The organism is Paramesorhizobium endophyticum, assembly GCF_014640615.1.
Lineage (GTDB): Bacteria > Pseudomonadota > Alphaproteobacteria > Rhizobiales > Rhizobiaceae > Paramesorhizobium > Paramesorhizobium endophyticum.
Genome location: NZ_BMHH01000015.1, coordinates 1 through 56,288, shown reverse-complemented (window position 1 = coordinate 56,288; position 56,288 = coordinate 1). Strand labels below are relative to the sequence as shown.

Annotated in this window: 52 protein-coding genes, 1 tRNA gene and 1 riboswitch (1 of these 54 running past the window's edge); of the genes, 29 read left to right on the top strand and 24 right to left on the bottom strand. The window is 59.8% G+C overall.

Features of this window, described 5'->3' with window-relative positions:
- A protein-coding gene (locus IEX53_RS16735; protein WP_188825328.1) for an outer membrane protein crosses the window boundary here: on the bottom strand, positions 1-702 show its 5' portion. The gene continues 33 nt to the left of window position 1, outside the view; 702 of the gene's 735 nt are visible here — the first part of the coding sequence; its start codon is at positions 700-702; the stop codon falls past the left edge of the window.
- Positions 703-1,319: 617 nt separating this feature from the next.
- Between IEX53_RS16735 and IEX53_RS16730 the strand changes: the two genes are divergently transcribed.
- Positions 1,320-1,862, top strand: coding sequence for a DUF992 domain-containing protein (locus IEX53_RS16730; protein ID WP_188825327.1), 543 nt, complete (start codon positions 1,320-1,322; stop codon positions 1,860-1,862).
- A 297-nt stretch (positions 1,863-2,159) separates the two neighbouring features.
- On the opposite strand, the gene IEX53_RS16725 is transcribed toward IEX53_RS16730, so the two are convergent.
- Together IEX53_RS16725 and IEX53_RS16720 are read right to left on the bottom strand one after the other, a co-directional pair.
- Positions 2,160-2,600, bottom strand: coding sequence for a Ros/MucR family transcriptional regulator (locus IEX53_RS16725; protein WP_188825326.1), 441 nt, complete (start codon positions 2,598-2,600; stop codon positions 2,160-2,162).
- Positions 2,601-3,041: 441 nt separating this feature from the next.
- Positions 3,042-3,866, bottom strand: coding sequence for a hypothetical protein (locus IEX53_RS16720; RefSeq protein WP_188825325.1), 825 nt, complete (start codon positions 3,864-3,866; stop codon positions 3,042-3,044).
- A 285-nt stretch (positions 3,867-4,151) separates the two neighbouring features.
- Here IEX53_RS16720 and IEX53_RS16715 point away from each other — a divergent pair, with 285 nt between their 5' ends.
- Entirely contained in the window at positions 4,152-4,865 is a 714-nt protein-coding gene (locus IEX53_RS16715) for a hypothetical protein (RefSeq protein ID WP_188825324.1), read from the top strand.
- 783 nt (positions 4,866-5,648) lie between these two features.
- Here the strand turns inward: IEX53_RS16715 and IEX53_RS16710 are convergent.
- Both IEX53_RS16710 and IEX53_RS16705 read right to left on the bottom strand, forming a co-directional pair.
- Positions 5,649-5,909 (bottom strand): hypothetical protein, encoded by a 261-nt coding sequence (locus IEX53_RS16710; RefSeq protein WP_188825323.1) that lies wholly within the window; start codon positions 5,907-5,909, stop codon positions 5,649-5,651.
- Between the two features lie 234 nt (positions 5,910-6,143).
- Positions 6,144-6,653 carry a ferritin-like domain-containing protein gene (locus IEX53_RS16705; protein WP_188825322.1) on the bottom strand — a complete coding sequence of 170 codons (510 nt, stop codon included), beginning with the start codon at positions 6,651-6,653 and terminating at the stop codon, positions 6,144-6,146.
- 710 nt (positions 6,654-7,363) lie between these two features.
- A riboswitch (cobalamin riboswitch) is annotated at positions 7,364-7,610 on the top strand.
- A 35-nt stretch (positions 7,611-7,645) separates the two neighbouring features.
- Between IEX53_RS16705 and IEX53_RS16700 the strand changes: the two genes are divergently transcribed.
- The 7 genes from IEX53_RS16700 to arsH all read left to right on the top strand — a co-directional run bounded on the left by IEX53_RS16700 (position 7,646) and on the right by arsH (position 13,344).
- On the top strand, positions 7,646-8,707 hold the full coding sequence (locus tag IEX53_RS16700; protein WP_188825321.1) for an ABC transporter substrate-binding protein: 1,062 nt from the start codon (positions 7,646-7,648) through the stop codon (positions 8,705-8,707).
- 167 nt (positions 8,708-8,874) lie between these two features.
- Positions 8,875-9,933 (top strand): FecCD family ABC transporter permease, encoded by a 1,059-nt coding sequence (locus IEX53_RS16695; RefSeq protein ID WP_188825320.1) that lies wholly within the window; start codon positions 8,875-8,877, stop codon positions 9,931-9,933.
- Positions 9,930-10,700: an ABC transporter ATP-binding protein gene (locus IEX53_RS16690; RefSeq protein ID WP_188825319.1), complete on the top strand. Its 771-nt coding sequence runs from the start codon at positions 9,930-9,932 to the stop codon at positions 10,698-10,700. Before IEX53_RS16695 ends, IEX53_RS16690 begins: the two co-directional genes overlap by 4 nt.
- A gap of 78 nt (positions 10,701-10,778) precedes the next feature.
- Entirely contained in the window at positions 10,779-11,159 is a 381-nt protein-coding gene (locus IEX53_RS16685; RefSeq protein WP_188825318.1) for an ArsR/SmtB family transcription factor, read from the top strand.
- Between the two features lies 1 nt (position 11,160).
- Complete coding sequence (gene arsB / locus IEX53_RS16680) at positions 11,161-12,222, top strand: ACR3 family arsenite efflux transporter (RefSeq protein ID WP_188825317.1); 1,062 nt, start codon at positions 11,161-11,163, stop codon at positions 12,220-12,222.
- The gene (arsC, locus tag IEX53_RS16675) at positions 12,222-12,644 is read left to right on the top strand and encodes an arsenate reductase (glutaredoxin) (RefSeq protein ID WP_188825316.1); all 423 of its coding nucleotides are present in this window, start codon (positions 12,222-12,224) and stop codon (positions 12,642-12,644) included. The genes arsB and arsC overlap by 1 nt, the downstream gene beginning before the upstream one ends.
- Positions 12,637-13,344, top strand: coding sequence for an arsenical resistance protein ArsH (arsH, locus tag IEX53_RS16670; protein ID WP_373288678.1), 708 nt, complete (start codon positions 12,637-12,639; stop codon positions 13,342-13,344). Before arsC ends, arsH begins: the two co-directional genes overlap by 8 nt.
- A gap of 14 nt (positions 13,345-13,358) precedes the next feature.
- Here the strand turns inward: arsH and IEX53_RS16665 are convergent, their stop codons facing one another.
- The 4 genes from IEX53_RS16665 to IEX53_RS16650 form a co-directional block, all read right to left on the bottom strand.
- Positions 13,359-13,922 carry a GNAT family N-acetyltransferase gene (locus tag IEX53_RS16665; protein ID WP_188825381.1) on the bottom strand — a complete coding sequence of 188 codons (564 nt, stop codon included), beginning with the start codon at positions 13,920-13,922 and terminating at the stop codon, positions 13,359-13,361.
- 72 nt (positions 13,923-13,994) lie between these two features.
- A complete protein-coding gene (locus IEX53_RS16660) occupies positions 13,995-14,768 on the bottom strand; it encodes a metallophosphoesterase (protein WP_188825315.1) in 774 nt (257 codons plus the stop codon).
- Positions 14,769-14,850: 82 nt separating this feature from the next.
- A complete protein-coding gene (aptA, locus tag IEX53_RS16655; RefSeq protein ID WP_188825314.1) occupies positions 14,851-16,173 on the bottom strand; it encodes an omega-aminotransferase AptA in 1,323 nt (440 codons plus the stop codon).
- Between the two features lie 238 nt (positions 16,174-16,411).
- Complete coding sequence (locus IEX53_RS16650) at positions 16,412-17,548, bottom strand: alpha-hydroxy acid oxidase (protein WP_188825313.1); 1,137 nt, start codon at positions 17,546-17,548, stop codon at positions 16,412-16,414.
- A 162-nt stretch (positions 17,549-17,710) separates the two neighbouring features.
- On the opposite strand from IEX53_RS16650, the gene IEX53_RS16645 reads away from it, so the two are divergent.
- The 5 genes from IEX53_RS16645 to IEX53_RS16625 all read left to right on the top strand — a co-directional run bounded on the left by IEX53_RS16645 (position 17,711) and on the right by IEX53_RS16625 (position 26,233).
- Positions 17,711-18,808, top strand: a complete 1,098-nt coding sequence (locus tag IEX53_RS16645) for an efflux RND transporter periplasmic adaptor subunit (protein WP_236016238.1) — start codon at positions 17,711-17,713, stop codon at positions 18,806-18,808.
- A 170-nt stretch (positions 18,809-18,978) separates the two neighbouring features.
- Positions 18,979-20,115: an efflux RND transporter periplasmic adaptor subunit gene (locus IEX53_RS16640; RefSeq protein ID WP_188825311.1), complete on the top strand. Its 1,137-nt coding sequence runs from the start codon at positions 18,979-18,981 to the stop codon at positions 20,113-20,115.
- Positions 20,112-23,168 carry an efflux RND transporter permease subunit gene (locus tag IEX53_RS16635; RefSeq protein ID WP_188825310.1) on the top strand — a complete coding sequence of 1,019 codons (3,057 nt, stop codon included), beginning with the start codon at positions 20,112-20,114 and terminating at the stop codon, positions 23,166-23,168. Before IEX53_RS16640 ends, IEX53_RS16635 begins: the two co-directional genes overlap by 4 nt.
- A gap of 81 nt (positions 23,169-23,249) precedes the next feature.
- Positions 23,250-23,507 (top strand): hypothetical protein, encoded by a 258-nt coding sequence (locus IEX53_RS16630; protein ID WP_188825309.1) that lies wholly within the window; start codon positions 23,250-23,252, stop codon positions 23,505-23,507.
- A gap of 158 nt (positions 23,508-23,665) precedes the next feature.
- The gene (locus IEX53_RS16625; protein ID WP_188825308.1) at positions 23,666-26,233 is read left to right on the top strand and encodes a mechanosensitive ion channel family protein; all 2,568 of its coding nucleotides are present in this window, start codon (positions 23,666-23,668) and stop codon (positions 26,231-26,233) included.
- Positions 26,234-26,278: 45 nt separating this feature from the next.
- On the opposite strand, the gene IEX53_RS16620 is transcribed toward IEX53_RS16625, so the two are convergent.
- The 3 genes from IEX53_RS16620 to IEX53_RS16610 all read right to left on the bottom strand — a co-directional run bounded on the left by IEX53_RS16620 (position 26,279) and on the right by IEX53_RS16610 (position 29,223).
- The gene (locus IEX53_RS16620) at positions 26,279-27,211 is read right to left on the bottom strand and encodes a hypothetical protein (protein WP_188825307.1); all 933 of its coding nucleotides are present in this window, start codon (positions 27,209-27,211) and stop codon (positions 26,279-26,281) included.
- A gap of 27 nt (positions 27,212-27,238) precedes the next feature.
- Positions 27,239-28,147: a hypothetical protein gene (locus tag IEX53_RS16615; RefSeq protein WP_188825306.1), complete on the bottom strand. Its 909-nt coding sequence runs from the start codon at positions 28,145-28,147 to the stop codon at positions 27,239-27,241.
- Between the two features lie 170 nt (positions 28,148-28,317).
- Positions 28,318-29,223 carry a LysR family transcriptional regulator gene (locus IEX53_RS16610; protein ID WP_188825305.1) on the bottom strand — a complete coding sequence of 302 codons (906 nt, stop codon included), beginning with the start codon at positions 29,221-29,223 and terminating at the stop codon, positions 28,318-28,320.
- Between the two features lie 103 nt (positions 29,224-29,326).
- Between IEX53_RS16610 and IEX53_RS16605 the strand changes: the two genes are divergently transcribed.
- The gene (locus IEX53_RS16605) at positions 29,327-30,505 is read left to right on the top strand and encodes an MFS transporter (protein WP_188825304.1); all 1,179 of its coding nucleotides are present in this window, start codon (positions 29,327-29,329) and stop codon (positions 30,503-30,505) included.
- Positions 30,506-30,544: 39 nt separating this feature from the next.
- The gene (locus tag IEX53_RS16600) at positions 30,545-31,579 is read left to right on the top strand and encodes an aldo/keto reductase (protein WP_188825303.1); all 1,035 of its coding nucleotides are present in this window, start codon (positions 30,545-30,547) and stop codon (positions 31,577-31,579) included.
- A 113-nt stretch (positions 31,580-31,692) separates the two neighbouring features.
- Here IEX53_RS16600 and IEX53_RS16595 read toward each other — a convergent pair whose 3' ends face one another.
- From IEX53_RS16595 to IEX53_RS16575, 5 genes are all read right to left on the bottom strand, one after another.
- Positions 31,693-32,586, bottom strand: coding sequence for a sialidase family protein (locus IEX53_RS16595; protein ID WP_188825302.1), 894 nt, complete (start codon positions 32,584-32,586; stop codon positions 31,693-31,695).
- Between the two features lie 208 nt (positions 32,587-32,794).
- Positions 32,795-34,165, bottom strand: coding sequence for an aspartate aminotransferase family protein (locus tag IEX53_RS16590; RefSeq protein ID WP_188825301.1), 1,371 nt, complete (start codon positions 34,163-34,165; stop codon positions 32,795-32,797).
- Positions 34,166-34,267: 102 nt separating this feature from the next.
- Entirely contained in the window at positions 34,268-34,669 is a 402-nt protein-coding gene (locus tag IEX53_RS16585; protein WP_188825300.1) for a COG4315 family predicted lipoprotein, read from the bottom strand.
- Between the two features lie 141 nt (positions 34,670-34,810).
- A complete protein-coding gene (locus IEX53_RS16580) occupies positions 34,811-35,716 on the bottom strand; it encodes a hypothetical protein (protein WP_188825299.1) in 906 nt (301 codons plus the stop codon).
- 225 nt (positions 35,717-35,941) lie between these two features.
- Positions 35,942-38,227 carry a DNA translocase FtsK gene (locus tag IEX53_RS16575; protein ID WP_444542151.1) on the bottom strand — a complete coding sequence of 762 codons (2,286 nt, stop codon included), beginning with the start codon at positions 38,225-38,227 and terminating at the stop codon, positions 35,942-35,944.
- A gap of 513 nt (positions 38,228-38,740) precedes the next feature.
- On the opposite strand from IEX53_RS16575, the gene IEX53_RS16570 reads away from it, so the two are divergent.
- The 8 genes from IEX53_RS16570 to IEX53_RS16535 all read left to right on the top strand — a co-directional run bounded on the left by IEX53_RS16570 (position 38,741) and on the right by IEX53_RS16535 (position 46,525).
- On the top strand, positions 38,741-38,971 hold the full coding sequence (locus IEX53_RS16570) for an AbrB/MazE/SpoVT family DNA-binding domain-containing protein (RefSeq protein WP_188825297.1): 231 nt from the start codon (positions 38,741-38,743) through the stop codon (positions 38,969-38,971).
- Positions 38,968-39,381: a PIN domain-containing protein gene (locus tag IEX53_RS16565; RefSeq protein WP_188825296.1), complete on the top strand. Its 414-nt coding sequence runs from the start codon at positions 38,968-38,970 to the stop codon at positions 39,379-39,381. The genes IEX53_RS16570 and IEX53_RS16565 overlap by 4 nt, the downstream gene beginning before the upstream one ends.
- A 186-nt stretch (positions 39,382-39,567) precedes the next feature.
- Positions 39,568-40,407, top strand: coding sequence for a substrate-binding domain-containing protein (locus IEX53_RS16560; RefSeq protein WP_373288682.1), 840 nt, complete (start codon positions 39,568-39,570; stop codon positions 40,405-40,407).
- A gap of 285 nt (positions 40,408-40,692) precedes the next feature.
- A complete protein-coding gene (locus tag IEX53_RS16555; RefSeq protein ID WP_188825294.1) occupies positions 40,693-42,204 on the top strand; it encodes a sugar ABC transporter ATP-binding protein in 1,512 nt (503 codons plus the stop codon).
- Positions 42,201-43,157 carry an ABC transporter permease gene (locus IEX53_RS16550; protein ID WP_188825293.1) on the top strand — a complete coding sequence of 319 codons (957 nt, stop codon included), beginning with the start codon at positions 42,201-42,203 and terminating at the stop codon, positions 43,155-43,157. Before IEX53_RS16555 ends, IEX53_RS16550 begins: the two co-directional genes overlap by 4 nt.
- An 18-nt stretch (positions 43,158-43,175) precedes the next feature.
- Positions 43,176-44,129, top strand: coding sequence for a tagatose kinase (locus tag IEX53_RS16545; protein WP_188825292.1), 954 nt, complete (start codon positions 43,176-43,178; stop codon positions 44,127-44,129).
- Positions 44,126-45,403, top strand: coding sequence for a D-tagatose-bisphosphate aldolase, class II, non-catalytic subunit (locus tag IEX53_RS16540; RefSeq protein WP_188825291.1), 1,278 nt, complete (start codon positions 44,126-44,128; stop codon positions 45,401-45,403). The genes IEX53_RS16545 and IEX53_RS16540 overlap by 4 nt, the downstream gene beginning before the upstream one ends.
- Before the next feature lie 102 nt (positions 45,404-45,505).
- Positions 45,506-46,525: a LacI family DNA-binding transcriptional regulator gene (locus tag IEX53_RS16535; RefSeq protein ID WP_188825380.1), complete on the top strand. Its 1,020-nt coding sequence runs from the start codon at positions 45,506-45,508 to the stop codon at positions 46,523-46,525.
- Between the two features lie 14 nt (positions 46,526-46,539).
- Here the strand turns inward: IEX53_RS16535 and IEX53_RS16530 are convergent, their stop codons facing one another.
- The 3 genes from IEX53_RS16530 to IEX53_RS16520 form a co-directional block, all read right to left on the bottom strand.
- Entirely contained in the window at positions 46,540-47,403 is an 864-nt protein-coding gene (locus IEX53_RS16530; protein WP_188825290.1) for a DNA adenine methylase, read from the bottom strand.
- Positions 47,404-47,418: 15 nt separating this feature from the next.
- Positions 47,419-48,873 carry a hypothetical protein gene (locus IEX53_RS16525; RefSeq protein WP_188825289.1) on the bottom strand — a complete coding sequence of 485 codons (1,455 nt, stop codon included), beginning with the start codon at positions 48,871-48,873 and terminating at the stop codon, positions 47,419-47,421.
- Positions 48,874-49,068: 195 nt separating this feature from the next.
- Positions 49,069-49,145, bottom strand: a tRNA-Met gene (locus tag IEX53_RS16520).
- 186 nt (positions 49,146-49,331) lie between these two features.
- On the opposite strand from IEX53_RS16520, the gene IEX53_RS16515 reads away from it, so the two are divergent.
- The 3 genes from IEX53_RS16515 to IEX53_RS16505 all read left to right on the top strand — a co-directional run bounded on the left by IEX53_RS16515 (position 49,332) and on the right by IEX53_RS16505 (position 52,090).
- Positions 49,332-50,336: a Gfo/Idh/MocA family protein gene (locus tag IEX53_RS16515; protein ID WP_188825288.1), complete on the top strand. Its 1,005-nt coding sequence runs from the start codon at positions 49,332-49,334 to the stop codon at positions 50,334-50,336.
- A gap of 212 nt (positions 50,337-50,548) precedes the next feature.
- Positions 50,549-51,670 carry a DegT/DnrJ/EryC1/StrS family aminotransferase gene (locus tag IEX53_RS16510; protein ID WP_188825287.1) on the top strand — a complete coding sequence of 374 codons (1,122 nt, stop codon included), beginning with the start codon at positions 50,549-50,551 and terminating at the stop codon, positions 51,668-51,670.
- A 24-nt stretch (positions 51,671-51,694) separates the two neighbouring features.
- Positions 51,695-52,090 carry a DUF930 domain-containing protein gene (locus IEX53_RS16505; protein ID WP_188825286.1) on the top strand — a complete coding sequence of 132 codons (396 nt, stop codon included), beginning with the start codon at positions 51,695-51,697 and terminating at the stop codon, positions 52,088-52,090.
- 240 nt (positions 52,091-52,330) lie between these two features.
- On the opposite strand, the gene IEX53_RS16500 is transcribed toward IEX53_RS16505, so the two are convergent.
- Together IEX53_RS16500 and IEX53_RS16495 are read right to left on the bottom strand one after the other, a co-directional pair.
- Entirely contained in the window at positions 52,331-53,242 is a 912-nt protein-coding gene (locus tag IEX53_RS16500) for a coiled-coil domain-containing protein (RefSeq protein ID WP_188825285.1), read from the bottom strand.
- A 108-nt stretch (positions 53,243-53,350) separates the two neighbouring features.
- A complete protein-coding gene (locus IEX53_RS16495) occupies positions 53,351-53,935 on the bottom strand; it encodes a DUF1134 domain-containing protein (protein WP_188825284.1) in 585 nt (194 codons plus the stop codon).
- A 262-nt stretch (positions 53,936-54,197) separates the two neighbouring features.
- Here IEX53_RS16495 and chpT point away from each other — a divergent pair, with 262 nt between their 5' ends.
- A complete protein-coding gene (gene chpT / locus IEX53_RS16490) occupies positions 54,198-54,827 on the top strand; it encodes a histidine phosphotransferase ChpT (RefSeq protein ID WP_188825283.1) in 630 nt (209 codons plus the stop codon).
- A 45-nt stretch (positions 54,828-54,872) separates the two neighbouring features.
- On the opposite strand, the gene IEX53_RS16485 is transcribed toward chpT, so the two are convergent.
- Positions 54,873-55,175 carry a hypothetical protein gene (locus IEX53_RS16485; RefSeq protein WP_236016237.1) on the bottom strand — a complete coding sequence of 101 codons (303 nt, stop codon included), beginning with the start codon at positions 55,173-55,175 and terminating at the stop codon, positions 54,873-54,875.
- 108 nt (positions 55,176-55,283) lie between these two features.
- Positions 55,284-55,550: a type II toxin-antitoxin system prevent-host-death family antitoxin gene (locus IEX53_RS16480; protein ID WP_188825282.1), complete on the bottom strand. Its 267-nt coding sequence runs from the start codon at positions 55,548-55,550 to the stop codon at positions 55,284-55,286.
- Positions 55,551-55,726: 176 nt separating this feature from the next.
- Between IEX53_RS16480 and IEX53_RS16475 the strand changes: the two genes are divergently transcribed.
- Entirely contained in the window at positions 55,727-56,095 is a 369-nt protein-coding gene (locus IEX53_RS16475) for a response regulator (protein ID WP_188825281.1), read from the top strand.
- The last annotated feature ends 193 nt before the right edge of the window (positions 56,096-56,288 follow it).

The following is a 56,288-nucleotide window of genomic DNA, read 5'->3' as shown; positions in this document are numbered from 1 at the left end:
GTGGAACGTTACGTCGTTCTTGAGGTTCAGGTTGAGGTCGCCGGCGGTGTAGTCAACCAGCGTGCGCTTGCCGAGATCGGTGTAGAGATACTCGCCCTTGACTGTCCAATGATTGTTGAGCGCGTATTCCGCGCCGGCGCCAACGGTCCAGCCAGCCTTCGTCTTGGAGGCAGATTCGCCGATTTCGTCGACACCGTCGGTCAGGCTATAGGACGACTTGACCTTGCCATAGGCCAGACCGCCGGTGGCGTAAACGAGGAGGCGTTCGACCGGCGTGTAGCCCAGGCGTGCGCGCACGGTGCCGAACCACTCGACCTCGGTCTCGCCCTTGGCGGTGATGCCGCTGCCCAGATCCCAGGAATCGTCACCCTTGACGGTCGAGCCCTGGAAATCGGCTTCCGCGCCCAGAACGATGCCGTTGCCCAGCTGGTAGTTGTAGCCGGCCTGCAGGCCGCCGACAAAGCCATCGGCATCGAAATCGATCGAGTCGGAAGCCGATGCGCCGGTCAGTTCATCGGTAAGCGTGACCGGATGCTTGAACTTGCCGCCGGCATAGCCCGCATTCAAACCGATGTAGCCGCCGGTCCAGGAGAAGGTGTCGACAGCAGCGGCGGGCGGCGTCGGCTCCGAAACAATAGCGTCCGCAGCCATGGCGGAAGTCGCAAACAGCGCAGCTACGGAAGCCAGAAGTACAGCTTTCATTTCAAACCCCAAAGTTGAATTTAACGTCGCTCATCTAGTCTGCTTTGCTTCAAAAGTCTGTCACATTTCTGCAACAGGACGTTGTGATGTAACGGCCGTCCCTAAAGTATCGAAGGCTCAATTAGCGTATGGTTGCGAAATGGTTGACGAAGGTTGTGGATAAAGGGAAAGGAAGACCGCAGCGAGGACAGGCAGCGCGCCGCCGGGCGGGATTCGATTCGTGGCGCTTGCGCGGAAGAGGCTTTTCTTAACGCGTCTTAACGCGCGCTTTCAGGTGGTTCGATCCGCGCGGACGGGGAGGGCGACAAGTTGACCGCGATCAACTCGCCGGGTCGAAGCCGTTTTGATCCTCGCCCTCTGTTGAGGGTGCCTCCGCCTTTTCGGTTGCGCTTCAGGATGTGCAGAGTTCACGGCTGAATTTCATCGTTCCGCCATGCAGCTGTCGCTCACGCCGCCGTGAGGCGAGAATGAGGTTGCGGGCAACAAATGCAACAATTTGTGCGCTCACACGTTCAATCATTCTTCCGCCACATGTGTGGCCCATAGCCGTCCGGCTCGTTCGAACAGACTCGAAAAAATGGACGGGCCACAAAAGTACTTGAAGGAGTTACAGGGAAATGAAGAAGATTGTTGCCGCAGCGCTTGCCGCTCTTCCGGTTCTGGCATTCGGCGGGACCGCCCTTGCGGCCGATATGATTCGCCAGGCGCCGATCCAGGAGACTGTGCCTGACCAGCGCGATGGCGTTCGCATCGGTTATCTCGATTGTCACATCAGCGGTGGTGTCGGCTATGTCCTGGGATCGGCGAAGGAGATGGATTGCGTCTTCAAGTCGACCATGGGTGGCGCGCAGCCGCTCGACCATTACACCGGCGTTATCCGCAAAATGGGTGTCGATCTCGGCTTTACGACCGAAGGACGGCTGATCTGGGCCGTTTTCGCCCCCACCGCCGGTTATCACCATGGGTCGCTCGCGGGCCTCTATCAGGGCCTTACGGCGGAAGCCAGCGTGGGTCTGGGCGCCGGAGTGAATGTGCTTACCGGAGGCACCGCTGGTTCCATCCAGCTGCAGACGGTCAGCGTTACCGGCGTGAAGGGTCTCAACATCGCCGCCACGGGAACTTCCGTGACGCTCACGCCCGCCGTGGCGCCTGCGGGCTAAGTTCGGGCCACAAAAAGCCCCTCCCTCTGAAGAAGGGAGGGGCTTTGAATATGCCGTTCGTGTGCCTCGCAATCGGAAGAAGACATAAATTTCCGGATACGACGCGAACGCTGATCGGACCCGAGAGCGCCGGTTTTCCTCTTTCACGCATATTTTACCCCGTTTCGATCCACGCCGTCATGAGACGCGCGATCAGCATTTTCGGGGACGAGAGCAGGATCACGCCAGACGGATATCCTACCCCCTTTTTTCAGCAATATGTGTTTCGGAAATGCCCGGTCCCGGATTTCCAGCTTATCAAGCGGCCTTCTTGCGCGGCTTTTCCAGCTCCGCCTTCGCCTTGCGTCCCAAGCCCATCTGCTTGGCAAGGTTCGAGCGGGTCGCCGCATAGTTTGGGGCGACCATCGGGTAATCGGACGGGAGGTCCCACTTCGCGCGGTATTCCTCAGGCGTCATCCCGTAATGGGTCATCAAATGGCGCTTGAGCGACTTGAACTTCTTCCCGTCTTCCAGGCAGATGATGTAGTCGTCCGTGACGGACTTCTTGATCGATACTGCGGGGGTGGGCTTCTCCGCGGGCATGGCAACCGTCTCCGTCATCAGACCGGACAGGGAGGCATGGATCTCAGCGATGAGGGATGGCAGGTCATTCGCCGCTACCGAATTGTTGGCCACATAGGCCGTGACGATCTCGGCGGTGAACTCGATGATTTCGTTCTGGTTCTTTTCTTCCAACATTTTAGGCTCCTCTAGAATCATTATTGTTTTGTGGCATGCACGTAATAGTTTTCAGCAGTCCGCGCAACGGGGCAAGAGGAATGTTCCCAGTGTTCTTATCAGCCAGTAAACGCGAATCTGCTAGCCCTAGTGGTAATACGGAAATGTGGCCCTTTATATGGCTTTGCGAGCAATTCTATCGCAGTAAAAACGATAAACTCGGTATACACATGGTTTAAGCCGGGCAGTGGGCCGCATTTCCACTTGATCCGGCCATCTCTGCATTCTTCCCAGGTAAACAAAACAGCTGAAATGCAGTGGCCTCATGCAATGAAATAGGTAGAGGCTGATGAAGCTGCAATCGCTAAATTAAAAAAGATTCATGTGTCCTTGGCGGCAAAAAAGGGCGCCGAGATGGCAGGCCCTGGGCAGCTTTGCCCGAGGCCTGCCCAAGAGACGGGATCATTGCGTCGCGGCGGTGACCGGAGCGGAGAGGCAGGCCGTGAGGCGGGCAGGGGCGCGGCCGATGATATCGCCGAGGGCCGCTGAATTCTCGGTATTCGCGACATAGCTCAGGTAATCGCGGTCATTCGTTCCGAATTCCGCTATGCCGCAAGAGGAGGTCATCGCGGTTTCGGCCTGTTTCCAGAGCGTGCTGATGATCTTCGCGGTCTTCGGCTCGTTCAGCCCTTGCCATGTTTCGGGATGGCTCTTTCGCGCTTCGTCCGCATAGGCCGTCACGAACGCCATCATGGCGGCGAGGCCGTCGCGATGGTCGGGCCGGTTGCCGCCGGTATGGACGGAGGTAAGCCGGACAGCGGAGTTAAGGTCATGGCTGAACGCGTTGAGCTCATCCAGGAGCACCATGAAATTATCCGCCGAGGATGCTGCGCCCGGCTTCAGATAGGTGTCGATGAAGAGCGGGTCCTTGAATCTTCGCGCCATCTGGCCGGCAATTTCCCGCGGCGGGAAGAAGCTCTCGGTTTCATGCGGGCGCGGGAGGCTGCTGCCGCCGATGAGCGGATAGGCATCCTGCTCCTCCGTCAGCGTATGCACGGATTCATGAACCGCCGTCGCAAGATCGAGCTGCACATCCTCGCAGGTGATCCAGGTCATGAACTGCTCCTTGTCCTGCATTGCCCGGTATATCGCATAGCCGTCGGGAGACAGCTTCTGAAGACTGCGAAGGGCCGCCGGACGGCAGTCAGTATTCGGCGCTGCTGAAGCCGCCCCGGAAAGTCCAAGCAAGGCCAGAAGAACCGCGCCCACTCTTATTGTCGCTCTCATATTTTCGTTCCTTATAATATTTAGAATTTTAGGAAGATAAACAAAGAATGCATATGAATTTGTCTGGATAGTGGCCAAGTAAAATAACAGAAAATCCTAAGTTACTTACAAACTTAGTAAAAATTATCGGCAATATTTTAAAGTAGAATAGTAGTGTTTGGGTTTTCCTTTGTACATTCGTAAGTATTCTCGATTAGATTTCGCTGCGTTAGGTCTTTTCAGTAGGGGGAAACTGAGGGCTTAGTTCAATGATGTGTAGCTTGTGTAACTCTAGGAGACAGAGTCATGATGAAGTCCTTCAAAAATCTCTTTGCTATTGCCGCCCTGGCAAGCGCTTCGATGGTCGCCATCACGGTTGCCGCGGAAGCGCAGGAAGCAAGGAGAAATATCCCCACGACCAAGGTCGAGACGACCTATCGTGAGGGGAATGTCAAGCGCCAGGTGCGCAATGTCACGCGCTATCGTGATGTTGAGCGTCCTCGCGTCGTGACGCATACCAAGCGCATTGTGAACGTGACGCGCGTCCAGCCCGTCACGCGGGTCAATACGGTGACGCGCGTTCATAACAAGACCGCGGTGATCCGTGAGAACCGTTATGGCAACCGGACAGAGATGCTGCCGACCCGTCACGTCCGTACTTCCAAGACGATCGTGAATCGCGCCCATGTAGCTCCGACCGCGGAAACGGTTTATCGTTACAAGACCGTCCGCAACGTCAAGAACATGACGCGCTATCGTGACGTCAACAACACCCGCTATGTGCGTCACGTCAACCGGATCGTCCGGGTTGACCGCGTGCAACCGGTTGTTCGCGAGAACGTCGTGACGCGCATTCATGAGCGTCCGCGGGTCGTGACCCGTAACCAGTACGTCCATCGCACGGAGGTTCTGCCGGAGCGCCGCATCCATACTTCGAAGACGGTTCGCATCAATGGCGGAACCGAATATCGCGGCACCAAGCGCCTCTATAACGACACGGACTACGAGACCGACTACTAAGAGACGCGCTTACTGGCGCTCTTACAAGACGGCGGGCTGCCATCACGGGGCCCGCCGTTTTGCTTTGGTGTATCGACCGCCCGATATTGACTGTGCCGGCGCATAAAGCCGCAGGGGCTTATCTGCCGGAGAATTTGTGCTGCCTTGTCGAAGGGAAGGGAAGAGGCCCGACCTGGATGATGGTTGCGGGTGGGGGTCGGGCCTCAGTGCCGATGGAACATCCGGCATGCAATTTGTGCGCTAAAAAATGGGTGAGTCGCAACCCTAACAAATGGGGAGCAATTTGCACTAATTTAGCTAAAATTGACGATATCGGCTAAGCCATTCATTTCTAACAGGAAATCGAAGAATATCTCCGGCGGAAAGTTGGGGCGGTACGCCGAACAAGAGTTTATTTGGGAAAATTCTGATGCTCAGGTGTCCGCTGGAGTATCGGTGGCTCCAGAATTCCCAGCGAATCTGGGGCTGAATCGGAACATCCGTCCTGCACTGGATTTAGAGCGGTTCATGAGTTGATGGAATCGCTTGAATTCTGATTTGGGACCCTTGTCGTTATGGAGAGGTAGAGGAATGGATCCCAGTGCTTGTGTCACTGGGATCCATTCCTCTACGGTGACATGGCCATAATGGTAAAGAATGAGCGGCTGTTTCCATCAAAAGGTGAAACACGCTAACAGAAAATCCCGGCTGGGATGCCCAGCCGGGATGATTGCGGTCACCTCAACCTCTTTCGAAGTCTAGAGGCAGGCCCATGGAAGGCTATCCTCCCCGGAGCCAATCAGTTCACATGGCGACAGGAAACTTTCTTTCCTGGTCTATGCGGTTGCTCTCGCTGTCGGCGGCGGCAAAAGCAAGGGCTTCCACGTCGCGATAGCCGAGATTAAAGAGTCGCATGACTTCTCGTGCCAGGCGATTCGCCTTCCAGCTGTCATTGGGACCGTGCTCCAGGATGGCGGCTGCCCTGTGATAGGCGGTTTGCATGACGCGCCAGTCTTCACCGCTATAGGCAGAACCGGGACCTGGATATTCACCCCTAATAGGCATGTGATTCTCCGTTTAGCTTAACCAGGCTACGAAATAAGCCCAAATGACGGGAGTGCCTAGGTCTGGAAGTGTGGTCCGGTCGGGTAACGGAGTCAAACCCTTTAAAATATCGTAAATAATTCAGTAGGTTGCAATTGCCATATGATTCAACCGCGCTAATGTGCGGTGCGCTGGGCAAATAGGTGGCGCCGGGTGATCTCCACCCGGCTGCTCGATTGGATTTCCAGCGAGAAACTAACGCTTGGCCGTTTCGAGTTCGGCGGAATCGCGCCGCAGATATTCCTGGGTGATGCCATTGGCATGATCCGCGAGCCACTCGGCCATGGCCTCTTCCTCGCGGCAAATCTCTTCGCAGACCCGCGCTGTGGTCATGTCGCCTGCAGCCTTCGCGGCAGCGACCAAAATGCGGTAGGAGGCGATTTCCATGTGCTCGAACGTATAGCTCGCCAGCGTGCCCTTGACGACTTCGTCGCCAGCCATGACACCGCCCAGCCCTTGCATCATCGCGGTTAGCTTGCCAGCGGCGTCCTTGATGGTGGAGGTGGAGCCTCCGCGCTGCTCGATGCAGCGGGCGATCCGTTCGCGCTGGGATTTCGTCTCGGCCAGATGCTGCTCGATGCGGGCGCGCAACTGAGGGTAATTCTCCAGGCGGCTCGCCTGCGCGCTCAGCATCTGCTCCGCCTGCTCTTCCATGGCGTGCGCGTCACGTAGCCATTGGTTCACCCATTCGTCCATGTTCGACATGTCTCAAATCTCCTTTGCAATGCACCACCCGATTAACCGCCGAGGGCGCGTATTGTTCCGGAAGATTGTTTAGGGAAAGCGAGGCTAAGCATGCGGGCTTTGCGGTCAGGGATTATAGACCGAAGTATAATTGGATTTGGGGCTCGGTGAGTCGTGATTTTCCCGAGCATGTCGGCAAAAGGAAATATCAAGAAAGCTTTGCGATCTATGCTTCGCTTCGCTTTGACTGGTTATATACTGCGGAAGATTTCAAACGAGCACGCCGCGCAGTTCGTTCACCACGAGGCAGATCACGACGAACAGGAAGGCATAGCTCAGCCAGAGCAAAACATCCTTCAAGCCGCGATCGTTTGCATTGTGCATGGGGTCCCCCTAAAAGTTGCGAGAGATAAATAGTACTATAGTTAAAGAGTCAATAGGATTTCCGCTATCCAGCGTTGAACTACGATATTTGCGGTGGACACAGTGTCCGAACCCGTCGCCAAGCTTATTCCAGTTCTTTTGTATATGAGAGCAGGGCGTGAGACAGTCCAGGCAAGATAAGTTTCCTTAAGCCGTTGTTTTGGCGGCAGGATCTCCCCGTCAAAGCTTTGCAACTTGCGGCATCATGCGTCCGGTGCTGTGGCATTTTAGTGCTTGACGTTTGTAACGTTATTACATTACGAAAAGCGCGTTCGGCTTCGGTCACTTGACGGGAGCCTCCCGGCCACTTTAAGAATCACGGTGACGGTTCCCCGAAGGATGACTCCCAGGGGATTAATAGGGAACACGGTGCGGACGACCCAAATGGGACCAAGACCGTGGCTGCCCCCGCAACTGTAGGCGGATTGCCGAACGTCCTTGTGGCGTCTCCTCGTGAGGCGCCATGCCACTGCCGGTCCGGAGACGGATGGCGGGAAGGCAGATGTGAAGCAGATATCCGCGAGCCAGGAGACCTGCCGTCGAATCAGAGTCCATAATCGCGGGCGGGGTTGCCCGGAGAGGAAACAATCATGCTGGATATCACTCGGCGGCGCGCCCGTGGGGGCGTCTTCGTCATTGCGGGCGTATTTGGGGCGTTCGCTCTGGGGCTTCTCGCCGGCGCTACGGTTTCCCAGGCGGCCGAACATACCAAATACCCGCTGACGCTACGCAATTGCGGCGTTTCCGTCACCTTCGACAAGGCACCGCAGCGGGCGGTGGCCATCGGCCAGAACTCGACGGAAATTCTGCTGTCGCTCGGCCTTGCCGACAAGATCGCCGGCACCGCCGTCTGGGTCGGGCCGGTGCTGAAGCCTTTTGAGAGCGAAAACGCCAGGATCAAGCGGCTTGCCGACAACAGCCCGAGCTTCGAATCGGTCGTGGGGCAGGAGCCTGATCTCGTTGCCGCGCAGTTCGAGTGGGATGTCGGCCCGCAGGGAGCGGTGGGCACGCGCCGGCAATTCGGCGACTTGGGCATCCCCACCTATATCTCGCCCGCCGATTGCGTCGCCAAGGACAATTCCGGCGGCGGCGACGGGGTGCGCAAGGAGCCGTTCACGATGGATCTCGTCTATCAGGAGATCCGGGAACTGGCGGAAATCTTCGACGTGCAGGAGCGCGGGGAGAAGCTGGTGGCGGAATTGAAGAAGCGCGAGGCGGACGCCATCGCCTCGGTCGCGGGCGAGAAGGGTACCGGCCTGCCCGTCGTCTTCTGGTTCTCCAGCAAGGATGTGAAGGGCGATGCGTTTGTGGCGGGCAGGAACGGCGCTCCGGCCTATATGCTGCGGGTGCTCGGCGCTGACAACATCATCGACACCAATGAGGAATGGCCGCTGGTGAGCTGGGAAACCATCGCCGCGAAGAACCCTGCGGTGATCGTCATCGGCGAAATGACCCGCCGCCGCTATGCCGCTGACGATCCGGCGGTGAAGGTCAATTTTCTTGAAACCGATCCTGTGGTGAGCCAGCTCGATGTGGTGAAGCAGAAGCATTTTGTCATGATGGATGCGCAGGCGATGAACCCGACGATCCGTACGATAGACGGGATCGAGGCGCTGGCGGCGGGAATCAAGACGTTCGGGTTGGCGAAGTGATACATTTTAAATGGAAACGGCAGCGGGACAGTACCCCCCTCTGTCCTGCCGGACATCTCCCCCCCAAGGGGGGAGATCACGCTGTTATGGCCGCTCGGTATCAATCGCAAACGGTGCAAGGTGAATATAGCCAACCGTGTCAGCCAATCTCCCCCCTTGAGGGGGAGATGCCCGGTAGGGCAGAGGGGGGTAGGCCTCGCGCTTCCCTTAAAGCCGAAACCACTCTCATCCTCCTCGCCCTTCTATCCATTGCCGCCCTCCTCCTCTCCATCGCCATGGCGGTCTCCATAGGCGAAATGACGATCCCGCTCGCGACCACTTTCAAGGCCCTCGCCAACCGGCTGTTCGGCGCGGATTTCGCGGTGAGCGGTATTCAGGCGGGCATCATCTGGGATTACCGGATGAGCCGGGCGCTGGTGGCGGCTTCTTGCGGGGCGGCGCTGGCGCTTTCGGGCGTCATCCTGCAGGCGCTGCTGCGCAATCCGCTGGCGGAGCCCTATGTGCTCGGCATTTCGGCGGGTGCGTCCACAGGAGCCGTCGCGGTGATGATCCTGGGGCTCGGTTACGGCGTGCTGACCCTTTCGAGCGGGGCATTCATCGGCGCGATCATCGCCTTCCTGCTGGTTTCGGTGCTGGCGGCAGGCTCCGGCGGAAGCCATGAACGGATCATCCTTGCCGGGGTGGCCGGGTCGCAGCTCTTCAATGCGCTGACCTCCTACATTGTCACCACCTCCGCCAATGCGGAGCAGGCGCGGGGCGTCATGTTCTGGCTCCTCGGCAGCCTTGGCGGCGTGCGCTGGCCCGATGTGTATCTCGCCGCGCCGGTGGCGCTTGTCGGGTTTGTGGTCTGCCTCTTCTACGCCCGCGCGCTCGATGCCTTCACCTTCGGCGCCGATGCGGCGGCGACGCTGGGCGTGCCGGTCGCGCGGGTGCGTGTTGTCCTCATCGGCCTCACCTCGCTGCTGACGGCGACGATGGTCAGCATTGTCGGCTCCATCGGCTTTGTCGGGCTGGTCATTCCCCATGCGGCGCGGTTCATCGTCGGGCCGGGGCATTTGCGGCTCATCCCCGCCTCGGCCATGGCGGGGGCGATCTTCATGGTGTTGGCGGATATCGTCTCGCGGATCATCATTCCGCAGCAGATATTGCCCATCGGCGTGGTGACGGCGCTGTTTGGCGCGCCGGCATTTGCATTCATTCTCTATCGGGCGAGGAGGGCGGTATGAGCATATCCGTCAAGGCTGCATGCTGGGCGGCGTCAGGCAAGACCATCGTCGACGATGTCACGCTCCATATCGAGCCGGGACAGATGCTGGGATTGCTCGGGCCGAATGGCTCGGGCAAATCGAGCCTGCTGCGGCTGATCTGCGGACTCCGGCGCGTGGATAGCGGCGTCATCACGCTCGGTAATGACGAAATCGGCGGCATGTCCCGCGCGATGCTTTCGCGCCGGATCGCGCTGGTGGAACAGCAGGCAACGACGGACGCGCCCATCAGCGTCGAGGATGTGGTGCGGCTTGGGCGCACGCCGCATCGTGGGCCGCTCACGCCCTGGACGGCACGGGACGAGGAGGCGGTCGCCCATGCGCTCGCCAGCGTCGGCATGATGCACAAGCGGGCGCAATCCTGGCACACGCTCTCGGGCGGCGAGCGTCAGCGCGTCCATATCGCAAGGGCGCTGGCGCAGACGCCGACGGAGCTCATCCTCGACGAGCCGACAAACCATCTGGACATCCAGCACCAATTGGAGATCCTGTCGCTGGTTTCAAAACTGCCGGTGACGAGCGTGGTGGCGTTGCACGATCTCAACCTCGCCGCCATGTTCTGCGACCGGATCGCCGTTCTGCAGCATGGCCGCGTGGTGACCGCAGGCGCGCCGGAGGCGGTGCTGACGCAGGAGCTTGTCGCGGAGGTGTTCGGCGTGAAAGCCTTCATCGACCGCTCGCCGCATCACGGGCGGCTGCATATCCATTATCTCGGGGCACAGGGATAACGCTCAAGAAGGGGTTTTCACGCTGGCCTTATCGGGCTGGCTCTTGACGTAGGATTATATATCGATATATCTCGAAATATGAAAAAAAATCTTGCCATCGAAGCTTTCTCAGCCTTGGCCCAGCCGACGCGCATGGATGCTTTCAAGCTCCTTGTGATGCACGAGCCGGAGGGGCTGCCTGCAGGTGAAATCTCACGCCTCCTCGACACGCCCCAGAATACGATGTCGACGCATCTGGCAATTCTCACCCGCGCCGGGCTCATCTTTTCCGAGCGGCAGGGCCGTTCGATTATCTATCGTGTGCGTTTCGAGGGTATTCACAGTGCACTCACCTACCTGCTCAAGGATTGCTGCGCCGGCCATCCCGATATTTGTGCGCCTTTGATAGCCGATATCATTCCATGCTGTCCGCCCAAAGAGGGGGCCGGCAGCATCGGCAAGCTTGAGGACTTTGACTGATATGTCGATTTTCGAACGTTACCTTACCATCTGGGTCGCATTGTGCATCGTCGCGGGCGTCGCGCTGGGCCATCTGGCGCCCGGCCTCTTCCACGCGGTCGGAGCGCTGGAGATCGCCAAGGTCAATATCCCGATGGCTGTGCTGATCTGGCTGATGATCATCCCGATGCTGCTGCGCATCGATTTTGCGGCGCTTCGCGAGGTTGGCGCCTTCTGGCGGGGCATCGGCGTCACGCTGTTCATCAATTGGGCGGTAAAGCCATTTTCGATGGCGCTGCTCGGGTGGCTCTTCATCGGCTGGCTGTTCCGCCCTTATCTGCCGGCAATGCAGATCGATTCCTATATTGCGGGGCTTATCATCCTCGCCGCCGCGCCATGCACCGCAATGGTGTTCGTCTGGTCGAGCCTGACCAGGGGCGAGCCGCATTTCACCCTGTCGCAGGTGGCGCTCAACGACGCCGTCATGGTCGTCGCCTTCGCGCCGATCGTCGGCCTGCTGCTGGGGCTCTCGGCCATTACGGTGCCTTGGAACACGCTGGTGCTTTCGGTGGTGCTCTATATCGTTATTCCCGTGATCATCGCGCAGGTGGTGCGCAACCGCCTTCTCGCTGTCAGCGGGCAGGCGGCGCTCGACCGCCTGCTTGCCATGTTGCAACCGCTGTCGCTGGTCGCGCTGCTCGCAACGCTCATCATGCTGTTCGGCTTCCAGGGCGAGCAGATCATTGCGCAGCCGCTGGTGATCGCGCTTCTGGCGGTGCCGATCCTGATCCAGGTTTATTTCAATTCGGGTCTTGCTTACCTTCTCAACCGCATCTCCGGCGAGCAGCATTGCGTGGCGGGGCCTTCCGCACTGATTGGCGCCAGCAATTTCTTCGAGCTCGCGGTTGCCGCTGCCATCAGCCTGTTCGGTTTCAATTCCGGTGCGGCGCTCGCAACCGTGGTCGGTGTGCTGGTCGAGGTGCCCGTGATGCTTTCCGTGGTCTGGATCGTCAACAACAGCAAGGGCTGGTACGAGCGCGGTGCTTCGGTCCGCAATAGCAACGAACTGGAAAGGACGCTCTGATGGACGTTACGATCTACCACAATCCTGCCTGCGGCACGTCGCGCAATGCGCTGGCCATGATCCGCAATGCCGGGATCGAGCCTGATGTGATCGAATATCTGAAGACGCCGCCCAGCCGGGAGGAACTCAAGGATATGATCGCCAAGGCCGGTTTGAGCGTCCGCGAGGCGATCCGGCAAAAGGGCACGCCCTATGCGGAGCTTGGGCTGGACGATCCCGCGCTTGACGACGAGCAGCTTCTCAACGCGATGCTGGAGCATCCGATCCTGATCAACCGCCCGTTCGTCGTCACCCCGCTCGGTGTCCGCCTATGCCGTCCGTCGGAGGTTGTCCTTGACATCCTGCCTCTGCCGCAGCAGGGGGCGTTTACGAAGGAGGACGGTGAGGCTGTCGTCGATCAGGAGGGAAAACGCATTGTCTGATTTGCCAAACGTCAGCGTGGATATTCTCGACATACCCGATCCGGCAAGGCTTTCGTCTCCCCCTTCCACCCATCGGCCACGCATATTGCTGCTCTACGGCTCATTGCGCGAGCGCTCCTATAGCCGCCTGTTGGCGCAGGAAGCCGCCCGGCTTCTGGAGCATTTCGGGGCGGAGACACGCATCTACGACCCGACTGGCTTGCCGATGCCGGATAGCGCGCCGGCGGATCATCCGAAGGTGCAGGAGTTGCGCCAACTTTCCGAATGGTCGGAAGGGCAAGTGTGGGTCAGCCCCGAACGCCACGGGGCGATGAGCGGCGTTCTCAAGGCGCAAATCGACTGGATACCGCTTTCCGTCGGCTCCATCCGTCCGACACAGGGGCGCACGCTCGCCGTTATGCAGGTGAGCGGCGGTTCCCAGAGCTTCAATGCGGTTAACCAGATGCGCGTGCTTGGTCGCTGGATGCGGATGATCACCATTCCCAACCAGTCCTCGGTGGCGAAAGCCTTTCAGGAATTCGACGAGGCGGGCCGGATGAAGCCTTCATCCTATTACGACCGGGTTGTCGATGTGATGGAGGAGCTAGTCAAATTCACGCTTCTGACGCGCGATGTTTCCGGCTACCTCACCAACCGCTACAGCGAGCGCAAGGAAGACGCGGCGAAGCTTGAAGCGCGGGTGAATTTGAAGGCGATTTGAAAACTGCTGGGGCGTTATCTGTCTGATGGCGGCGTCCCATCGCCGGGACCCAGCGCGCGCTGCGCCAGCACGGTATCGAGCCAGCGACCATGCTTCCAGCCGACCGATTTCAGCGTGCCGATGATCTGGAAGCCCAGGCTCTCGTGCAGGCGAATGGAGGCGGTGTTGGCGGAATCGCCGATGACGGCGACCATTTGGCGGTACCCGCGCTCTTCCGCCTGCTCGATCACCTCCATCATCAGTGCCTTGCCGATGCCGCGGCCATGGAAATCCTTGTGCACATAGACCGAGTTCTCCACGGTGTCGTCATAGGCCGGACGCGCCCGGTGTGGTCCCGCATAAGCATAACCCGCGATCTTGCCGCCGATAACCGCGACGACATAGGGAAAATCCCCGGCGACGAGCGTTTCGCGGCGTCTCGCCATCTCCGCTTCGGATGGCGGCTCAAGCTCAAAACTCGCCGTGCCGGTGCGCACCGCATGGGCATAGATGGCTGTGATTTCAGGAATATCGGCGAGTTGGCAGTCGCGCACGGTCAGTTCATTGGCAATGTTGAGGGCAGGCAAGGAAGGCTCCATGGGGAAGGACGCCGCGAATGGGCATCTTCCGCTCAATAAAGCGCCATTCCTGCCCAAGCGCAAGCAGCCATATTACGTAGAGAGTATGCGTCCCTTGCGGTTCCACAGCCGCACCGCGCTGAGCTTGTCGGAGAAGAACGCGCCGGTGTCGACATTGATGCGGCGTCCCACGGGCCCTGCCGCCTCCACCGGAGTATGGCCGTGGACGACCCAACGGTCGAGGAGGTGGGCGCTGGCGAAGAAGTCCTCGCGGATGGTGACGAGATCCTCATCGGTCTGTTCGGCGGGAAGCGTGCCCGGGCGGATGCCGGCATGGGCGAAGACGAAGAAGCCGGAATCGATCATGATCGGCAGGGACCGTAGAAACTCCACATGGCTTTCCGGTATGGCGGATTGGATGGCCTCGTTCAGCTTCTTGGCCGTGCGATGAGTCTTCTTCAGTTGGTCGACGTCGATGCCATAGGAAAAAAGCGTGGCGGCGGCGCCGAGCTTCAGCCAGTCCTTCAGCGACAATTGCCCGTCGAGATAATCCAGCATCGCCATTTCATGATTGCCCATGAGGCAGATGCGGTAAAAGCCATCCGGCGGCGGACCGATCAGGTGCTCGATCACCTCCGCCGGGGCAGGGCCGCGATCGATGTAATCGCCGAGCATGACGATGAGCTTGGGATCGGGCAGGCGGCTTGCATCGGCCGCGATGATGCGCTCCAGCGCCAGGAGCTGGTCATAGCAGCCATGCACATCGCCGATGGCGTAAACCGCGATGTGCGAGATATCCAGCGTCAGCCTTTGCCTGGCCGGCCTCTGCGGGGCCTTGGCCAGCCCCAACGACCGAAAAATATTCATCAGCGACCTTCCCCGCTCGCCTAAGTTATTCGAAGTTTAAGCGAGTATAATGCCGGTGGAAAGAGGAATATTTCGCGTTTTACTATGCTGCCTGCTTAATACTCTCTCCAAGCATCGAAACCATTGTGTCGATCTCATCGCGCTCGACAATCAAGGGCGGTGAGAGGGCAATGATGTCGCCAGTTACGCGAATGAGCAAGCCTTTATTAAAGCAATCGGTGAAAACCTCGTAAGCGCGGGCGCCCGGCGCGCCGTCACGGGAAGCAAGCTCGATGCCCGCGACGAGGCCGATGGTGCGGATGTCGATGATGTCAGGCAGGCCCTTCAGCGAATGGATCGCCTCCTGCCAGTAATCGGCCAGTTCCGCGCCGCGGGTGAGCAGCCCTTCGTCCTCGTAGATTTCGAGCGTTGCCAGACCTGCCGCGCAGGCGACGGGGTGGCCGGAATAGGTATAGCCGTGGAAAAGCTCGATCTGGCTTTCCGGCCCCTGCATCAGCGCGTCGTGGACCTTGCGGCTGGCAAAGACCGCGCCCATGGGGATCGCGCCATTGGTCAGGCCCTTGGCAGTGGTGACGAGGTCGGGGACGACGCCGAAATAATCGACCGCGAAGGGTGTGCCGAGACGACCGAAGCCGGTGATAACCTCGTCGAAGATCAGGAGGATGCCGTGCTTGTCGGCGATGGCGCGCAGGCGCTCCAGATAATTTTGCGGCGGGAGCAGCACGCCTGTGGAACCCGCGACGGGCTCGACGATGACGGCGGCGATGGTTTCCGCGCCGTGGAGTGCGACGAGGCGCTCCAGATCGTCGGCCAGTTCCGCGCCATGGGCGGGGAGGCCCTTGACGAAGCTGTTGCGCGCGGGATCATGGGTATGGCGCAGATGGTCCGTGCCGGGGAGGGTGGGGAAAACGCGGCGGTTGTTGACGAGGCCGCCGACCGAAATGCCGCCGAAACCGACGCCGTGATAGCCGCGCTCACGACCGATGACGCGAGTGCGCGTTCCCTGGCCGATGGCGCGCTGATAGGCGATGGCGATTTTCAGGGCCGTATCGACGGATTCCGAGCCGGAGCCGGTGAAGAAAACCCGGTCGAGCTGCGCGCCCTCGCCACCGGGGGCCTTTGCCGCCAGCTTTTCGGCGAATTCGAAGGCGACGGGGTGGCCCATCTGGAAGGAGGGTGCGTAGTCCATGGTGGTGAGCTGCCGCTCCACCGCTTGCGCAATGCGTTTGCGGCCGTGGCCGGCATTGACGCACCAGAGGCCGGATGTGCCGTCCAGCACCTTGTTGCCGTCCACATCGGTGTAATACATGCCTTCGGCAGAGGCGAGCAGGCGCGGCGCGGCCTTGAACTGCCGGTTGGCGGTAAAGGGCATCCAGTAGTTTTCAAGGCGGGGGGTGTTGCGCATGGGCGTGCTCCTGGGGCGTTTTGATATGAAAGGTTGGCGGGACAGTAACCCCCCTCTGCCCTGCCGGGCATCTCCCCCACAAGGGGGGGAGATCGGCCTTCATTCATGACGGCACACAATCGCCGAGGTGTGAGATTAGCGAAAGCGAACCTTACAGCCAATCTCCCCCCTTGTGGGGGAGATGCCCGGCAGGGCAGAGGGGGGTGTCTGAAGCGCAGGTCATTCTGCGTGACCAGCACTACTCCCTATAAAGCACATCCTGCCCGATATCGGTCACGCGGCGCTTGCCACAAAGCGCCATGGTGATGTCGAGTTCCTTGCGGATGATGTCGAGCGCGAGGGTGACGCCCTCTTTGCCCATCGCGCCGAGGCCGTAGAGGAAAGGACGCCCGATGAAGACGCCTTGCGCGCCAAGCGCCAGCGCCTTCAGCACGTCCTGGCCCGAGCGGACGCCGCCATCCATATGGATTTCGATCTTGTCGCCGACCGCATCGACGATCTTCGGCAGCATCGAGATGGAGGAGGGGGCACCGTCGAGCTGGCGGCCGCCATGGTTGGAGACGACGATGGCATCCGCGCCCGATTGCGCCGCCATCTTTGCGTCCTCGACGTCGAGGATACCCTTTAAAATCAGCGGTCCGCCCCAGTGCTGCTTGATCCATTCGACATCGCTCCAATTGAGGCGCGGGTCGAACTGCTCGGCGGTCCAGGCGGAGAGGGAGGAGAGGTCGGTCGCGCCCTTGGCGTGGCCCACGATGTTGCGGAAGGTGCGGCGCTGCGTGCCGAGCATGCCCATGCACCAGGCGGGCCGGGTCGCCATCTGCCAGATATGCTTTGGGGTGAATTTCGGCGGGGCGGAGAGGCCATTGCGCAAATCCTTGTGGCGCTGGCCGAGGATCTGCAGGTCGAGGGTGAGGACGAGGGCCGAGCATTTGGCGGCCTTGGCGCGGTCGATCAGATTCTTCACGAAATCGCGGTCGCGCATCACGTAGAGCTGGAACCAGAACGGTTTCTTCGTCACCGAGGCCACGTCTTCGATGGAGCAGATGCTCATGGTGGAGAGGGTGAAGGGAACGCCGAACTCTTCCGCGGCCTGTGCCGCCAGCATCTCGCCGTTGGCGTGCTGCATGCCGGTGAGGCCGGTCGGGGCGAGGGCCACGGGCATGGAGACCTTCTGGCCGATCATGGTGCTCTCCAGCGAGCGGTCGGTCATATCGACCAGAATGCGCTGGCGCAGCTGGATTTTCTTGAAGTCTTCCTCGTTGGCGCGGTAGGTGCTCTCCGTCCAGGCGCCGGAATCGGCATAATCGAAGAACATTTTCGGGACGCGGCGGCGCGCCAGTTCCTTCAAATCCGCGATGTCATGGATCGTCATCTCTCTCCCACCCTTTATGCATTCCTCACCCTTCCGGCATGGCGGATTGCGGCAGCGGAATCAAGTATCATTATTGCGTTGCATATTGACGCGGATGACTTATCTCTTCCGGGACAGGAGTGCCGGGGGGACTGGATGACAGGCATGGAGAGGGACGGTGGCATGCGCCATTTTGCAGCGTCTGGCTGGAGACGGCTTGTCGGCCTGGGGCTTATCGTCGTGGCGCTTTCGGCCTGCGAACGGCAGGGAGAGGTCGCGAAAGGCGAGGATACCGTCGCGGTCGCCGTCGAAACCGTCCATTATGCTGATTATGCGCCGGAGATCGTGCTGACCGGGGCCATCGCGGCGCGCACCCTCACCAACCTGTCCTTCCGCGTCGGCGGGCAGGTGACCGAGCGCGACGCCGATGTCGGCCAGCATGTCACGGGAACGCAAGTATTGGCGAAGCTCGATCCCTCCACGCAGCAGGTCAATATCCGCACGGCGCAAGCCTCCCTCGACGCGGCGAAATCACAACTGACGCAGGCGGGCTCCGCCTTCGAGCGGCAGCAGGTGCTGCTCGACCGGGGTTTTACGACGCGGCGGCAATTCGACGAAGCGCAACAGAGCCTGCGGACGGCGCAAAGCGCGGTGGCCGTGGCGGAAAGCCAGCTTGCCAATGCCAGGGACGAGCTTTCCTACACCCAATTGCGGGCCGGGATTTCCGGCGTGATCACCGCGCGCAACATCGAGGTGGGGCAGGTGGTGCAGGCGACGGAAACCGCCTTCACCATCGCCGAAGACGGCCCGCGCGACGCGGTGTTTGACGTGCAGGAGACGCTGGTGGCGAAGGGCAAGGCGGGCGAAGAGGTGACGGTGAGCCTCATCGCCAATCCGAAAGTTCAGGCGAAGGGGCAGGTGCGCGAGGTGTCGCCCGTCGTCAATCCGGCCACCGGCACGGTTCGCGTCAAAGTCGGGATCAGCGATACGCCGCGCGAGATGGCGCTCGGTGCGCCCATCACCGGCACCATGCAGCTTGAGCCGCAGCGCGCGGCGGTACTGCCCTGGAGCGCGCTTACTTCAGATGCAGGGCGCCCGGCGGTGTTTGTGCTGGGGGAGGGGAATGTCGCCGCGCTCGCTCCGGTGAAGGTGCTGAGCTATGAGCGTGAGCGGGTCGTGATAGTCAGCGGGGTTGAGGAAGGCCAGCGCGTGGTGACCAAGGGGACGCAATTGCTGCGAGCGGGGGAAGTGGTGGATGTGGTCGAGGGGGCGGGGGAATGAAGAGACGGTTGCGCTATAACACCCCCCTCTGCCCTCCTGAGCTTGTCGAAGGGCGGCATCTCCCCCACAAGGGGGGAGATTGGCTGACACGCGCCACGCCTCTTCTCTTTCAACGTTCGCGATCGGTGCCGAGCAGTCGTGAAGGCGTAATCTCCCCCCTTGTGGGGGAGATGCCGCCCTTCGACAAGCTCAGGAGGGCAGAGGGGGGTGAGCGGCGGTTCCGGACCCTCTGCTTTTTCAAACGAGCAGCCTTCCTAAGCCTCGCCACCCTCCTCCTCACCGCCTGTAGCGAGCAGCATCAGCAGCAGCCCGAGCCCATCCGCCCCGTCCTCTACATCAAGGCCGAACCCCAGGTGCAGCGCGCATATGGTTTCGTCGGCACGGTCGAGCCGCGCTACAGCACGAACCTCGCCTTCCGGGTGCTGGGGCGGGTCATCAGCCGGGATGCGGATGTGGGGGATACTATCCAAAAGGGCGAGACGGTCGCCGCCATCGACCCGACCTCGCTCGATCTGGCGCTACAGGCGGCGCGGGCGGATCTGGCGAGCGCGGAAGCGCAGTTCGCCAATGCCGCGGCCAGCGAAGAGCGGCAGCGCACGCTGTTCGGACAGGGCAATATCTCGCAGGCGATGCTGGACGCGGCGACGCAAGGAAGGGACGCGGCGAGCGCGCAGGTGGAAAAGGCGCAGGCCGCGCTCGCCCAGGCGCAGGACCAGCGGAGCTATGCGCAGCTGAAATCGGATTTCGACGGCGTGGTGTCGTCGGTAAGCGCGGAAGTCGGGCAGGTGGTCGCGGCCGGGCAGACGGTGCTGACCGTCGCGCGCTCGGATATACGCGAGGCGGTGGTGGATATACCCGACAGCATGATCGGCGATATTCCCGAGGGGATGCCTTTCGACGTCATCCTGCAATCAGCCCCCTCCATCCGGGCGAACGGGCGGGTACGGCAGATCGCCCCGCAATCCGACCCTGCCACGCGCACACGGCGCGTCCGCATCACGCTCGACAATCCGCCGCCGGCGTTCCGGCTCGGCTCGATGATATCTGCGACACGGCATGTAACGACGAAGCCCTCGGTGGTACTGCCGCTCTCGGCGCTGCTTGAGGAAGGCGGCAAGAGTTTTGTCTGGATTGCCGATCCCAGGACGGGGACGGTTACCCGGCAGGCGGTGGATGTGGTGGCGCGCAATGGCTCGAGCTTTACGGCGGGGAATATTGCCGATGGCGCTTATGTGGTGACGGCGGGCGTCCATAGCCTCGGAGAAGGCCAGAAGGTCAGCTTGCCGCAAGAGGGGACAGGCCAGTGAAGAATTTCAATCTCTCCGACTGGGCTCTCAATCACCGCTCGCTCGTCTGGTATTTCATGCTGGTGTTCCTTGTCGCCGGCGTCGTTTCCTATATCGACCTCGGCCGCGAGGAAGACCCGGCCTTCACGATCAAGACCATGCTGGTGCAGGCCAATTGGCCCGGCGCATCGGTCGATGAGACGATCAATCAGGTCACCGACCGCATCGAGAAGAAGCTGGAGGAACTGGACGATCTCGATTTCACCCGAAGCGTCACCACGGCGGGCAAGACCATCGTCTTTGTCAATCTGAAAGCGACCACCAAGGGGCGGGATGTCGAGGCGACATGGGTGCGGGTGCGCAACATGATGAACGACATCCGCTCGTCCTTCCCCGAGGGAGTGCTCGGGCCGTTCTTCAACGACCGTTTCGGGGATGTCTACGGAAACATCTACGCCTTTACCGCCGATGGGCTGACGCAGCGGCAATTGCGCGATTATGTCGAGGATGTGCGGACCAAGGTTCTGACCGTGCCCAATGCCGGCAAGGTCGATCTCGTCGGCGCGCAGGACGAGGCGATCTATCTGGAATTCTCGACGCGGCAGCTCGCCGCCCTCGGGCTGGACGAGCAGGCGATCCTGCAAAGCCTGCAGGACCAGAACGCCATCACCCCCTCCGGCGTCATCGAGGCGGGGCCGGAGCGGGTGAGCGTTCGGGTCAACGGGCAGTTCACCTCCGAAGATAGTCTTCGCGCGGTGAATTTGCGGGTGAACAACCGCTTCTTCCGGCTGACCGATGTGGCGACCGTCACGCGCGGCTATGCCGATCCGCCCACCTCCCTCTTCCGCTTTAACGGCAAGGATGCCATCGGGCTTGCCATCGGCATGAAGCCGAACGGCAATCTCCTGGAATTCGGCGAGGCGCTGCGGGAGACGATGAATAAGGCGGTCGCGGAACTTCCCGTGGGCGTCGGCGTGCATCAGGTGGCGAACCAGCCGGTGGTGGTGGAGGAAGCGGTATCAGGATTTACGCGCGCGTTGTTCGAGGCCATCGCCATTGTGCTGGTCGTGAGCTTCATCAGCCTCGGTTTGCGGGCCGGTTTCGTGGTGTCGCTGTCAATCCCGCTGGTGCTGGCCATCACCTTCCTCACCATGAGCTATCTCGACATCTCGCTGCAGCGCGTCTCGCTCGGCGCGTTGATCATCGCGCTGGGCCTGCTGGTGGACGATGCGATGATTGCCGTCGAAATGATGGTGGCGCGGCTGGAACAGGGCGACCCGCTCAACAAGGCGGCGACCTATGTCTACACCCACACCGCCTTTCCCATGCTGACGGGGACGCTGGTGACGATTGCCGGCTTCATGCCCATCGGGCTTAATTCCAGCCAGGCGGGCGAATATACGTTCACGCTGTTCGTCGTCATCGCCGTGTCTCTGATCGTGTCGTGGATCGTGGCGGTGCTGTTCGCACCATTGCTCGGCGTGACGTTCCTGCCCGCGAAGATGGCGCATCACGACGAGAAGCCGCGCCGCTTCTTCATGGCCTTCTCGCGCGTGCTGCGCTTCTCCGTTCGGCATCACTGGCTCACCATCATCGCCACGGTGCTGGCCTTTGCCGTGTCGGTCGTGGGCATGCGCTTCATCGAGCAGCAGTTCTTCCCGTCATCCGACCGGCCGGAACTGGTGATCGACTGGAAGCTGCCGGAAAGCGCCTCCATCGCCGAGACCAAGGCGCAGATGGAGCGCTTCGAGAAGACGATGCTCGCCGGCAACCCTGATATCGACCATTGGAGCAGCTATATCGGGCAGGGCGCGGTGCGCTTCGTGCTGACCTTCGACGTGCAGCCGGCGAATCCCTATTTCGGCCAGATGATTATCGTCGCGAAGAATATCGAGGCGCGCAACCGGCTGAAGGCGGAGTTCGACAGGGTGCTGCGGAAGGATTATGTCGGGACGGATACCTTTGTGAAGTTCCTCGAGCTTGGGCCTCCTGTAGGCAGGCCGGTGCAATATCGCATCAGCGGGCCGGATATCCAGCACTTGCGCGGTTATGCGCAGGACCTGGCGGGCCTCATGAGCATCGATCCGCATCTGGGCATTGTCGCCTATGATTGGAACGAGCCTGCCCGCATGATCAAGGTCGACGTAATGCAGGACAAGGCGCGGCAATTGGGCGTCACGTCCAAATCCATCGCGACGGCGCTCAACAGCGTGGTGGGCGGCGTCACCATCACGCAGGTGCGCGACGCGACCTATCTCATCAATGTCATCGCCAGGGCCGATGCGAAGGAGCGTGGCTCCATCGAGACGCTGCGCAATCTCCAGATCGCCACCGGCGCGGGCGAATCCATCCCGCTCGCCTCGATCGCCAATTTCCGCTACGAGCTGGAGCAGCCGGTGGTATGGCGGCGCGACCGCATTCCCACCATCACCGTGTCGGCGGGCATCAATGACGGCGTGATGCCAATGACGGTGGTTGATGAACTCGCGCCGAAGATCGATGCCTTCGCGGCAAAGCTGCCTGATGGCTACAAGATCGAAACGGCGGGCACGGTCGAAGAAAGCGCCAAGAGCCAGGGGCCCATCATCGCCGTCGTGCCGCTGATGCTGTTCGTCATCGCGACGATCCTGATGGTGCAGTTGCAGAGCTTTCAGCGGCTCTTCCTCGTCGTCGCCGTGGCGCCGCTGGGGCTTATCGGCGTGGTGGCGGCGCTGCTGCCTTCCGGCGCACCGCTTGGCTTCGTCGCCATTCTCGGCGTGCTGGCGCTGATCGGCATCCTGATCCGCAATTCGGTGATCCTGATCGTGCAGGTGGAAGATCTGATCAAGGAGGGCGTGCATCCGTGGGATGCAGTGATCGAGGCGACGCAGCACCGCATGCGCCCCATCGCGCTCACGGCGGCGGCGGCGAGCCTGGCGCTCATCCCTATCGCGCGCGAGGTGTTCTGGGGGCCGATGGCCTATGCCATGATGGGCGGCATCATCGCCGGCACGGCCATCACTCTCCTGTTCCTGCCCGCGCTGTATGTAGCGTGGTTTCGGGTGAAGGAACCGGAAGGTGAGGCGCAAGCATAGCTTGAAAAGAAGAGGGCGGTGTTATAGATTAAAGGAGCGAGAAGCAGGAGTGCGACCTCCTGCCCCTCGATACCTTACGTGATGAATCGGATCCGCACCGTCACTGACCAGGTGGTGCGGGTCTTTTTTATCTCAAAGGTGACAATGATCGGTATTGACCAAATTGGCGGATACCACATTGTAGCTTTCTCCTTTCGAAGATTGGGGCCTCTTGCCGATTGGCTGGCGCTGCCCCCTTATCGCCAGTGTGCCCCTGGACTGACACGTCTGCTTTCAACCTTCGACGGAAAATCTATAGACGAGATTTTTATATTGGGCGAGCGGGATGGTTGCTTCTGATTTCTATTAGATTTCGCTAATTATTAAGTAGTTATAATATTTTACATTAAATATTTCATTTATTTCTGTAGGTAATCTAAATACTATTTATAATTTACTGTAGCTATAGAAATATTGTAAATATTAATTAATATTTACATCGAATTTACGAGGATTCGATGCAGAGAAAGAAGAATTACAGAGGATTGTTGCGGGTGGGATGGCGTTCTCCCTTTCTTCTTTTCGTGCTTTCGTTGCTCAGCCTCATGTTTCTCGTCTCCGAGGCGCAATCGCAAGCAACCGCCAACTGGACGGGCACCTGGAATACGAAATGGGCCTATGGCGCGGCTCCCGTCACGTTCGAGCAGAACGGAGAGCAGGTGACGGGGCGCTATCCCCTTTACAATGGGCGCATCGAGGCGAAGGTTGTCGGTAACCAGCTGATCGGCCGCTGGACCGAGGGGGATCGTCATGGCGACTTCCTGTTCGTCCAGTCGCCGGATGGATCCAGCTTCATGGGCCGTTTCGGCGATGCCATGGCGGAATGGTGGACCGGTGTTCGGGCCGATGCCGCGCTCTATCAGAGTGTGCCCGTGGACCAATCGAGCCCGATGGCCACGATGGCCACCTTCCTGAAGGCGATGAACGAAAGCGGCGCGGACAATATTTCGCGGGCCGCAGGGGGCGGCATGGCGCTGGTCGGCAAGGCGGCGAGCGTGGTTGACGTCGCCGACACGGACCGGGGCGGCCACAACATCAATGATTATGTGCATGAGCTTTATGCGGTCATCGACAAGCTCACCTTCCGCCTTTCCAACCTGCCGCACAGGACGATCAAAACCGATGAGGCGACGGCGCGGCTCGGCCAATTCGATACTGATGTGACCTATGACGTCAATTTCCGCCGCAAGGACGGCAAGTGGTTCATCGTCGGGCCGCCGCTCGATGATTTGAAGGCGAAGCTGGCGGAGCTTTCCAAGGCGCGCGGCGAGCCGGTGGATACGGTGAGCGAGCCGGAGAAATTGCGCACGCCGCGCGATGCCTTCAAGGTGCTGCTCGGCAGCTTCAGCGGCGGCAGCGATGCGCCGGCGGAGAGCACGCTCAACATGCAGGGCATTCCCGCCGCCGTGCGCGCGGACGAAGCGCCGCTCTTCACCCGCTACCTCAAGAAGGTGATCGACCGGATCGGCTATGTCTATTGGCAGGAGATACCCGACGATCCCAAGAGCAAGGCGCCTTATGTGTTCTTCCAGCATCCGGCGGGCAATATCGCGGTTGGGCCGGTCGAGACGGACAAGGGCGTGATCTGGCAGTTCACGCCGGATACGCTGCACCATATCCGCTCGCTCTATGCATCCGTCGAGGATGTGCCGGTGGCGCCGGAATTCTCGGCCACCGCGGGCGATGACGTCTATTTCAAAATACGGTCCTTTGCCCGGTCGCTCAGCCCGGCCCTGCTTCAACGCGCCGGTCCCGTGGATTGGTGGCAATGGCTGATGCTGGGCATTCTGGGTGCGCTCGGCATTGTCGGTGGTTTCATCGCCAAGGGACTTCTCTTCGCCTTTCACCGGCGTGGTACGGCGGTGTTGCCGGAAGAACAGCCCGCGCTGCCGCATGCCGTCGGATGGTCGGTGCGGGTCATCGTTCTGGGTCTCTTCCTGCTGGCGGCCTTGCGTCTGCTGGGCCTGCCTAGCATGGTGGCGACGCCGGTGAAGGCGCTGGGCTGGGCGGCGATCCTGCTCGGCGCTGTGCCGATCCTCTGGCATCTCGTCGGTAAAGCCGGAGATGTCTACCGTAGCCGCTGGCCCGTTCCGGGCTATCATGAGACGCTGATCGCGCTTTTGACCGGCGTTGCCCGCGCCGCTATCGTCCTCTTCGCCTTCCTGGCGCTGGCACAGGTGTTCCAGCTGCCCTATGAGCATGTACTGGCGGGGCTTGGCATTGGCGGCCTCGCCGTGGCGCTCGCGGCGCAGCCGACCTTGCAGAATTTTCTCTCCGGCCTCACGCTCTATGCGGACCGACCGGTCAGCGTCGGCGATTTCTGCAAGTTCGACGACACGCACGGCACCGTGGAGCATATCGGCATGCGCTCGACGCGGGTGCGCTCGCTCGACCGCACGGTGTTCTCGATACCGAACTCGGAATTTGCCGATATGAAGATCGAGAACTATTCCCGGCGCGACCGCATTCGCTTCAACACGACCCTGCAATTGCGCTGCGAGACGACCGCCGACCAATTGCGCTACGTCATTGCGCAATTGCGCCATTTGCTCATCGCCCATCCGCGGGTGATGGAGGATCCGGTCGTGCGCTTCGTCGGGTTCGGCGAATATTCGCTCGATGTCGAGATCACCGCCTATATCCGCACCAACAATGGTGATGAGTTCCTGGCGATCCGCGAGGATATCCTGCTGCATATCATGAAAATCGTCGACGAAGCCGGCGTCCAGTTCGCCTTCCCGTCATCGGTCCAATACGGGCTGGAGGATCTGCCGATCGACATGGAAAAGCAGGCGGAGGCGGAGCGAAGGGTCGCGGCATGGCGCAAGGGGGAGAAGCTGCCATTCCCGGATTTTTCCGACGATGACAAGGCGCAGATAAGCGATACGCTGTCCTATCCGCCGGAGGGGTCGGTGCATGCGTCCTCACCGCTCTCGGTTCAAAATGCGGGGCGCTCTCCCCGCCAATCGCGCTGGAAGCTGCTCGGCAGCAAGCCGGGGAAAAAGAGCGCGCGGGCAAATGGGTAGCCCATATCGCCCGCTTCACGCTCCCTATGCGGCCTGGGGCGTTATTCAATCTTCCGTAAGTACTTCGCTGTGATAGGCGACGAAATATTTCCCATAATGATATCCAAGAGCACCGCCCGTTTTCGGAATTCGCGGGTTGTTGCTTATCGGCATGGCCCAAGACCAGGCGTCGACTTTGAAGTTGGTATAGGTCAGATAAAGTATCGGCCGGCCTGTGCTGTCTCCATAGACGCATGCGATTACGCCTTGTTCTTCGATCCAGCAAAGAGTCGGCGGGCTATCGCTGGTGTGCCCCCCGAGCGGTATTGGTGTCGTCCAGTCCGTTCCGTTTTTGCTGGTTGTGATCATAAGCGCGCGGTTATCGCCAACGTATACACACCATAGCTCGTTCTTGAATACAGCCAACGCGGGTGCCATGGATGTTTTTGGCCCCACGGACCAGGCGCCATCTTGCCAACCCTTCGTAATATCTCTGCAAGGCGCGATCAACAGCGTGTTGTCCCCATCCTCGCAAAATGCGCACCATAGTACTCCATTAAATTCAGCTAATGACGGTCCTATCAGCGAAGTTCCTGGAATTCCATCCATGAGTTTCCAATTTATACTTCCGTCGTTATTTTCGGAGATGGCAGCGTACGAAAGTATGTCTATCTTGTTGCTATTAAACGCGCAGACTAAATTTTGATTATACACGGCCATGGCGGGGCTCGCATTAGCAGGGTTCGCAAAGGTGTCTCCAGAGGCGATCGACCATTCCCTCGGGTTCCAGCCATTCGAACCGGTGGTTTCCTCGTAAGATGTATAGAAAATATTCTGGTTCGTCGTATCGCCGCGATGCATGAGCCACAGCTTAGTTCCATGGCTGCACAGTGCGGGCGTTGCTGAGCTGCGGTAGGACGATGGGAAGTCTTGCGCTTTCTTCCAGGTCAGTGAGTAAAGATCGAAATCAGCCGAGGTCCATTTCAAAATTTCTTTCATCGTATTTCTCCTGAATGTTTGCGATGATTATGCTGAACGGTAGGCGAGAAAAAACTTGTTTTGGTAATATGCCATGCCCGCACCTGCACCCGGGGCCCGAGCGACTCCGTCTATCGGTATCGGGTATGACCATGCGTCGGGCCTGCCGAGGGTGTAGGTAAAGTAGAATTTTTGAAGACCCTTACTGTCTCCGTATACACAGGCAAGTATGTCGAGATCAGGTATATAACAGAGAGTTGGGTCGCTATCGCTGGTTTGGCCTCCCAGCAAAACGGGCATTTCCCAGCTCCTGCCGTCTGTGCTTGTGGTAACCCAGAGGTTGGAGCCTTCGTCGCGATATACGCACCATAGTTTGTTATGATATGCGGCAAAGCCCGGTGAGGCGGACGTTATCGGTCCCGTCGATTCGTTACCCCATCCGTTGCCATCCATGCTATTTTTTGAGAAACGGAGGCCCTTGTTGCCGGAATCGGAATAGGCGCACCACAGCGCGTTTCCGTAAGCGGCAAATTTAGGCGCTATCCAGGAAATGCCTATCCCTGAAGGAACAGGACTCCAGTTTAAGCTGCCATCGTTTGTTTGAAGATTGCTTACAAAGTTTGAGATGGCTCCGATATCGTCGAGGTATGCGGAGTATAGCTGGCAGCCGTACACAGCCATGGTAGGGCCGGTGCCGGCGTTCTTACCGGGAATCAGCCATGGCTCTGTATTCGTCCATTCGCCTGCCGAAGTGGAAGTTGGCGCGTAATATGTGTAGAAAATATTGGGATTGGTCCCGCCGCCACGGTGCATGAGCCACAGCTTCCCCATAAAGGCGCATAGCGCGGGTGTCGCAGAGCTGTAACATGGCGTTGGGAAATCCTGCGGCGGGTGCCAGTTAATACCGGGGAAACTGGTGTTGAATGTTCCCACGGCCCATTTCAAAACGTCACTCATTGAAAAATCCTATTATCGAGACGGAAACGGATAATACAACTATAGGCAGAGTTCGGTGTCTAATGCGGCAGCCATAATGTGGCGTAATCATTTAATATTAGCAGCTTTACCGCTACCTCCGGTTGAATGTCAATGTGTGTTGTAACGGTCGGTTAATGGAGCATTAATTTCTATCTGACCCGTGCGCGCTCGGCTAGAAAATCGAGCAATGCGCGCACACGGGTGGGTAGGGGGCCACCCTGGCCGACATAGACGGCGTGGACCTCTTCCAGATCGCCGGGATTGCAATCTTCCAGCACCGGCACGAGGCGACCCGCTTCGATATCTTTGCGGACGGCGAAGGCGGCGAGGCGGGCGAGGCCGACGCCTGACACCACCATATGCCGCATGGCCTCGCCGTCGTTAACCTGCACCGCGCCGGTGGCGGGGAAGGTGACGGTCCTGCCTTCATGGATGAGCGGCCATCCCTTGACGGTCCTGGCATAGCAGAAGGCGATGCAAGTGTGCCCTTCGAGCTCCAGGACGGTCTTCGGCTCGCCGAAGCGTTTGAGATAATCGGGCGAGGCGACGATGACCATGCGCGTCGCGCCGAGCTTGCGGGCGATGAGGTTGGAGCTTTTCAGCGGCCCGGCGCGCACGGCGACATCGGTGCGCTCCGCCAAAAGGTCGATCACCGCATCCGTCTGCACCATGTCGAGCGCCACACCGGGATACATCGCCAGGAATTCCGGCAGGATCGGCGCGAGGATATGGGTGGCGAAGGAGGCGTTGGTGTTGAGCCGGATGCGCCCGGCGGGCTTTTCGCCGGTCGAGGCGCTGCGCTCAGCCTCGTCGAGATCGGCGAGGATACGGGTGCTGCGTTCGTAGAAGGCCGTGCCCTCGGGGGTTAGCTGCAGCTTGCGTGTCGAGCGGTTGACGAGTCTTGTGCCAAGGCGCGTCTCCAGCCGGGTGATGAGCTTGCTCACCGCCGACGGCGTCATGCGTTGGCTACGGGCTGCAGCGGAAAAGCCGCCCATTTCCACCACGCGGACGAAGACTTCCATCTCGCCGAAGCGGTTGATGTCGATGCGGCTCATGGTGAATTCAATTCACAAATCCTGTTCCTCAATGCTCTCTACATCATCGTATGGCGCTCGTCCATATTCCGGGCCAATGCAACAATGGAAGAGGCTCGATCAAATGCCTTTGGCTCTTTATGCCCTGACTGCCGGTGCGTTCGGCATCGGTGTCACGGAATTCGTCATCATGGGACTGCTGCTGGAGGTGAGCGCCGATCTCGGCGTCTCCATCGCCATGGCGGGCCTGCTCATATCAGGCTATGCGCTGGGCGTCGTCGTCGGCGCGCCTGTCATGACCATCCTGACCGGAAGGTGGCCGCGCAAGACCGTGCTTCTCGGCCTGATGCTGATCTTCACCATCGGCAATGTCGCCTGCGCGCTCGCGCCCGGCTATGGCTTCCTGATGGCGGCGCGGGTGCTGACTGCCTTTGCGCACGGCACCTTCTTCGGCGTCGGCTCGGTGGTGGCGACCAATCTCGTCGCGCCGGACAAGCGTGCCTCAGCCATCGCCATCATGTTCACGGGGCTGACTGTGGCCAATATCCTCGGCGTTCCCTTCGGCACCTGGCTCGGGCAGCAATTCGGCTGGCGCGCTACTTTCTGGGCGGTGGCGCTGGTCGGGGCCGTCGCGCTCGTCATCATCGCGCTGCTCGTGCCGCGTGACAAGACTGCGCCCGAGGCGGGCGACTGGCGCGCGGACTTGAAGGCGCTTGCGCGTCGTCCGGTGCTGCTCGGGTTCCTCACGACGGTGCTGGGCTATGCCGGTGTCTTCGCGGTGTTCACCTATATCGCCCCGGCGCTGACGCGTATCACAGGCTTTTCGGAAGGTGCGGTGTCGCCGATCCTGCTCGTCTTCGGCGGCGGGCTGATCGTGGGCAATCTCGTCGGCGGCAAGCTTGCCGACCGGCATCTGGTCAGGACCGTTGTCGGCACGCTGGTGGTGCTTGCCGCAGTGCTCGGCCTCATGACCTTCGCGCTTCATGAAAAGATCGCCGCCATTGCCTTCGTCGGGCTTCTCGGCGCGAGCGCCTTCGCCACCGTCGCGCCGCTGCAGATGTGGGTGCTGTCCAAGGCGGAGGGTGCGGGCCAGAGCCTCGCCTCCAGCTTCAACATCGCCGCCTTCAATCTTGGCAATGCGCTCGGCGCGTGGGCCGGGGGCGCGGTGATCGATTACGGGCCGGGGCTTGGCGCCATCCCTGTTGTCGCCGCGCTCATCACGCTGGGCGGGCTCGCTATCGCGGTAATCAGCATTCGCATGGACCGGCGGGGCGTACCGGCCGGGGCGCCTGCCAGCGCATGAAACTCTATTATTCCTCAACATCAGAAGGCAAAATTAATCATGGAATACAGATATTTGGGTAAATCGGGCCTGAAGGTTCCCGTCCTCAGCTTCGGCGCGGGAACATTCGGCGGGCAGGGGCCGCTCTTTAGTGCCTGGGGCAATACGGATGCGGACGAGGCGCGGCGGCTCGTCGATATCTGCCTGGAAGCGGGCGTCAATCTGTTCGACACTGCCGACGTTTATTCGAACGGCGCTTCGGAGGAGGTGCTGGGCGAGGCGATCCGGGGCCGTCGCGATCAGGTGATTATCTCGACCAAGACCGGCCTGCCGATGGGCGAAGGGCCGAACGATGCGGGCACCTCGCGCAGCCGGTTGATCAAGGCGGTCGAGGACGCGCTGCGGCGGCTCGGCACCGACTATATCGACCTTCTGCAACTGCACGCTTTCGATGCCGGAACGCCGGTCGAGGAGGTGCTGTCGACGCTTGACGATCTGATCCGGGCCGGGAAGATCCGCTATGCAGGCGTTTCCAATTTCGCGGGCTGGGAACTCATGAAATCGCTCGCAGTGGCGGAGAAGCATGGCTATCCGCGCTATGTCGCGCATCAGGCCTATTACTCGCTGGTTGGGCGGGACTATGAATGGGAACTGATGCCGCTCGGTCTCGACCAAGGCGTCGGCGCGCTGGTGTGGAGCCCGCTGGGCTGGGGACGGCTCACCGGCAAAATCCGCCGCGGCCAGCCGCTGCCCGAGCAGAGTCGCCTGCACCAAACGGCGGAATATGGGCCGCCGGTGGATGACGAAAGGCTCTACCGCATCATCGATGTGCTGGACGCGATCGCCGCGGAAACCGGGAAGACCATTCCGCAAATCGCGCTCAACTGGCTGCTGAGCCGTCCTACGGTGTCGTCAGTGATCATTGGTGCGCGCAATGAGGAGCAGTTGCGCCAGAATCTGGGCGCTGTCGGCTGGTCCTTGACGGCGGAACAGGTCGCCCGGCTCGACGAGGCCAGCGCCGTCACCGCGCCCTATCCCTATTTCCCTTATCGCCGGCAGGCGGGCTTTGCGAGGCTGAACCCGCCGGTGATTTGAAGATACAAAGGGAGACATGCCAGTCCCGGTATCTGGGATGGCATACCGGGACCCGATGAGGTGAGCGGGGTTTGCCGAAAGCCTCGCTCACCTGTATTGCTGCTGCTACTCAGTTACTGGTTGCCTCGATAGACGCAGTAAATACTATTATTGTAATATGCGATCCCCGCGCCGTCTCCCGACGCGCGCAGGTTCCCATTTCCTATTGGCTTGGGGGCCGTCCAATTCTTGGGGTCGTCAACGGTGGTGCACATATAGTTGAATGACGATTTGTCCTTCGTGTTGCCATACACGCATATAAGGGCGTCATTGGACGGTTCCCAGGTCAAGGCAGGCGCGCAGTCGCTCGATTGTCCCGTCGATGCCGGTGGAGACCACGTCACACCATCGGCACTTGTCGTAACATACAGGACATCGCCCGCGCCTTGGTACATGCACCATAACCGGCCTTTGAAGGCGATCAATGCGGTTGCCTTCTCCGTCTCCACGTTTAGCGGATGAGATATCCCCCAGTCTTGATCGTTGGAGGTGCTTACACAATAAAGCTTTTTATCCGAATAGCTCGTGTAAACGCACCACAACCGGCCTTTGTATGTTGCCAATGCCGGTCCCGTGAAATTCCAATAGGGTGGGTGATGGTAGGTCCAAGTATGACCATCGGTGCTCTTGGTGGCATAAAATCCGTTGTCGGTGCCGCGATATACGCAAAATGGGTCTGCCTGCGGGAATGCTGTCAAGGCGGGGGATTCGTAGGTCAGCTGGCCGCCGGAAATTTGCCAATTTCCTTGCCAGCCGGGGAGGCTGGTATAGGTCGCGGCATACATGGATAAGTCCGCTCCAGCACCGCGAAACACGCACCACACCTTATCCGGATCACCGTTGCTGTTGAACGTAGCGGCTACAGCCGGCGTAACGGCACTGGAACCGGGACCGTCCTTCCCCTGATTCCAGGACAAGTCCGGGAAAGCCTCGAGAGATGCGGAAGTCCATTTCAGAGTGTCACCCATTTAAATCGTCCTTGTATCAATATTTGTTTTGCTGCAATTATGCGGTGCGACAAACCCAATAAGCGGTAATAGCTCTTGGGAAACCTTATGGATTGTTTTCTATAGAACTTATAGCGTGCTATACCTTCGGTCAATGCACGCGTAAGTTTTTATTGGGGCGCGTGGGAACAGATACCTTAGCTTTCTCTTACTGTGATGGAAGCGGCTCTCAGCCCGCCCCGCCATTCTCAACCGCTGCGCTCACCGCCTTGAGCGCCGCTTCGGCGATGCCGAACATCTGGTCGATCTGCTCCTCGGTAATGATCAGCGGCGGGCAGAAGGCGAGGGCGTCGCCGACATTGCGCCCGATGAGGCCGCGCTCGTGCATGGCGCGGTTGATGGCAAGGCCGAGCGCGCCGGGCTTGTCGGCGAAGGCGGCGTGGTAGACCTCCAGCGCGCCGATGAGGCCGACGCCGCGCGCTTCCACCACCAGCGGGTGGCTTTCGAGTGCGCGCAGGCGGGCGAGGAAATGCGGGCTCAGATTGCGGGCATTGCCCACGAGATCGCGCTCCTCGATGATGGCGAGGTTTTCCAGCGCCACGGCGGCGGCGACCGGATGGCCGCTGGCGGTGAAGCCGTGGCCGAACGTGCCGATTTCGGCGGATTGATCCGCGAGCGGCTGGTAGACCCGGTCGTTGATGAGCACGGCGGAGATGGGCAGGTAAGAGGACGAAAGCTGCTTGGAGAGGGTCATGATGTCAGGCTCGATCTCGTATTTGGTCGAGCCGAACATCTCGCCGGTGCGTCCGAAGCCGCAGATGACTTCGTCAGCGATAAGCAGGATGTCATACTTCCTCAGCACTGCCTGGATTCCCCGCCAATAGCCTGCCGGCGGCACGATCACGCCGCCCGCGCCCATGACCGGCTCGCCGATGAAGGCGGCGATGGTTTCCGGTCCTTCCGCGAGGATCAAATCTTCCAGATCCTTGGCGCAGCGCTGGGCGAATTCCAACTCGCTTTCGCCGGGGACCGCGCCAGCGCGGTAATGCGGGCAGGTGGTGTGGAGAATGCCCGGCATCGGCAGGTCGAAGGCGCGGTGGTTATTGGGCAGGCCGGTGAGGCTGGCGCTCGCCAGCGTGACGCCGTGATAGCCCTTCATGCGCGAGATGATCTTTTTCTTCTCCGGCTTGCCGAGCGCGTTGGAGCGGTAGCGGACGATCTTCACCACCGTGTCGTTGGCCTCGGAGCCGGAATTGGTGAAATAGACCTTCGACATCGGCACGGGGGCCATGGCGATCAGCTTTTCCGCCAGGTCGACCGAGGGGCCATGCGTCTTCTGGGTGAAGGTGTGGTAATAGGGCAGCTTCTCCATCTGCCGCGCGGCGGCCTCGACCAGCCGCTTTTCGCCAAAGCCGACGGCGACGCTCCAGAGTCCGGCCATGCCCTCGATATAGCGCTTGCCATTGTTATCGAAGACATAAATGCCCTCGCCCCGCTCGATCACGAGCGAACCTTCCGCCTCCTGCTTGCGGGCGTTGGTGTAGGAATGGAGCTGATAGGCGATGTCACGGGCTTCGGTGGAATTGGGCTGATGGGACACGGCGCTGCACCTGCTTTTCGTTGGACAGGCTTGAAGATAGCCGAGCCCCGTCTGGCAGGGAAGGGCGGGAAGGCGTATATTAGCGCCCTCCCGCCCGATCTGTTATTCCTTGGCGATGTGCCACTGGCCGCCGTGGACCCCGTCACCGGTTGTTTCGCCTGCCTTCTTGTCCTTGATATAAAGATAGAGCGGCCTTCCATTATGCGCCCATTGCAGGGTTCCGTCCTTGCGCTCGATGAGCGTGAAATCGTCATCGTTCGACACGGTGCCCTTGGGTGCGGTCAGGGGCGGCCAATCCTTGGCACATTGATCATAACATTCCGACTTACCTACCCCGTCTTTCGCATGGATATAGAGCGTCATGCCCTTGGCGTCGGTGAGAATGTCTCCCTTGGCCGTTTCCATGGAGCGGATCGCGCCGCCGGCATGGTTATTGTCTGCATGGGCAAACGGCACCGACAGCGCCATGGCCGCGGCGGTGAAAAGCATGGTGCGAATGGACATTGCTATCTCCTTGGGTTCGCAGTGGTTTACGACCCGCGAGGAGGATAACAGCTGGTATGGGAGTTTGGTTCCGGCCTGCGCAGGAGGCGCAGGCCGGGAAATCTTCCGGTTTGATTCAGGAAGCGGGGCTAATTCTTTGTTTCACCCAGCGTCGGGAGCGGTCGCGCCTTCCCCGATCACCGGGCGAATGGGTCGGCCCGGACGGGTGCCATCCGGCTCGGCAGGACGGCCGGGAACGGCGGCTGGGCTCGGCGGACTGGGCGAAACGATCACACCCTCGCCGATGCGGGGGACCGGCGGGGTTGGGCGGCTTTCGCTCGGACGGGCGGGAGGCGGAACATCGGCTGGGCGAGGCGGCACCGGTGGAACGATCACTCCCTCACCGATCCGTGGAGCGGATGGCTCCGGACGGCTGGCATTCGGGCGCGGATGGGAGAACGGCTCCAATGAACGGTGCGGAACGTCGGCGGGACGGGGCGGCGTCGGCGGGACGGTCACGCCCTCGCCGATGCGGGGCGCGGGATGGTTGTGGCGCGGGAAAGAGAACGGCTCGATCGGGCGGCCCGGAACGTCGGCTGGACGGGGGGGCGGCGGCTGGACGGACACGCCCTCGCCGATCCGGGGCGGTATCGGCTGGACGGACACGCCTTCGCCAACGCGGGGAGCAGGAAAGGCCGGGCGATCGCCACGCGGACGGTTTGGCCAGAGCGGATAGGCGGGACGACCGGGACTATAGACAGGACGGCCGGGAATATCGACGGGGCGTCCTGGAATGTAGACTGGATTGGCTGGCGCCGTATAGACGGGACGTCCGGGAACAATACGATCCCGGTAATCGCGATAATAATATCCGTTATAATAGCGGCTATTATAATACCGATTCGTGTAATAACGGTTATCGTAATAGCGGCTTGAGCTGTAGGAGGGCGTGACGGTATAGGAAGGCCAGTCATATCCGTCGTAGTACTCGTCCGCCGTGGTGCAGCCGGATAAGGCAAGGCCCGCAACGCCGATTAATGTCGCCAAACGCAGGAATTTCATAGACATAATACTGCCTCCCACCAAGGAGATTTGGCCTTGTTTAAGAGCAGATATGGCGCGCGTTCGCTTTCCTACAATACTTGCGCGCGCGGCCTCTCCTTGAAGTGATACTTGGGTGATTATGAATTTCATAAAAAAAGCCCCGCTGAGAAGCGGGGCAGGAGGGCCTAGAGGAGCCTAAAGGGTGGAATGTGGATATCGTCCCCTTCGTTGCGGAACACCCCGCCGCGATTACTGGGAGAGGATTTCGCGCTTGCCGACATGGTTGGCCGGGCCGACCAGCCCTTCCTTCTCCATGCGCTCCACCAGCGAGGCGGCGCGGTTGTAGCCGATGCCGAGGCGGCGCTGGATATAGGAGGTGGAACACTTCTTGTCGCGCATGATCACCTTGACCGCCTGGGCGAACAGATCGTCGTCGCCATCCTCCTCCGCCATGGCGGTCTTGTCGAATACGGCGGTATCCTCTGGCTCCGGCGATTCTTCCTCTTCGTCCGCGGTAACGGTGTTGAGGTAGTCCGGACGGCCCTGCAGCTTCAGGTGCGAGACGACCTTTTCCACTTCCTCGTCGGAGACGAAGGGGCCGTGGACGCGGGAGATGCGGCCGCCGCCGACCATGTGCAGCATGTCGCCCTGGCCGAGCAACTGCTCCGCGCCCATCTCGCCGAGAATCGTGCGGCTGTCGATCTTCGACGTGACCTGGAAGGAGATGCGGGTCGGGAAATTCGCCTTGATCGTGCCGGTGATGACATCGACGGACGGACGTTGCGTCGCCATGATCAGATGGATACCGGCGGCGCGGGCCATCTGGGCGAGACGCTGGATCGCGCCTTCGATTTCCTTGCCCGCCACCATCATCAGGTCGGCCATCTCGTCGACGATGATGACGATATACGGCATGGGGGAGAGGTCCATTTCCTCCTGCTCGTAGAGGGTCTCGCCGGTGTTCTTGTCGAAGCCAGTCTGGACGGTGCGGACGATCGCCTCGCCCTTTTCCTTGGCGGCGGCAACGCGGGTGTTGAAGCCGTCTATGTTGCGTACGCCGACCGCCGACATCTTGCGATAGCGGTCTTCCATCTCGCGGACCGCCCATTTCAGTGCCATGACGGCCTTCTTCGGGTCGGTGACGACAGGCGTCAGCAGGTGCGGGATGCCGTCATAGATCGACAGCTCCAGCATTTTCGGATCGACCATGATCAGGCGGCATTCTTCCGGCGTCATGCGGTAGAGGAGCGACAGGATCATGGTGTTGATGGCCACGGACTTGCCGGAGCCGGTGGTGCCGGCGACGAGCAGATGCGGCATCTTGGCCAGTTCCGCGACAACGGGCTCGCCGCCGATGCTCTTGCCGAGGCAGAGCGCCAGCTTGTAGTCGGTGTCCTGGAAATCCTCCGAGGTGATCATCTCGCGGAAATAGACCGTCTCGCGATTAGCGTTCGGAAGCTCGATGCCGATGACATTTCGGCCCGGAACCACCGCCACGCGGGCCGAAAGGGCCGACATGGAGCGGGCGATATCGTCGGCGAGGCCGATGACGCGCGAGGATTTGATGCCCGGCGCGGGCTCAAATTCATAAAGCGTGACCACCGGGCCGGGGCGGACATGGATGATCTCGCCCTTGACGCCGAAATCTTCCAGCACGCTTTCCAGAAGGCCCGCCTTGCGCTCAAGCATCTCCTGCGTGATGACTTCGCCTTCCTGCGCGGGCGGCTCCTGCAGCAGCTCGACCGGCGGCAGCTCGTAGCCATGCTGGCCTTGGGCGCCCATCAGGCGTAGCTCCATGCGGGCGGGCGTGAAGGACTGCTCGCGGCGCGGCATCATGGTGACGACGGCATTGGTGGACGGCGCGGCGGCCACCGGCGCAGGCTCGACGGCGGCTTCTTCTTCCACCGCCGCTTCCGGTTCCACCGCCGCTTCGGCCTGCGGCTCGTTATCCTGAACGACCTCGGCAACCGCTTCCACGGTCTCCGACTCGGCGGATACAGCTTCCGGCGTCGCGACAACTTCCGCTACGGGCGCGACCGGCTCCGGCGTGGCGGCCGCGGGCATGGTCGCGGCCAGCGCTTCGGCTACCTTCTCGGCCATGCCGGGCTGCTTCCACTCGCGCACGCGGAAGAGCTCGGTGATTGCAGTCGCCTGCGGCTTGGGCCGGGCGGGGGCGGCGACCGGAGCGGCGGGCAGTTCGCCGAAGATATCGACCGATTCCCAGAAGGCGAAATCGGACAGATGGCTGAAAGGCGTTTCCTGTCGGCTCGCGGTTTGCTCCTCGCTTGCGGGAGCGGCGGCCTTGACCGGCGCCGGCTTCACAATGGGAGCAGCGGCCACGGGCCGAGGGGTGACGACCACCGCCTGCGGGGCAGGGGTGGGCGCAGCAGCCGGAGCGCTTGCCGCCGGCTGGGGCTTAACCGGAACGTCTTTCTTCGGGCGCACCAGATCGTTCGCGCGCGGATCGGCGGGCGGTGTCTTGGACTTTTCCAGTTCGATCTGCGGCGTGCGGGTGAAACGCACATTTTCGCCCATGGAAAAGGCGTGCTTCCACACCGGCGGATAGCCGGATTGGTTCGCGTACTCAGTGCGCGGGCCAGATGCCGCCAGTTGCTGTGGGACGGGCCGCACGCTGCTGACAACCGACTGCACCGGACGCGGCGTGATCGGCTGAAGCTGGACCGGACGGAGCGGCTGATAGACACCCGGGGCGGTCTGACGGACGGCCTGGCCGCGGGAACCGGACGGAGCGTGGGACGGAGTGATGGATTCGGGAGCGGTCCTGATCGGCCCAGCTGGCGGGAGATGGTCCCGACTTTCGCTTTGTTCGTCGTAATCGTTTGAATTGATAGGGAAATTTGTTCTCTGAATACGCATGTTACCCTGCAACCCGCAAATAGGAGATCGCCCGCTTGGCTTACCCTAATCAATAAAAAATGAAGGTTAATAGTGTCCTTAAAGGAGGGAAAATAAGGGCATAAGAGGTGACGCTTGAAACGGATGCTTCCTTTATGATATACATAATAGATGTAGATCATGGAGGCTGGCATGCAGATTGCAAAATGGGGAAACAGCTTGGCGGTCAGATTACCTTCGGCAGTGGTCGAGGCGCTGAATCTGAAGGAGGGCGACGAGATCAATATTCATGTTCAGGAAGACGGCTCCTTCGGCGTGGCGCGAGATACGAGCCGTGAAAACGCGCTGGAGCGCATCCGTTCGTTTCGCAAGAAGCTTCCCGCCGGCTGGAAGTTCGACCGCGACGAAGCGAACAGCCGATGAGCCGCTCTCGCGAGTTTTTGGACACCAATGTCGTCGTCTATGCCTTCAGCGATGACCCTCGCAGCGAGGCCGCGCAATCGCTTCTAGCAACCGGCTGCGCCATCAGCGTTCAGGTCTTAAATGAATTCGCCAATGTCGCGCGCCGCAAGCTCAATATGAGCTGGCAGGAGATGGGCGTGGCACTCAATGATATTCACACCCTTTGCCGAACGGTCGTCCCCCTAAAAGTGGAGACCCACTTTTATGCCATAGAATTGGCCGAACGGTATGGCTTCTCCATCTTCGATGCGCTCATGGTCGCAGCCACATTGCAAAATGGCGGCGAAACACTCTGGTCGGAAGACATGCAGAATAACCTCGTCGTCGACGGGCGCGTGACGATACGAAATCCGTTTGGTTCTCACGAATAGTTTACGTACACAGAAATTAAATTTGACGCGCGGAAAGTTTTGTGGTTGGCTTCCCCTTGTCGGCTGGCATAGGGAGCCCGTCAGCACGGATGAGTTTCATAATTCGGCTCCGATAAATCCCGGGAGGATTTCGTGACCCTTTCTCGTTTCCTGAAGCCGCTGCTCGCTTCCGCGGCGATCTCTCTCATGACGGTTGCCGCCCATGCGGATGGCATAGGCGCCTCGCTGCTGACGCAGCAGCATCCGTTCTATAACGAGCTGGCGAAGGCCATCACCGAAGAGGCGAAGGCCAAAAATGTGCCGCTCGAAATCTCCATCGCCAATCAGGACCTGAACAAGCAGCTCGCCGACGTGGAAGATTTCATCGTCAAGGGCATCGACGTGCTGATCATCTCGCCTGTCGATAGCAAGGGCGCGGTCGCCGCGATCAAGCGCGCGGAAGCGGCGGGCATCAAGGTCATCACGGTCGACGTGCCTGTCGATGGCGTCGAAGTGACCTCGCATATCGGCACGGACAATTATGCCGGCGGCGTCAAGGCGGGCGAATTGATGGCCAAGGAACTTGGCGACAAGGGCAATGTGGCGATCATCGATTATCCGACCGTGCAGTCGGTGGTGAACCGTGTCAAGGGTTTCAAGGACGCGCTCGCCAAGCATCCGAACATCAAGGTCGTTGCCGAGCAGACCGGCATCACCCGTGCCGAAGCCTTGGCGGCGGCGCAGAACATGTTGCAGGCCAACCCTGATATCAACGGCATCTTCGGCTTTGGTGACGACGCGGCGCTTGCCGCCGCCGTGGCGGTCAAGTCGGCTGGCCTCACCGGCAAGGTGAAGGTGATCGGCTTCGACGGCATGCCCGAGGCGATAAACGCTGTGAATACCGATCCCGACATGGTCGGCGTCATCCAGCAGTTCCCCGACAAGATGGGCAAGCTCGCCGTCGATACGGCCGTGAAGGTGATCGCCGGGGAGAAGGTCCCCGCCGAGCAGCCGATCGAGCCGGGCGTTTATACGAAGAAGAAGTAATTCGGTCAGGGCCGTGCGGCGGCTCGCGCTTTTCTCTGTCGGAGAAAAGCTCACCAAGCGCCCTCGTCCTTCGAGGCTTCGTTACGCTGCGCTTCACTACGCACCTCAGGATGAGGACTACTGGAGCGCCGCTGCCCTTCACAAAGCACCTCTGGACGAGGGCTGCTGAAGCGCCGTTCCTTCACCCTGGTGGAGGTACGCGGCCCTTCACCCTCATCCTGAGGTGCTCGCGAAGCGAGCCTCGAAGGGCGAGGGTGAAGGGTCACCGGCCCAAAGGATAAATCCATGGCTTCTTCCGGTAACGATATCATCCTGGATATTCGCGACGTCACCAAAACCTTCGGGCAGGTGACGGCGCTGAAATCCATGCAGTTGCAGGTCCGGCGCGGGCGGGTTCATACGATCCTCGGCGAGAACGGCGCGGGCAAATCGACGCTGATGAAGATCCTGGCCGGGGTCTATCAGCCAACCGCGGGCAGCATCGTGCTCGACGGCACGCCCTATGCGCCCGCCGACCCGCAGGCGGCGGCGCGAGCGGGGCTGACCATCGTCTTTCAGGAACTGAGCCTCTGCAACAATCTGACGGTTGCCGAAAACATCCTGGCGACACGCGAACCGGCGACGGCGGGTTTCATCAACGACCGGGCGCTTGTGGCCCAGGCTGCCGCGCTTGTCGATGAGCTTGGCCTGCCCGTCGATGTGACCGAAAAGGTCGGCAATCTCTCCATCGCCCAGCGGCAATTGGTGGAAATCGCCAAGGGGCTCAGTATCGAGGCGAAGGTGGTGATCCTCGACGAGCCGACCTCCTCCCTGAGCGACAGCGAGGCGGAAATCCTTTTCGGCATCGTCGAGAGGCTGAAGCGCAAGGGCGTCGCGGTCATCTACATCTCGCATCGCATGGAGGAGATCATGCGGCTCAGCGACGACATCACCGTTATGCGTGACGGAAGCTATATCGCCACCCGCGAAAAGCAGGACGCGACCATCGAGGAGCTAATCGCGCTGATGGTCGGGCGCGACATGAACGAGATTTATCCAGCACGCGACGTGGCCGTGCCGACGGGTACGCCGGTTCTGGAGGTAAATGGTCTTTCGCGGGAAGGCGAGTTCGACAAGGTTTCGTTCGAGGTGCGGGCAGGGGAGATCCTCGGCTTTTTCGGCCTTGTCGGCTCTGGACGCTCGGAGGTGATGAACACGCTGTTCGGCATCAAGCGGGCCTCGTCGGGCACCGTCGCCATCGACGGCAGCACCGTCTCGATTGCCTCTCCCGCGCAGGCGATTGGACGGGGCATCGCCTTTGTTACCGAAAACCGCAAGGAGGAGGGGCTGGTGCTGAGCCACAGCGTCTCCTCCAATATCTCCATGGTGGGGTTGAAGGCTTTCTCCAATCTCTTCGGCTTTCTTCGCCGGAGCAAAGAGCGCGAGGCGGCCAATGGCGAGGTCAAGCGGCTTGCGATCAAGACCGCCTCGCTGGAAACACCCGCCGGGGCGCTTTCGGGCGGCAACCAGCAGAAGATCGTGCTGGCGAAATGGCTGCTGACGCGCCCGAAAATCCTTGTTCTCGACGAGCCGACGCGCGGCGTCGATGTCGGCGCGAAATTCGAAATCTACAAGATCATTCGCCAACTGGCCGCGGAAGGCACGGCGATCCTGCTCATCTCCTCCGAATTGCCGGAGGTGATCGGCATGAGCGACCGCATCGCCGTCATGCATGAGGGGCGGCTCAGTACCACCCTTTCGGGCAGCGACCGCACGCCGGAAAAGATCATGACTTTTGCAACGGGTTCCGCATCATGAGCAACATTTCCAACGCCACGATGATGAGGGCGGCGAAGCAATATGGCGGCATTCTGCTGTCGCTCATCGTGCTCATCGTCATCTTCTCAGTGGTCAATCCCCGCTTCATGTCGGTGGCGAATTTCCTCAACGTGCTGCAGCAGGTGTCGGTCATCGCCATCGCCGCCTTCGGCATGACATGGGTGATCCTGCTGGGCGAGATAGACCTTTCCATCGGCTCGATCATCGCGGTGGCGGGCATGGTGGGGGCGCAGTGCTTCGTCTTTGGGCTCGGCTTCGTGCCGGCCATCGCGCTGACGCTCCTTACCGGGGCGATTCTCGGCTTCATCAACGGTACGCTGACGGCCAAGCTGATGCTGCCGTCCTTCATCGTGACGGTTGCGACGATGGGCATTTATCGCGGGCTCGTCAGCCTGCCGACCAATGGCGCGCCGGAAATGATTACCGATTCGAGCTGGACGGCCATCGGCACGAACAGTTTCCTCGGCATACCGATAATCATCTGGATCGTCGCGGCGCTGTTCATCGTCAACCACATCCTGCTGAGCAAGACCACCTTCGGGCGGCGGGCCTATCTCACCGGCGGCAACCGCGAGGCGGCGCTCTATTCCGGCATCAAGGTGGACCGGCTGAAGATCATCATCTTCATGATCTCGGGCGTCATGGCGGCGGTCAGCGGCATCCTGCTTTCCGCACGTCTCTTCTCGGCGCAGACCAATGCCGGGGTGAGCTATGAGCTCGACGCCATCGCTGCGGCGGTGCTGGGCGGCACCAGCCTTGCCGGCGGCGTCGGCACCATGGTCGGCACGCTGATTGGCGCGCTCATCATCGGCGTCATGAACAACGGCATGAACATGCTCTCCGTGCCCTATTTCTACCAGCTGATCGTCAAGGGCCTCGTGATCCTCGTCGCCGTCTATCTCGATGTGCGCGCGAAGCGGGCAAAGCAATAATCAAAGCAGGCAATACACATGTCAAAAATTCTCACCATCGGCGAGGTTCTGGTGGAGATCGTCGCGACCAAGCGCGGCAATGGCTTTCGCGAGGCAGTGCCGCTGATCGGCCCGTTCCCGTCAGGCGCGCCGGCCATCTTCATCGACCAGGTGGGCAAGCTCGGGCAGGATTGCGCCATCATCTCGCGCGTCGGCGACGATGATTTCGGCCATGTCAATCTCGACCGGCTGAAGGCGGATGACGTCGATATCTCAGGCATCGAAGTGGTGCCGCAGGGGACGACGGGCAGCGCCTTCGTGCGCTATCGCGAGGACGGCAGCCGCGCCTTCGTCTTCAATATCCGCCACAGCGCCTGCGGCAGGATCAAGCTGACGCCGCAGACGCTGGACCTCATAGACGGCTGCACGCATCTGCATGTGATGGGAAGCGCGCTTTATTCGCGCAGCCTCATCAAGAGCATTTTGACGGCGGTGGAGCGCATCAAGGCGCGCGGCGGAACCGTTTCGTTCGATCCGAACATCCGTCCCGAAATCCTCGACAGCCCAGGCATGCGCGAGGCGCTGAAGGCTGTACTTTCCAAGACCGATCTTTTCCTGCCGAGCGGGCCGGAGCTTTTTCTCTTCGCCGAAGCGCAGACGGAGGACGAGGCGGCGGCCGAACTGCTCGCCACGGGCATCCGCGCCATCGTGGTCAAGCGCGGCGCCGAGGGCGCAACCTATTTTGACGCCGCGACACGGCTCACCGTGCCGGGCTTCATCGTCGAGGAAGTGGACCCGACCGGCGCGGGCGATTGCTTCGGCGCGACCTTCGTCACCTTCTGGCTGGCGGGGGCGGAGCCGCGCGAGGCGCTGACCTATGCCAATGCATCGGGCGCGCGGGCAGTGACCAGGGCCGGCCCCATGGAAGGCGCGTCGACCCGCGCTGAACTCGATGTCTTGATCACATCGCAAATGAAGGAATTGACGGCATGAGCACGAACCATCTTTCCGATATCGCCAGTTGGCGCTCGCGGCAGAGCGGGATTCGCGGCATTCCATCGATCTGCTCGGCCCATCCCATGGTGATCGAGGCGGCGATGCGCCATGCGCTCAAGCGCGGCGCGCATCTGCTCGTCGAGGCGACCTGCAATCAGGTCAATCAGGATGGCGGCTATACCGGCATGACGCCGCTGGATTTCCGCCGCTTCGTGGAAGAGATTGCGGCGCGCACCGGCTTTCCGATGGAAAAGCTGATCCTCGGCGGCGACCATCTCGGCCCCAATCCGTGGAAGCATCTGCCGCCCGGCGAGGCGATGGCGAAGGCGCGGGTGATGATCCGCGCCTATGCGGAAGCAGGATTCACCAAGCTGCATCTCGACACCAGCATGGGCTGCGCGGGTGAACCCGTTGCGCTTCCCGATGCGGTTACGGCGGAGCGCGCGGCAAGCCTTGCGGCGGTGGCGGAGGCAGCCGTACCCGTCGGTACGGTAAAGCCCGTCTATATCGTTGGCACGGAGGTTCCGATCCCCGGCGGCGCGATGGAAGAGCTGGACGTTCTGGAAGTCACCAGGCCGGAAGCGGCTCTGGAGACGGTGACTGTCCATCGCGAGGCATTCGCTGCGGCCGGGGCGGCGGATGCCTTCTCGCGTGTCGTCGGCGTGGTGGTGCAGCCGGGCGTGGAGTTCGGCAATCACAATATCATCGCCTATGAGCCGGCGAAGGCGAAGGCTTTGAGCGCCGCGCTCGAGCGGCTTCCCGGCCTCGTCTTCGAGGCGCATTCCACCGATTACCAGACGCGCGAGGCTTTGCGCAGCCTTGTCAATGACGGGTTCGCCATTCTCAAAGTCGGGCCGGGGCTTACCTTCTCGCTGCGCGAGGCGTTTTACGGGCTCGACCGGATTGCCGAATTCCTCTTTCCCGGCAAGCGAAAGGAAACGCTGCAAGCGACCATGGAGCGGGTCCTGACGGTGGAACCGAAGAACTGGGAGAAATATTACCACGGGTCGCCCGACGAGCAGCACCTGCAACGCCATTTCAGTTACAGCGACCGCATCCGCTATTACTGGCCGCAGCCGCAGGTGACGGCCGCAGTGGACGAATTGTTCACGCTGCTGGACGGTTTGACGATCCCTGAGACGCTTATCAGCCAGGACCTCGCGGGCCTGTATCCGGCGGTACGGCAGGGCAGGGCGATCCCCACCGCGGCAGGGCTTGCGCTCGCGGCGGTGGACAAGGTGCTGGAGGATTATTTCGAGGCTTGCGGTTAAGCGATAGGACTAGCACTAGCGAGCCATTCGCTATTTACCATCCGCTCTAGACCGACTCAGGGGCAAGGGATTCGGAGTGTGACCCACAAACCGATCAGGACGATGGAGGATTTTTCCGAGTATGTCGGGCTGTCGCGCCCGACCGTCTCGAAATACTTCAACGACCCCAGTTCGGTGCGCCGCAAGACGCGCGAGCTGATCGAGGCGGCGATCAAGGATTCGGGGTTCCGCCCGAATATCTTCGCGGTCAACCTCAACCGCCGCCGCACCAACATTCTGGGCGTCATCGTCCCCAATTCCACCGACCCGTTCTACATGGCGCTGACGCGGCGGGTGGAGCTCATCGCCAATGAGGCTGGATTTCTCGCCTTCGTGCTCTCCTCGGACGGCAATCCGCTGATCGAGGAGCGGGCGATCGAGACGTTCAAGTCGATGAATGTCGCGGGCGCCATCATCGCGCCGCTGGGCGCGCAGTCGCATCACGAGAAGCTTCTCTCGCTCGGCGCATCGATCCCGCTCATCTATGTCGACTCGCCGCTCAACGAGACGTCGCCCTTCGTCGGCACCAACAATCGCCAGAGCTTTCATCTCATCGTCGATTATCTCTGCCGCTCCGGCGAGCCGCCCTGCTATCTCGGCATGCCGCCGGTCAACACCAACGCCACAACGCGCGAGCTGGCCTATATCGAGGCGATGCAGCAGCTGAAGATGGAGCCGGTGGTGCTGCCGACGGACAAGGCGGATACATGGGATTTCGAGAAGTTCGGCTATGACGAAATGCTGAAGCTTCTGAAAAACGGGTCGAAACTTCCGACGAAAACGGTGCTCTGCGCCAATGACCGCGTGGCGTTCGGCGCGATTTCCGCCGCTTATCATGCTGGGCTGAAGGTCGGACGCGAGGCCGATTGCGACCTGCGTATCGCCGGGCATGACGACCATCCGCTCTCGCGCTACGCCTGCCCGCCAATCACCACCGTGGCGCAGAATTACAACGAGATCGGCCGGCTGGCCATGGCGCTGCTCCTGCACAAACTGGGCGAAACCTCCCCCGCAACCGCCCCTCTGCCGCCGGGCGAGCGCATCCTGCTCAATGCGGAGATCATGCTGCGGGAGTCGGCGTAACGGTCATCACATACTCAAGCAGAAATTTTCAACGGGTTCTCAATAACCGGAACGGATATATCATCACTAAAAACAATTACCTCTGACCCATTATAAACTTTTCGAACACTATATCCAATTTCATATATTTTTTGTCGCCGTTCGCGATATATTTCCCGAATCTGGGCTACATTATCGTAGGATACAATCCATGGCCGTTGCACTTTTTCTTGGATGAATTTACCCAACGCTGCGTGGTCATCTGCTTTATAGTGATTTTCGTAAAGTCGATCCCCTTTCATGTAATACGGCGGATCAAAATATATCAAAGATTTTTTAGGGATGATATCCTGTATCCTCTCTATCAAAGCACAGGCATCTAAATTATATAAGCTAATTTTCGTGTTAAATGACGTAATACGTTCAATGCGCTCAACCAATTCCTTCTTATTATATCGCGCATCAATCTTCCACTTCCCAGTCTGATTCTTTCCGCCAATTATTCCGGCGTTAATGACACCGGACCTATTGGTGCGGTTTAGAAAAAACATGGCATATCCGACGTCTATCGAGGAATTATCGTTGGGATTTCTTAAGATAAGTTTCTGTTTATTCCACTCCTCAACGCTTATTTCTGTGTCCCATACTTTTCTGCAAAACTCATCAGTGTTGTTGAGTACAGAATGCCAAAAAGCATATACAGCGGTATTTAGGTCGTTGATATGCACCCGGGATGCATTGCCCGTGAAGAGAAGTGCCAACGCTACCCCTGCACCGCCTGCGTATGGTTCGACGTAATGTCCATCATTTAAATTATTTTGATTGAAAATCGCCTGTACATATTCAGCGAGCTTCCCTTTTCCACCGGGGTAGCGGAGTGGTGAAAATCTGTTGAGCATAGCATGAATCTCCTGCTATTTTTTCCAAAGTAATTCCATGAAGTGCTGAATATTGTCCCACTCAGTTTTTAATGTCTCTGAGTCGGGGCTTACGTGTGCATTATGTACATAGGCATTCAACGTTTCTGTGCTAATTGGATGACTCGCTTTGCTAATTATATCACGTACAGGTTTGAGCTGTTTGTTCGTGAGAATGTTATTAGCCTGCATATGATCAATGACAGCCTGGATTTTTGATACAAGTTTGTCATTTTTCGGTTTGATTATAGGATTATTTATTATGTAGGTTTCGACGCCAAATTCAACAAACACCCGAAACATAGCTCCAACGCAATGACGAAAGGCCTTTATGTCAAGTTTTTTTAACTCATCGCATATATTTACGACCTTTTGAGGTGAAAGGCCGGGTGCGTTAAAAGTTTTTGGAATAAGACTGTTTCGTTTGTTGGTTGGCTGAACTTTAGAAGTTTTACTGCTTCCCCCTGAGCTAGCAGCACTGGTGTTACTGCTATTGCTGGCTTCTGTGCCGTCATTTGTGCTGCCTACATCGTCTGCTTCCGCGCTTGGCAAATTGTTCGCTGCCGCGCTACCGTCATAGGGCGTAGCCTGCCCTTCACTGGAATTTGGAAGGGAAAATTCCGCGATTATTTCTTTTATGAAGTCTTGACGTTGCTGTGTAGTGTTTATATTTTTATCTACGGTGAATTTTTCTCCCTTATATTCGCCGTCGATGATTATTTCCACCACGCGTTGCCAGATTTTGAGTATCCACGCTTTCCCGTTGGTGCTATTTATACAATCCCGTCCGATGATCTGCAGTAACCTTCTAACGTTTGCATCGTCAGTGAGTCTGGCTAGGTTGGTGATGTTGATTTCATCGTCATCAATGACTTCACGCATCTTTTGCGGCAAAGAATCAGAGGCGGCAACGAAATCCAGAACGCGCAATTCTTGGGGGGCGGTACCAGTCACATACGCAAGTGCCCGCAGTTTGCTTATCGAATTCCATTGAATTACGCTCGCGCCGTCGTTACCGTAACCGTGACGCATAAGAATATAAGCTAGGCAATCCTTTTTATTTCCAAAAACGGCGCACTCAATTCTTGTAGGTATCTTCGTCTTATATTGTTCTTTAATTTTCTTTATTTCCCCCATCAGGGGCGTATTTTTAGCTAAGGTAGGTGTGCGCAGCATTTTAAGCGAGGAAATACGCCGATTACCTTCCGCGACGATGAATTTTCCTGGCTTTGCAGGGTCTGGGAATACACATGGTGTTTCCAAATCTAAGAAACCATTTTGAGCTATGCTTGTTATTATGCCCTTAATTTTATTGGCATTTCTGTTGATTAGAGCTGCTAATGCTTCGGTTTGATCGGAAACCGTTCCGGTCCGGAAATTCTCCAAATCGAGCTGAAGATTCGCAACTGCTACTTTTTGCTTTTTATAGTTTCCGATCGACGGAATAGCCATTCGCCCCTCCTAGTCTATGGTAGGTCACTATGCTGCTACCAGACTTCTGCAACCCCAAAACGTGCTTTGGCTGACTAATGACTGATTCAATCCTTAAAGGCAAACTACATGCTTATTGGTTGCCAATTGCTATTTTTGAAATCGCAATTGGGAGCAACTCATCTTAAATAATTCAAAAAAATCCAAAGGTTTATATGGTAGCGGAGGAGGGATTCGAACCCCCGACACAAGGATTATGATTCCTCTGCTCTAACCTACTGAGCTACTCCGCCCCGGAGCCCGCATCATGCTTGCTTCCCGTATGGAAGCTTGCCAGCGATGCGTCCGTTCTTGTCAGGAACGGCGCGGGTATAAGGTGGGGAGTGAGGGGCTGTCAAGCGTTCTTGAACGTCTAATAGACTTGTTTTCCGTCTTTTGCACCGATAAGGGGAGGAGCAAAATCGAAGGCGTTGAAATTAATGGCACCCCGCATTGCAGTATTGGGTTGCGGCTATTGGGGCAGCAACCATATCCGTACCTTGAAATCCCTCGGCGCGCTCCATGCCGTATCCGACCAGAACAGTGACCGGGCTTCCGGCTTTGCCGCTGAGCATGGCGTTCTCCATATTCCGGTCGAGGAGCTGTTCACCCATAAGGATGTGGATGCCATCGTGCTGGCGCTGCCGCCGCAGTTTCACGCCGAAAACGCCATCCGCGCCGTGACCAATGGGAAGGACGTGCTCGTCGAGAAGCCAATCGCGCTCACGGTCGCCGACGCCGAGGCGGCGGTCAAGGCCGCGCGCGATAATGGCCGCGTCTTCATGGTCGGCCATGTGCTGCGCTTCCATCCCGCCTTCGAGAAGCTTCTTCAGCTGGTGCAGTCGGGCGAGCTGGGCGAGGTGCGCTATATCCATTCGCACCGTATCGGGCTTGGCAAGTTCCACACCGAGAACGACGCGCTGTGGGATCTTGCGCCGCACGATCTCTCGATGATCCTGGCGCTGACCGGCTGCGAGCCCATCGAGGTGCGGGGCGAGGGGGCGGCGGTGCTCGACCATCTCAGCGACTTCGCGCATGTGCATATGAAATTTCCGGGGGATCTGCGCGGCCATCTCTTCGCCTCGCGGCTCAATCCCTATCGCGAACGCCGGTTGACGGTGGTGGGCACCAAGGCGATGGCCGTGTTCGACGATGTCGAGCCATGGGAGCGCAAGCTTGCCGTCTATCGCCATGCCGTCTGGCAGGATAACGGGCAGTGGGCCTTCACCGCCGAGGAGCCGACCTATATTCCGGTCGGGGAGGGGATGCCGCTCACGCGCGAGTGCCAGCATTTCATCGATTGCATCGAGACTCGCGCCAAGCCTCGCACCGATGGCGAGGAGGCGATCAGCGTGCTGCGGATCTTGACCGCCGGCACTGTGCATCACGGCAAGCGGGGCGAGGTTGAGCCATATCAACACAGGGATGTGATCGGCGGGCGATGACAATGCTCTCAAGCGTTGTTAAAAGCCCAAGCAATCTTTGAATATTGGCTGGTGGCAACCGCCTGAGCGAGACGTTAGACAAATCCCACAGGATTCGCGCGCGGGTGGCGGCGGATCAATTCTTTAGCCGCATGATCCTATTCCCGAAAGCCTGCCGCGTTTGCCAAAGCTGACCTTCGGTTCGGGATCATGCTAGTCGTCATGGAGCAGACATGCAATTCATCGATCTGGCGGCGCAGCGCGAGCGCATCGGAGAGCGGCTGAACCAGGCCATCGCCAAAGTGGTGGCCGATGGGCGCTATATTCTCGGCCCGGAAGTGGGCGAATTTGAAAAGAAGCTGGCGGATTATGTCGGCGTCGAGCATGTGATTGCCTGCGCCAACGGGACCGACGCGCTGCTGATGCCGCTGATGGCGCGCGGCATCGGGCGGGGCGATGCGGTGTTCTGCCCGAGCTTCACCTTCGCGGCGACCGCCGAGGTGGTGGCGCTCGTGGGCGCGGAGCCGGTCTTTGTCGATGTCGACCCCGACAGCTACAACATGAATGTGGCGCAGCTCGAGGCGGCCATCGCTGAGATCCGCCGGGAAGGGCGTTTGCAGCCCAAGGCGATCATCCCCGTCGACCTTTTCGGTCTTGCCGCTGAATATAACGCCACTATGGCGGTGGCGGAGCGTGAGGGGCTGTTCGTCATCGAGGACGCGGCGCAGTCCATCGGCGGCAAGCGCGACAATGCGATGTGCGGCGCGTTCGGACATGTCGCGGCGACGAGCTTTTACCCCGCCAAGCCGCTCGGCTGCTATGGCGATGGCGGCGCGATGTTCACTAATGACGCCGAACTGGCGGAGACGCTGCGCTCGGTGCTGTTTCACGGCAAGGGCGAGACGCAATACGACAATGTGCGCATCGGCCTCAACTCCCGCCTCGACACGATCCAGGCGGCGATCCTGATCGAAAAGCTCGCCATTCTCGAAGACGAGATGGAAGCCCGGCAGGCGGTGGCGAAGCGCTACGCGGAGGGCTTGAAGGATGTGGTGAAGGTGCCGCATACGCCTTCGGGCTATCGCTCGGCCTGGGCGCAATATTCGATCGAGAGCGACGACCGCGACGGCCTCAAGGCGCATCTGACGGCGGCGGGCATTCCCTCGGTCGTCTATTATGTGAAGCCCTTGCATCTCCAGACGGCCTACAAGCATTACCCTGTGGCTCCGGGCGGCTTGCCGGTGTCCGAGGCGCTGCCGGACCGTATTCTGAGCCTGCCGATGCATCCGTACTTGAGCGAGGCTGACCAGGGTCGTATCATCGACGCTATCCGGGAGTTCCACGGAAAGAAATAGATTCGGAAAATAGGGAGGCTATCGATGCTCAGACCGGCTGTTCTTGTTCTTGCCGCTGCGGGGCTCGCCGGCCCCTCCCTCGCCGCCGACAACAACGCCGCCATCCAGAGGCAGATAGCCAAGCTCGACCCGCAGACCCGGATGGAGCAGCGGTGCAACGGCAAGGCCATGGGCAGTATTTCGCGGGAGAAAAAGGGCATGGCGCCGGACGAACTCGTCGCCTATGCCTTTGCCGATACGGTCAAGAGCGAACACGCGATGAAAGCCCCCGGCGCCGCCTTCCGCAGCAAGGGCAAGTGGTACCATTTGTCCTATACGTGTCATACAACCGACGACAATCTGTCGATCATCTCGTTTGATTATAAGGTGGGCGCGGTCGTGCCTCGCAGCGAGTGGAGCGGGCATTACCTGGTGCCGTGACGAAGTTTTTTGTTCGGCGAGTGTGGAAATGGGAAACGTTGGCGGGACAGCGCCCCCCTCTGTCCTGCCGGACATCTCCCCCGCAAGGGGGGAGATTGACCTTCATCGATACAGGCATTTTATTTTGAAACGTCCGCGATTGGCGAAGGCGGAGATGACAGCGTAGTCTCCCCCTTGCGGGGGAGATGCCCGGCAGGGCAGAGGGGGCGCTGTCCCGCCGTTTCCGACAAGGGAACCGGTCTAGTCCCCCTTCTTCTGCCTTATCCGCTTTGCAAGGCTGTCCTTGCCACCCCCATCCTTCGCTTCGTCCAAAGCCTGATAGACCGGGGAAGCAGGGCCTTCGCGTTCTGCCGTCACGGCCACCACTTCCGCCGCCAGGTCGCGGATTTGCTCGCGCAGGTCGGCTTCCATTTTCACTGCGGCTGCTGAGGGCTTGGCTCCGCCTTTTTTCAGCGCCGCCAGTTCGCCTTCGCGCCGCTCCAGCTTTTCCTTGGCGTCCGTGAGGTCGGAGAGCAGGCGCGCCAGGCGCTTTTCCAGCGCGGCGTTGCGCTTGCGCTCGCTGTTGAGCTCCGCCTTGGCCGCTTTCGCCTCGGCGGACAATTCGCGCTGCGCTGCCTCCTTGTTGCGACGGTCGTGGCGCATGTCGTCCAGTTCTCCCATCAGCTTGTCCAGTTCGGTCTCGCGCACGGCCAACTCGATGCGCAGCGTGTCGGAGAGATTTGAGAGCTCGTGGTGAGCCGATTGCAGGGCCTGCAATTCGCCTTTCACCTGTCCGAGGCTCTGTTCCGCCGTCGCCAGCGCACTTGCGGTCTCTTCCCATTCGTTCTGGCGGCTGCGCAACTCGCGCACCTCGCGCTCCACTTGGGAAAGCTGCCGCAGCTTCTCATAATTGACGCCGAAGGCGAGCTTCTGCTCGTTATATTTTTCCTGGAGCTCCCTGAGCCGCATTTCGAGCTTGCGCACCGTCATGGCGTGTTCGGCCCGGAGCGCGTCCTTGTCGGCCGCGATCTCATTGAGCGTCAGCGGCACCTCGGACTCGATGCGCCGCCTCGTCAGCACCTCCGCCCGCCGCCATATGGATGGAGCGACGAGCGCCACGAGAAACGCGGCGCTCAGGAAGCCGAGAATGAAGAAAAGAACAGACTCGATCACTTCCGGGGTCCAGGATGCTGCCGGTTTTCAGGAATTGCGGACAGAATGACACAGCTGGGAGCGGTAATCCAGCGTTGCCGCCCATCCAATGCCAATGAGTCCGAGGTTTTAAAACGGGTTCCAGGTCGGGGTCGGTGTCAGCTTGAGGTAGCCGATATTGACGCCGAGGCGCGCACCGACGCCCGTGCGGACCGGGACGAGCAGCATATTGCCGCGTTTCAGCACGTTGAAGCCGACGCCGGCGATGACATAGGCCGAGCCGGAAACGCCGGCATAGCGGCCATACATGTTCTGCACATCGTCGAGATTATAGACGAGCATCATCACGCGCGAGCCCTGCCCGCCGAAGTCCCAGCCGATGGAGGGGCCTTGCCAGAAGGTCTTATGGTCGCCGGCATTCTTGGTGTAGAGCATGCCCTCGCCATAGGTGAGGCCGCCGATGAGCGCGCCTGAGCCCTCTTCGCCGAGGATATAGCCATTGGGCAGGCCATAGCTCTGGAATATCTTCTCGATGGCCGAGGCAAGGCCGCCCGAGGTCGAGCCGAAGAAGCGATGGCCGGAATCGACGATCTCCTGCATTGTGAAGGTGTCATTCGCGCGGGCCTGCGGCGCAAGCGCGAGCATCGCCATCAGCAATGCGACGAAGATGCCTGCCAAGCGCAGGCGGGACGGGGACAGGGATAGAGAGGCCATTCAATGTTCCTTCTGGCTGCTCGCTTCTCTGTCTGATGCTCCTGGAGGGCATGCGCGGATCTGACGTCCGCTTCGGCCCGAATCATCGCTATCAAACGACGATATGCTTTCGAAAGTCCTTACGTTTCGATCTTGGCGTTTCGATGACTGGTTTGGTGCGTTGGCCGCTTTCCTTGCCGTCGCTGCAAGCGCTGTGTATCCAAAAGACGATCATCCCGGGTGATTCGGCCCGGAGCAATCCATGCTGTCCGGAGATATGTGCATGTCCCTGCCATTCCAGCTTTCCGCCGCCGATCTTGCCGCGCTTCTGTGCAGCCGCATCTGCCACGACATTATTTCGCCGGTAGGCGCCATCAACAATGGCCTTGAGCTGCTGGAAGAAGGCGGCGCGGACGAGGATGCGATGAACCTGATCAAGGCGAGCGCGCGCAACGCCTCGGCCCGCCTGCAATTCGCCCGCATCGCCTTTGGCGCCGCCGGGTCCGCCGGGGTGCAGATCGATACGGGCGACGCGCAGAATGTCGCGACCGAATATATGAAGGGCGAGAAGGCGGAATTCTCGTGGGAAGGCAACCGCGTGCTGCTTCCGAAGAACAAGGTGAAGCTGCTGCTCAACATGATCCTGATCGGCAATGGCGCGATTCCGCGCGGCGGCTCGCTGACGGCGGCGATCGAAAATCCGGAAACCGACCTGCGCTTCGTCATCACGGCCAAGGGCCCGATGCTGCGCGTGCCGCCGAAATTCCTGGAACTGCATAGCGGCAAGGAACCGGAGGAGCCCGTCGACGCCCATTCCGTGCAGCCCTATTACACGCTGCTTCTGGCGCAGGAGTCGGGGATGACCATCTCCATCCACGCGACGGCGGAGGAGATTGTGTTTACGGCGGCTTGATGAACGTTCGTGGGGCTCTGATTTTTGCAGCGTCCCACGGCTATCCTATCGTGTCCTGTCGATCTTGGCGGTTCCCGCAGCGAGGAAGGGAGCAAAGGCTTTGCGCACTTCCTCCAGGAACATGCCGCTGAATTTGCCCTGCGGCTTTTGGCGGGCATCGAAGTGGAACGACCGTTCGAGGATATCGTAATTGCACTCGCTGACGGTGATCCACCCGTGCTCATAGTCCGTCAGCTTCGCCCTGCGCAACTCGAGCGCCGGGATTTCAAGGGCGGTCTGCCCATCACGCAGCGGCTTCGATGAGATCGGCAACAGCAGCATATGCGTCAGGCCCTTTTCATCGCGCAACGTGAGGATGAGACAAACCGGGCGGCTTTCTCGCCGTGCTCGCGCTCCAATTCATCTTGCCAGCGCCAAAGATAGGGATAGCGGACAATGTCCCCCTTGCCGAACCGCTCAGTCATTCTTGGATGCTTGGTAGTCGGCGGAGTCCTGCTCTAGCTGCGCCTGGAACATATCCGCCAGATCCTGGGGCATTTCGCCCGGACCAAAGGCACGGCGAGGGGCTTGCGCGCTTCTCATACGCTCGTAGAGATCGACCGGCATAACCACCACGGAAGCGCGGCCATGCTTGGTAAGCACAATCGGCTCCCGCATGGCCTCATCATGATACCGTCCGAAATGCCGGACGAACTCAACTGAAGAAATAGTCTTGTCGCTCATGGCTTCGCATCTGTCCTGTTTTCTGGAAAATACAGAATATACAGAAATTGGGTAGAAAGCAAGGTTGCCCATCTTTGGGCGCCAACACAGGTAGCTAAAACTTTACCTTCCCGCTTTCAGCTTTTTTCACGGGCATTGGCTAGGTTCCCTCGCAACAAACAGAGGGGACGAAAACAATGGCGCGCTGCCTGATCGTGGACGATTCACCGGTCATAAGAAAAGTTGCCAGGCGGATACTCTCCGATAGCGCGTTTGCAATCGCTGAAGCGGCGAGCGGTTCGCAGGCTATCGAGCAATGCATGGCGGAAATGCCCGATGTCATCCTGCTCGACAGTGACCTGCCGGACCTGCCGACGCCAGATATCATCGGCGCGATAAGAGGCCTGCCCGGGGGGAGGGAGGCACGGATCGTGCTCTGCCTCAATGAGGTGGATGTGACGAAGATCATGCGCGCCAAGCGCGCCGGGGCTTCCGGCTATATGCTGAAGCCATTCGACCGGCCCTATCTGATGGCGCAGTTCGCTTGTTATTTCGAGGCGGCCTAGAGTTTGTCGGAACCAGCTTGAAACAGCGCCCCCTCTCAGCCGTCATTCTCGGGCTTGTCCCGAGAATCTACCGTGGCTTAATCTGTCAGGACGGTAATTGCTTATCTTTTTCTTATGGCAGATCCTCGGGACAAGCCCACTACTGTCCGGTTTAGCCCAAGGCAAAGTCGAAGGCGGTCTGCCTTTGATCTTG

Bases quoted from the DNA above. Each gene is read 5' to 3' on its own strand.
- IEX53_RS16730 (WP_188825327.1), top strand. From the start codon at position 1,320: ATGAAGAAGATTGTTGCCGCAGCGCTTGCCGCTCTTCCGGTTCTGGCA.
- IEX53_RS16725 (WP_188825326.1), bottom strand. From the start codon at position 2,600: ATGTTGGAAGAAAAGAACCAGAACGAAATCATCGAGTTCACCGCCGAG.
- IEX53_RS16720 (WP_188825325.1), bottom strand. From the start codon at position 3,866: ATGAGAGCGACAATAAGAGTGGGCGCGGTTCTTCTGGCCTTGCTTGGA.
- IEX53_RS16715 (WP_188825324.1), top strand. From the start codon at position 4,152: ATGATGAAGTCCTTCAAAAATCTCTTTGCTATTGCCGCCCTGGCAAGC.
- IEX53_RS16710 (WP_188825323.1), bottom strand. From the start codon at position 5,909: ATGCCTATTAGGGGTGAATATCCAGGTCCCGGTTCTGCCTATAGCGGT.
- IEX53_RS16705 (WP_188825322.1), bottom strand. From the start codon at position 6,653: ATGTCGAACATGGACGAATGGGTGAACCAATGGCTACGTGACGCGCAC.
- IEX53_RS16700 (WP_188825321.1), top strand. From the start codon at position 7,646: ATGCTGGATATCACTCGGCGGCGCGCCCGTGGGGGCGTCTTCGTCATT.
- IEX53_RS16695 (WP_188825320.1), top strand. From the start codon at position 8,875: ATGCCCGGTAGGGCAGAGGGGGGTAGGCCTCGCGCTTCCCTTAAAGCC.
- IEX53_RS16690 (WP_188825319.1), top strand. From the start codon at position 9,930: ATGAGCATATCCGTCAAGGCTGCATGCTGGGCGGCGTCAGGCAAGACC.
- IEX53_RS16685 (WP_188825318.1), top strand. From the start codon at position 10,779: ATGAAAAAAAATCTTGCCATCGAAGCTTTCTCAGCCTTGGCCCAGCCG.
- arsB (WP_188825317.1), top strand. From the start codon at position 11,161: ATGTCGATTTTCGAACGTTACCTTACCATCTGGGTCGCATTGTGCATC.
- arsC (WP_188825316.1), top strand. From the start codon at position 12,222: ATGGACGTTACGATCTACCACAATCCTGCCTGCGGCACGTCGCGCAAT.
- IEX53_RS16665 (WP_188825381.1), bottom strand. From the start codon at position 13,922: ATGGAGCCTTCCTTGCCTGCCCTCAACATTGCCAATGAACTGACCGTG.
- IEX53_RS16660 (WP_188825315.1), bottom strand. From the start codon at position 14,768: ATGAATATTTTTCGGTCGTTGGGGCTGGCCAAGGCCCCGCAGAGGCCG.
- aptA (WP_188825314.1), bottom strand. From the start codon at position 16,173: ATGCGCAACACCCCCCGCCTTGAAAACTACTGGATGCCCTTTACCGCC.
- IEX53_RS16650 (WP_188825313.1), bottom strand. From the start codon at position 17,548: ATGACGATCCATGACATCGCGGATTTGAAGGAACTGGCGCGCCGCCGC.
- IEX53_RS16645 (WP_236016238.1), top strand. From the start codon at position 17,711: ATGCGCCATTTTGCAGCGTCTGGCTGGAGACGGCTTGTCGGCCTGGGG.
- IEX53_RS16640 (WP_188825311.1), top strand. From the start codon at position 18,979: ATGCCGCCCTTCGACAAGCTCAGGAGGGCAGAGGGGGGTGAGCGGCGG.
- IEX53_RS16630 (WP_188825309.1), top strand. From the start codon at position 23,250: ATGAATCGGATCCGCACCGTCACTGACCAGGTGGTGCGGGTCTTTTTT.
- IEX53_RS16625 (WP_188825308.1), top strand. From the start codon at position 23,666: ATGCAGAGAAAGAAGAATTACAGAGGATTGTTGCGGGTGGGATGGCGT.
- IEX53_RS16620 (WP_188825307.1), bottom strand. From the start codon at position 27,211: ATGAAAGAAATTTTGAAATGGACCTCGGCTGATTTCGATCTTTACTCA.
- IEX53_RS16615 (WP_188825306.1), bottom strand. From the start codon at position 28,147: ATGAGTGACGTTTTGAAATGGGCCGTGGGAACATTCAACACCAGTTTC.
- IEX53_RS16610 (WP_188825305.1), bottom strand. From the start codon at position 29,223: ATGAGCCGCATCGACATCAACCGCTTCGGCGAGATGGAAGTCTTCGTC.
- IEX53_RS16605 (WP_188825304.1), top strand. From the start codon at position 29,327: ATGCCTTTGGCTCTTTATGCCCTGACTGCCGGTGCGTTCGGCATCGGT.
- IEX53_RS16600 (WP_188825303.1), top strand. From the start codon at position 30,545: ATGGAATACAGATATTTGGGTAAATCGGGCCTGAAGGTTCCCGTCCTC.
- IEX53_RS16595 (WP_188825302.1), bottom strand. From the start codon at position 32,586: ATGGGTGACACTCTGAAATGGACTTCCGCATCTCTCGAGGCTTTCCCG.
- IEX53_RS16585 (WP_188825300.1), bottom strand. From the start codon at position 34,669: ATGTCCATTCGCACCATGCTTTTCACCGCCGCGGCCATGGCGCTGTCG.
- IEX53_RS16580 (WP_188825299.1), bottom strand. From the start codon at position 35,716: ATGTCTATGAAATTCCTGCGTTTGGCGACATTAATCGGCGTTGCGGGC.
- IEX53_RS16575 (WP_444542151.1), bottom strand. From the start codon at position 38,227: ATGGGCGAAAATGTGCGTTTCACCCGCACGCCGCAGATCGAACTGGAA.
- IEX53_RS16570 (WP_188825297.1), top strand. From the start codon at position 38,741: ATGCAGATTGCAAAATGGGGAAACAGCTTGGCGGTCAGATTACCTTCG.
- IEX53_RS16565 (WP_188825296.1), top strand. From the start codon at position 38,968: ATGAGCCGCTCTCGCGAGTTTTTGGACACCAATGTCGTCGTCTATGCC.
- IEX53_RS16560 (WP_373288682.1), top strand. From the start codon at position 39,568: ATGACGGTTGCCGCCCATGCGGATGGCATAGGCGCCTCGCTGCTGACG.
- IEX53_RS16555 (WP_188825294.1), top strand. From the start codon at position 40,693: ATGGCTTCTTCCGGTAACGATATCATCCTGGATATTCGCGACGTCACC.
- IEX53_RS16550 (WP_188825293.1), top strand. From the start codon at position 42,201: ATGAGCAACATTTCCAACGCCACGATGATGAGGGCGGCGAAGCAATAT.
- IEX53_RS16545 (WP_188825292.1), top strand. From the start codon at position 43,176: ATGTCAAAAATTCTCACCATCGGCGAGGTTCTGGTGGAGATCGTCGCG.
- IEX53_RS16540 (WP_188825291.1), top strand. From the start codon at position 44,126: ATGAGCACGAACCATCTTTCCGATATCGCCAGTTGGCGCTCGCGGCAG.
- IEX53_RS16535 (WP_188825380.1), top strand. From the start codon at position 45,506: ATGGAGGATTTTTCCGAGTATGTCGGGCTGTCGCGCCCGACCGTCTCG.
- IEX53_RS16530 (WP_188825290.1), bottom strand. From the start codon at position 47,403: ATGCTCAACAGATTTTCACCACTCCGCTACCCCGGTGGAAAAGGGAAG.
- IEX53_RS16525 (WP_188825289.1), bottom strand. From the start codon at position 48,873: ATGGCTATTCCGTCGATCGGAAACTATAAAAAGCAAAAAGTAGCAGTT.
- IEX53_RS16515 (WP_188825288.1), top strand. From the start codon at position 49,332: ATGGCACCCCGCATTGCAGTATTGGGTTGCGGCTATTGGGGCAGCAAC.
- IEX53_RS16510 (WP_188825287.1), top strand. From the start codon at position 50,549: ATGCAATTCATCGATCTGGCGGCGCAGCGCGAGCGCATCGGAGAGCGG.
- IEX53_RS16505 (WP_188825286.1), top strand. From the start codon at position 51,695: ATGCTCAGACCGGCTGTTCTTGTTCTTGCCGCTGCGGGGCTCGCCGGC.
- IEX53_RS16495 (WP_188825284.1), bottom strand. From the start codon at position 53,935: ATGGCCTCTCTATCCCTGTCCCCGTCCCGCCTGCGCTTGGCAGGCATC.
- chpT (WP_188825283.1), top strand. From the start codon at position 54,198: ATGTCCCTGCCATTCCAGCTTTCCGCCGCCGATCTTGCCGCGCTTCTG.
- IEX53_RS16480 (WP_188825282.1), bottom strand. From the start codon at position 55,550: ATGAGCGACAAGACTATTTCTTCAGTTGAGTTCGTCCGGCATTTCGGA.
- IEX53_RS16475 (WP_188825281.1), top strand. From the start codon at position 55,727: ATGGCGCGCTGCCTGATCGTGGACGATTCACCGGTCATAAGAAAAGTT.